Annotated in this window: 35 protein-coding genes, 6 tRNA genes and 2 pseudogenes; 18 read left to right on the forward strand and 25 right to left on the reverse strand. The window is 66.4% G+C overall.

All coding sequences use genetic code 11. The features are described from left to right. Both PO768_RS12900 and PO768_RS12905 read left to right on the forward strand, forming a co-directional pair. Window positions 1-1,298: pseudogene (locus PO768_RS12900) on the forward strand (hypothetical protein); the annotation flags it as partial. Window positions 1,299-1,418: 120 nt separating this feature from the next. Further along, a complete protein-coding gene (locus PO768_RS12905; protein WP_272646385.1) occupies window positions 1,419-2,780 on the forward strand; it encodes a sigma-54 dependent transcriptional regulator in 1,362 nt (453 codons plus the stop codon). Between the two features lie 16 nt (window positions 2,781-2,796). On the opposite strand, the gene PO768_RS12910 is transcribed toward PO768_RS12905, so the two are convergent. Continuing rightward, entirely contained in the window at window positions 2,797-3,081 is a 285-nt protein-coding gene (locus PO768_RS12910; RefSeq protein WP_272646386.1) for a hypothetical protein, read from the reverse strand. A gap of 198 nt (window positions 3,082-3,279) precedes the next feature. Between PO768_RS12910 and PO768_RS12915 the strand changes: the two genes are divergently transcribed. The 3 genes from PO768_RS12915 (at window position 3,280) to PO768_RS12925 (ending at window position 5,348) form a co-directional block, all read left to right on the forward strand. After that, window positions 3,280-3,579, forward strand: a complete 300-nt coding sequence (locus tag PO768_RS12915) for a hypothetical protein (protein ID WP_272646387.1) — start codon at window positions 3,280-3,282, stop codon at window positions 3,577-3,579. A 406-nt stretch (window positions 3,580-3,985) separates the two neighbouring features. Continuing rightward, window positions 3,986-4,912, forward strand: a complete 927-nt coding sequence (locus PO768_RS12920; RefSeq protein WP_272646388.1) for a rolling circle replication-associated protein — start codon at window positions 3,986-3,988, stop codon at window positions 4,910-4,912. Then, entirely contained in the window at window positions 4,905-5,348 is a 444-nt protein-coding gene (locus tag PO768_RS12925; RefSeq protein WP_272646389.1) for a hypothetical protein, read from the forward strand. Before PO768_RS12920 ends, PO768_RS12925 begins: the two co-directional genes overlap by 8 nt. Window positions 5,349-6,121: 773 nt before the next feature. Here the strand turns inward: PO768_RS12925 and ligA are convergent. After that, the gene (ligA, locus tag PO768_RS12930; RefSeq protein ID WP_272646390.1) at window positions 6,122-8,182 is read right to left on the reverse strand and encodes an NAD-dependent DNA ligase LigA; all 2,061 of its coding nucleotides are present in this window, start codon (window positions 8,180-8,182) and stop codon (window positions 6,122-6,124) included. A 94-nt stretch (window positions 8,183-8,276) separates the two neighbouring features. On the opposite strand from ligA, the pseudogene PO768_RS12935 reads away from it, so the two are divergent. Then, window positions 8,277-9,481: pseudogene (locus tag PO768_RS12935) on the forward strand (multidrug effflux MFS transporter). On the opposite strand, the gene PO768_RS12940 reads toward PO768_RS12935, so the two are convergent. Next, window positions 9,482-10,393 carry a LysR family transcriptional regulator gene (locus PO768_RS12940; protein ID WP_272646391.1) on the reverse strand — a complete coding sequence of 304 codons (912 nt, stop codon included), beginning with the start codon at window positions 10,391-10,393 and terminating at the stop codon, window positions 9,482-9,484. 104 nt (window positions 10,394-10,497) lie between these two features. Here PO768_RS12940 and PO768_RS12945 point away from each other — a divergent pair, with 104 nt between their 5' ends. Beyond that, window positions 10,498-11,268: an SDR family NAD(P)-dependent oxidoreductase gene (locus PO768_RS12945; RefSeq protein WP_272646392.1), complete on the forward strand. Its 771-nt coding sequence runs from the start codon at window positions 10,498-10,500 to the stop codon at window positions 11,266-11,268. A gap of 7 nt (window positions 11,269-11,275) precedes the next feature. Here the strand turns inward: PO768_RS12945 and PO768_RS12950 are convergent, their stop codons facing one another. From PO768_RS12950 to smc, 3 genes are all read right to left on the reverse strand, one after another. Then, complete coding sequence (locus tag PO768_RS12950) at window positions 11,276-12,526, reverse strand: hemolysin family protein (protein ID WP_137940881.1); 1,251 nt, start codon at window positions 12,524-12,526, stop codon at window positions 11,276-11,278. Between the two features lie 85 nt (window positions 12,527-12,611). Then, a complete protein-coding gene (locus tag PO768_RS12955; RefSeq protein ID WP_272646393.1) occupies window positions 12,612-13,700 on the reverse strand; it encodes a cell division protein ZipA C-terminal FtsZ-binding domain-containing protein in 1,089 nt (362 codons plus the stop codon). Window positions 13,701-13,785: 85 nt separating this feature from the next. Beyond that, window positions 13,786-17,301 (reverse strand): chromosome segregation protein SMC, encoded by a 3,516-nt coding sequence (gene smc / locus PO768_RS12960; RefSeq protein ID WP_272646394.1) that lies wholly within the window; start codon window positions 17,299-17,301, stop codon window positions 13,786-13,788. Between the two features lie 221 nt (window positions 17,302-17,522). On the opposite strand from smc, the gene queF reads away from it, so the two are divergent. From queF to PO768_RS13000, 8 genes are read left to right on the forward strand one after another with little or no spacing between them, the layout of a single operon-like run. Further along, on the forward strand, window positions 17,523-17,954 hold the full coding sequence (queF, locus tag PO768_RS12965) for a preQ(1) synthase (protein WP_262973071.1): 432 nt from the start codon (window positions 17,523-17,525) through the stop codon (window positions 17,952-17,954). 11 nt (window positions 17,955-17,965) lie between these two features. After that, window positions 17,966-18,391, forward strand: a complete 426-nt coding sequence (locus PO768_RS12970) for an SET domain-containing protein (RefSeq protein ID WP_262972929.1) — start codon at window positions 17,966-17,968, stop codon at window positions 18,389-18,391. Window positions 18,392-18,402: 11 nt separating this feature from the next. After that, window positions 18,403-19,617: a succinyldiaminopimelate transaminase gene (dapC, locus tag PO768_RS12975; RefSeq protein WP_272646395.1), complete on the forward strand. Its 1,215-nt coding sequence runs from the start codon at window positions 18,403-18,405 to the stop codon at window positions 19,615-19,617. Beyond that, a complete protein-coding gene (dapD, locus tag PO768_RS12980; RefSeq protein WP_137940549.1) occupies window positions 19,614-20,432 on the forward strand; it encodes a 2,3,4,5-tetrahydropyridine-2,6-dicarboxylate N-succinyltransferase in 819 nt (272 codons plus the stop codon). The genes dapC and dapD overlap by 4 nt, the downstream gene beginning before the upstream one ends. 25 nt (window positions 20,433-20,457) lie before the next feature. Next, on the forward strand, window positions 20,458-21,615 hold the full coding sequence (locus tag PO768_RS12985; protein WP_137940550.1) for a PilT/PilU family type 4a pilus ATPase: 1,158 nt from the start codon (window positions 20,458-20,460) through the stop codon (window positions 21,613-21,615). Further along, window positions 21,612-22,760 (forward strand): succinyl-diaminopimelate desuccinylase, encoded by a 1,149-nt coding sequence (gene dapE, locus PO768_RS12990; protein ID WP_272646396.1) that lies wholly within the window; start codon window positions 21,612-21,614, stop codon window positions 22,758-22,760. The genes PO768_RS12985 and dapE overlap by 4 nt, the downstream gene beginning before the upstream one ends. After that, window positions 22,757-23,635, forward strand: coding sequence for a 50S ribosomal protein L3 N(5)-glutamine methyltransferase (gene prmB, locus PO768_RS12995; RefSeq protein ID WP_272646397.1), 879 nt, complete (start codon window positions 22,757-22,759; stop codon window positions 23,633-23,635). The genes dapE and prmB overlap by 4 nt, the downstream gene beginning before the upstream one ends. Continuing rightward, complete coding sequence (locus tag PO768_RS13000) at window positions 23,632-25,623, forward strand: ABC-F family ATP-binding cassette domain-containing protein (protein ID WP_272646398.1); 1,992 nt, start codon at window positions 23,632-23,634, stop codon at window positions 25,621-25,623. Before prmB ends, PO768_RS13000 begins: the two co-directional genes overlap by 4 nt. 13 nt (window positions 25,624-25,636) lie before the next feature. Here the strand turns inward: PO768_RS13000 and PO768_RS13005 are convergent, their stop codons facing one another. Next, on the reverse strand, window positions 25,637-25,990 hold the full coding sequence (locus tag PO768_RS13005) for a DUF1304 domain-containing protein (protein ID WP_272646399.1): 354 nt from the start codon (window positions 25,988-25,990) through the stop codon (window positions 25,637-25,639). A 67-nt stretch (window positions 25,991-26,057) separates the two neighbouring features. Here PO768_RS13005 and PO768_RS13010 point away from each other — a divergent pair, with 67 nt between their 5' ends. Then, the gene (locus PO768_RS13010) at window positions 26,058-26,552 is read left to right on the forward strand and encodes a MarR family winged helix-turn-helix transcriptional regulator (protein WP_272646400.1); all 495 of its coding nucleotides are present in this window, start codon (window positions 26,058-26,060) and stop codon (window positions 26,550-26,552) included. Between the two features lie 14 nt (window positions 26,553-26,566). After that, window positions 26,567-26,992, forward strand: a complete 426-nt coding sequence (locus PO768_RS13015) for an organic hydroperoxide resistance protein (protein ID WP_272646401.1) — start codon at window positions 26,567-26,569, stop codon at window positions 26,990-26,992. Window positions 26,993-27,037: 45 nt separating this feature from the next. Here PO768_RS13015 and PO768_RS13020 read toward each other — a convergent pair whose 3' ends face one another. Continuing rightward, window positions 27,038-27,976 carry an asparaginase gene (locus tag PO768_RS13020; RefSeq protein ID WP_272646402.1) on the reverse strand — a complete coding sequence of 313 codons (939 nt, stop codon included), beginning with the start codon at window positions 27,974-27,976 and terminating at the stop codon, window positions 27,038-27,040. A gap of 76 nt (window positions 27,977-28,052) precedes the next feature. On the opposite strand from PO768_RS13020, the gene lexA reads away from it, so the two are divergent. After that, window positions 28,053-28,763, forward strand: a complete 711-nt coding sequence (gene lexA, locus PO768_RS13025; protein WP_262972936.1) for a transcriptional repressor LexA — start codon at window positions 28,053-28,055, stop codon at window positions 28,761-28,763. A 109-nt stretch (window positions 28,764-28,872) separates the two neighbouring features. Here the strand turns inward: lexA and PO768_RS13030 are convergent. From PO768_RS13030 to PO768_RS13110, 17 genes are all read right to left on the reverse strand, one after another. Continuing rightward, window positions 28,873-28,949 (reverse strand) — tRNA-Asp (locus tag PO768_RS13030). Window positions 28,950-29,028: 79 nt separating this feature from the next. Next, window positions 29,029-29,104, reverse strand: a tRNA-Glu gene (locus PO768_RS13035). A 67-nt stretch (window positions 29,105-29,171) separates the two neighbouring features. Continuing rightward, window positions 29,172-29,247, reverse strand: a tRNA-Ala gene (locus PO768_RS13040). Between the two features lie 97 nt (window positions 29,248-29,344). Continuing rightward, window positions 29,345-29,421, reverse strand: a tRNA-Asp gene (locus PO768_RS13045). A 70-nt stretch (window positions 29,422-29,491) separates the two neighbouring features. Further along, window positions 29,492-29,567: transfer RNA gene (locus PO768_RS13050), tRNA-Glu, on the reverse strand. Between the two features lie 70 nt (window positions 29,568-29,637). After that, window positions 29,638-29,713, reverse strand: a tRNA-Ala gene (locus PO768_RS13055). 93 nt (window positions 29,714-29,806) lie between these two features. Beyond that, complete coding sequence (gene gltX / locus PO768_RS13060; RefSeq protein WP_272646403.1) at window positions 29,807-31,207, reverse strand: glutamate--tRNA ligase; 1,401 nt, start codon at window positions 31,205-31,207, stop codon at window positions 29,807-29,809. Between the two features lie 38 nt (window positions 31,208-31,245). After that, the gene (purF, locus tag PO768_RS13065) at window positions 31,246-32,760 is read right to left on the reverse strand and encodes an amidophosphoribosyltransferase (protein ID WP_272646404.1); all 1,515 of its coding nucleotides are present in this window, start codon (window positions 32,758-32,760) and stop codon (window positions 31,246-31,248) included. 39 nt (window positions 32,761-32,799) lie between these two features. Further along, window positions 32,800-33,288 carry a CvpA family protein gene (locus PO768_RS13070; protein ID WP_262972939.1) on the reverse strand — a complete coding sequence of 163 codons (489 nt, stop codon included), beginning with the start codon at window positions 33,286-33,288 and terminating at the stop codon, window positions 32,800-32,802. A gap of 6 nt (window positions 33,289-33,294) precedes the next feature. Next, entirely contained in the window at window positions 33,295-34,041 is a 747-nt protein-coding gene (locus PO768_RS13075; protein WP_272646405.1) for an SPOR domain-containing protein, read from the reverse strand. A 38-nt stretch (window positions 34,042-34,079) separates the two neighbouring features. Then, window positions 34,080-35,396 carry a bifunctional tetrahydrofolate synthase/dihydrofolate synthase gene (gene folC / locus PO768_RS13080; RefSeq protein ID WP_272646406.1) on the reverse strand — a complete coding sequence of 439 codons (1,317 nt, stop codon included), beginning with the start codon at window positions 35,394-35,396 and terminating at the stop codon, window positions 34,080-34,082. Window positions 35,397-35,463: 67 nt separating this feature from the next. Next, a complete protein-coding gene (gene accD / locus PO768_RS13085; protein ID WP_137940563.1) occupies window positions 35,464-36,336 on the reverse strand; it encodes an acetyl-CoA carboxylase, carboxyltransferase subunit beta in 873 nt (290 codons plus the stop codon). 21 nt (window positions 36,337-36,357) lie between these two features. Beyond that, window positions 36,358-37,161, reverse strand: coding sequence for a tryptophan synthase subunit alpha (gene trpA, locus PO768_RS13090; RefSeq protein ID WP_272646407.1), 804 nt, complete (start codon window positions 37,159-37,161; stop codon window positions 36,358-36,360). Then, on the reverse strand, window positions 37,158-38,405 hold the full coding sequence (trpB, locus tag PO768_RS13095) for a tryptophan synthase subunit beta (protein WP_272646408.1): 1,248 nt from the start codon (window positions 38,403-38,405) through the stop codon (window positions 37,158-37,160). Before trpB ends, trpA begins: the two co-directional genes overlap by 4 nt. 12 nt (window positions 38,406-38,417) lie before the next feature. Continuing rightward, a complete protein-coding gene (locus PO768_RS13100) occupies window positions 38,418-39,062 on the reverse strand; it encodes a phosphoribosylanthranilate isomerase (RefSeq protein WP_272646409.1) in 645 nt (214 codons plus the stop codon). Between the two features lie 14 nt (window positions 39,063-39,076). Continuing rightward, the gene (gene truA / locus PO768_RS13105) at window positions 39,077-39,865 is read right to left on the reverse strand and encodes a tRNA pseudouridine(38-40) synthase TruA (RefSeq protein WP_262972945.1); all 789 of its coding nucleotides are present in this window, start codon (window positions 39,863-39,865) and stop codon (window positions 39,077-39,079) included. A gap of 66 nt (window positions 39,866-39,931) precedes the next feature. After that, window positions 39,932-41,305, reverse strand: a complete 1,374-nt coding sequence (locus PO768_RS13110; protein ID WP_442953224.1) for a FimV/HubP family polar landmark protein — start codon at window positions 41,303-41,305, stop codon at window positions 39,932-39,934. Between the last annotated feature and the right edge of the window lie 120 nt (window positions 41,306-41,425).

Consider the following 41,425-nt stretch of genomic DNA (forward strand, 5'->3'; position numbering starts at 1 on the left):
TGGAGGATGCGCTGCGCACGGCCGAGTTTCATGACTGCGGCCGGCTGCTGCTGGTGCGGCGCCTGCGTCTGCACGGCCTGCCACCGCAGGCCAGCCCGGCGCAGCTGGCCCGCGCGCTGGAACAGGCCTGGCGCGAGCTGGCGACCCAGGCCCTGCCGGCCAGCCACCCGCAGGCCGGCGCAGCGCCGGCGGTGTTTTTCAACTCGCGTTTCGACGCGCGCCTGGCCTGGCTGCAAGGCCAGGCCGACTGTGGCGACGAGCCGGGCCAGGCCGCCGGCGCCGAGGGCGAGTGGTACTGGCGGGCCGCCTTGCCCGAGCTGGCGGCGCTGCCCGCGACTGCTGCGGCGAGCAGCAGCGCGCCGGTCCTGCGGGTCTTGCTGCACGAGCAGGAGGCCGCGCTGGTGCAGGCCCTGCGCCGCTGGACGGACGCGGCCCTGCTGCGCCTGGATACGCAGCTGACGCCGGCGCTGGCCGAGCGCCTGCTGGGCGCTGTAGACCGTGTTCAGGCGGCGGCGGCTCGCGTTGAGACGCCGGACGGTAGCACTAAGCCTCGGCCTCTGGCGGCGCCAGCGCTCAGCAGGCGCTGGCCGCCGTGGCTGCAGCGCTTGCGTCAGCCCTTGCCCGAACTGCCGGCCGAACAGATCGCGGCCGCAGCGCCGAGCGGGCCCGCCGCCAACGCGGCGCCGGTGCAGGAGCGAGATGATCAGCGTCCCGAACGGCCGCCATTGAGCACGGGGAGCACGCCGCCGAGGCCGGTTTCCGCGCCTCTTCATCCCGCGCCCACAACATTGGACGACCGCATGCGCCGAGCCGCCGCCTTGCCCTGGCTGGCCGAGGCTTCATTCACCGCCCAGGGTGGCCTGCTGCTGTTGTTGAACCTGCTGCAGGCCCTGGGCTTTGGGTGGCAGGCGTCGGCGGCGCCGGGCTGTGTCGATGCGCTGTTCCTGAGCCTGCTGGATGGCAGCGGACCTGATGGGCAGAGGGATGCACAAAGGGCGCTGTTCGACGCGACTCATGCCGGCAGCCATCCGCAGCTGACCCGGCTCTGGGCCTTGCGCCTGCGCCGCGCGCTGCGCGGCCATGCGCGGATGGACCTGGCCGAGCTGCTGCAGCGGCCGGCCTGGGTGGCCGCCAGCCCCACCCATATCGATGTGATCTTTGCGCTGGACAGCGTCGATCTGCGGCTGCGCCGACTTGGTCTGGACAGCGATCCCGGCTGGCTGCCCTGGTTCGGCCGCATCGTCGCCTTTCATTTCCTCGGCGCCGAGTTGCTGCCGCCGGAGCCCGGGCGAGGATAGGGCGGCGGCGCCATCACCTGGCTGGTGCTGGTCTAGGGGGATCGCACCCCTATGCTGCGGGATAGAGCATCCGCCCATCCGGACTACATTGGGCCGCAGCAAGAACCAAGGGGGACTGCCTTGCGCATCGAGCTGATCACGGCGGATTCGGCCCGGCCCGGCGCCGCGATGCTGCAACGGCGGCTGCGTCAGGCCTTGCAGGAGGGCGACGAGTGCGTGATGGCGCGGCCAGACGGCGCCGACGCCAGCGGCTCCGATCTGATGGTGCTGCTGGTGGACAGTGAGAGTTTCTCCGCCTGCGGCCGGGCCTGTGCCCAGGTGCGGCGCCAGTCACCGGGCTGTGCGGTGCTGGCGGTCGGCGAGGCCGGCGTGCATGAAAGGCTCGAAACCCTGCTGTCGGCCGGGGCCACCGATCTGCTGTTCCTGCCGGTCAGCGATGCCGAGTTGCGCGCGCGGGTGCGCCATATGCTGGGCCGCACGCAGCGCAGCGCCATTGGCGAGACCGCCGCCGCGCGGCCCGACCCGCGGCTCAAGCATATGGTGGGTGGCAGCCCGGCCTTCACCGAGCTGCTGAACAAGCTGCCGACCCTGGCGGGCTGCGATGCCGGCGTGCTGATACTCGGCGAGACCGGCACCGGCAAGGAGGTGTTTGCCCAGGCCCTGCACTATCTGTCGCCGCGTGCCGCCAAGCCCTGGGTGCCGATCAACTGCGGCGCGATTCCGACCGAGCTGATCGAGAGCGAGCTGTTCGGCCACACGCGCGGCGCCTACACGACGGCCCATGCGGCGCGCGCCGGCCTGGTCGAGGAGGCCGCCGGCGGCAGCCTGTTTCTCGACGATGTCGATTGCCTGCCGCTGGCCGCCCAGACCAAGCTGCTGCGTCTGCTGCAGGAGCGCGAGTACCGGCCGGTGGGCTCCAACAGCCTGCGCCATGCCGATATCCGAATCATCGCGGCCAGCAATCGCGATCTGGCCCAGCAGGCGCGCCAGGGCCTGTTCCGGCAGGATCTCTACTACCGGCTCAATGTGCTGTCGCTGAGTCTGGCGCCGCTGCGCGAGCGGCGGCCGGATGTGGTGCTGCTGGCCCAGCATTTCCTGCAGCACTATGCGCGGCGCCAGCAGCGCAGCCTGCCGCAGCTGACGCCGCAGGCGCTCAGCAAGCTGCTGCAGTACGACTGGCCCGGCAATGTGCGCGAGCTCCAGCATGTGATCGAACGCGCGGTGTTGCTCGGCGGGCCGCAGCTGCTGGCCGAGGATCTGGACATCGATGCCCAGCCTTTGCCGGAGCTGCAAGCCAATTTCCAGGGCGCCAAGGCCCGCATGGTCGAGCGCTTCGAGCGCGACTACATCGAGCGCCTGCTGCTGCACTGCCAGGGCAATATCACCCAGGCTGCGCGGCACGCCGGCAAGCACCGGCGCGCGTTCTTCGAGCTGATACGCAAGCACGGCATCGATATGGATCCGTTTCGCAAGCCGCGTTAAACGGCAAGAGGGCCGCTCAGGACTGCTTTTTGTCCTGCCCGACGAGCTTGGCCCAACGCAGCAGTTCCGCGTCATCCGCCAGCAGTGCGCGTGTCGCGGCCGCGCCGGGGTGTTTGCGGATTTTCTGCAGCACGGTGTGCTCGTCCAGACTGGCGATATAGGCGCCGATCTGCTGCTCGGACGGGATGAAGCCCTTGTTGGCCAGGCTGTAGCTGTGGGTCATGATGGCCTCGATGACGCCGGCCATCTGCTTGTCGATGAATCGCTGGTCGGGATTCGGTACGGAATAGTTACTGCTCATGGTCGGCATTGTGACCTGGGCCGCAGCTGCCAGCCGGGCGAATACGGTTGCCAAAGGTTTCAGCGCTACAGGGATGCAAGTTTACATAATATACATTGTCGGTTGTAGACTCACACCTAGGTTTTGGTGGCGCCTATGACGTTCCGGCTGTATTCCATTGAGCAAGCTCCTCGGTCACTCCCAATTTGGGAGGCGATCTTGGACGATCTTGGGCGGCCTCCGGCGACGCGGATTGCCCGTGTGCTGGGCGTCGGGGCCAGCACGGTTCATCGCTGGAACAGCGCCGGACATGCGCCTCGGGCTGCTCAGCTGGCGTTGTTCTGGCTGACCCGCTGGGGCCGGTCTGCGGTTCATACGCAGGCCACCAATGACGCCATCCTGGCCTTCAGCTACCTGGAGTCGCTGAAAAGCGAAGTCCAGCGATTGGAAGGCAATGTCCGCCAGCTTGCAGCCTTGGCCGATGCCCGTGCTGTTCAGTTGAGGAGGCTGTCTGCGTGAGCCCATCCTCAAGACCCTTGGGCCTTGGCATGTGCCTGCCGTTGTTCCGGGTGGGCGGGACGCCCTGGCTGACAGAGCGCAGCGACAGAAGCGAACCCACCCGCAGCCGGTTGTTGCACCTGCATTCAAGGGGGCACATATGGGTATCTACGTTCTTATCGCGCTGCTTGGCGCTGGATGGATCTTGCTCAATGACTGAGCATCCCCAGTCACAAGTAGGCGGCGGGGTTTGCCAGACGGGCGACGGAGCGCAGCTCGGCACCCGGCTGGCGGGCACCGCGGCCGACCCCGGCACGGGGGCGGCGGGCGAAGCCCGCCTAGATTTATCACTAGGACACTTCAGCACACACCCATGAGCTGAGGTCAAAAGAAGGCCCCGACGACTGCTGGTAACAGTCCCGGGGCCGTGATCGGCAACTATGAAAGGGACCAGCCGATGGGATCAATGTTACGCCTCATTGACGGAGTTTTTTATGAAGGCAAGCCGTCCGATGAGTTTGAGCTATCTGTCCACCGACTCGGCAACGGTCACGCTGAGGCCAGCGTTCGCCGCATGGTCTGGTGGTCAGAGATTGGCCCGGCCTCGGCCGATGAGCTGGAAGTCTGGCGCCGGGACCTTGCTGAGAGCGAGGAGGAACGTCGGGAAGCTAACCGAGGAAGGGCGGCCAGGCGCGCCACAACCAAGGTCCGACGGCTCGTGAAAGCGGCGGGCATGGATGCCCTGCTCACCCTCACCTATCGTGTCTTGCAGACTGACCTGGCGCTCTGCAAGAAGCACCTCAAGGAGTTCGTCCGACGCATGCGCCGGCTGATTCCAGGCTGGCAATACATTGCCGCCTTCGAGCGGCAAGAGCGTGGCTGCTGGCATGTGCATATGGCCATTCACAAGCTGCCGATGAACTTGCCCGCCTCCAATGGCGTCAAGGTCAAGAGCTACAACATCGTCAGGGCCGTCTGGCGCAGCGTTGTTGGCCAGGACAACGGCAACATCGATCAGAGCCGCCGCAAAGCCTTCAGCCGCCGCAGCAGTGCCAAGCTGGCCTCGTACCTCAGCAAGTACATGCTGAAGGCCTTCCAAGACGGTGACGACTGGGCTAACCGCTATAGCTCCGGGGGCCTGGGCGCCCTTCCCCAGCCCGAGCGTGTGCGCTTCCAGAGTGAACGGTTCGCTGACCTGGTGGCGCTGGCCTATGAAGAGGTCGCCATGCACGCCTGCGAGATATGGACATCGCTCCGTCGCAGTTGGTCAGGCATCGCGTTTGATGGGCCGCCTGAGACGTTCTGGATATCGACCGGCCCTGAAGGGCTACAAATGGAGGTTCATCATGGGTAAAGCATCCCGACTCAAGCTGCAGCGCCAGGCTGCGCGGATTCAAGGCGGTCCATCGGCCAATGACTTCTGGGTCGTCGTTCACTATGCTGATGATGGCGGCGAGGCTGAGACTGACTTCATCGGTTGCTCCAGCTATAGGCAGGCGCTGACGATCTTGCAGGGCGTGTCTCCCCTCGCCTCACACCTCGGCACGGTCGACGCTCTCCCTGAGCGGTGTATCGAGGGTGTATTGCTGGTGGAGCTTTATGACTTCGAGGGGCGCGTTCTCTGGTCTTCCGACCATTGGGCTGGCGTTGGTCATGTCATGCCCGTGAAGGACTGGGCTAGTGGTCGCTTCGCGTTCCGTGGCGGCGATATCGATGCATCTCTTGGCGCCTATGTGAAAACCGCCACGCTGGCCTTGCCGGGGGCTTCTGGGGGCCTGCATGACGCCTGAGCAGCTTGCAGATCGGCGTGCTAGGAGCTTAGCCGCCAAGAAGCGCTATGAAGCACGGATGACTGATGAGCAGCGGGCGCGGCGTCGTGAAGTTAACCGGCTGTCGCGGCTTCGGCGTCTTGCAGCTATGACTCTCGATGAGCTTGAGTTGCATCGCCTGCGCGAGCGGGAGAGGCTCCGGAAGTCTCGCTCTCGGCGCGCTGCTAGTGCTTCTCCTGTTGAGCTTGAGTTGTTGCGTCTTAGGAACCTTGAGTATTGCCGTCGTTCGCGAGCTCGCATGACGCCTGACCAGATTGCTCTGCGATCTGAGGCTCAGCGAGAGGCATACCGGCGATGGCTTGAGCAGGCATCGCCCGACGATCTTGAGCGGTTGCGTCAGAGGAGAAAAAAGCAGCGGGCCAAGGGTCGGGCTCCTGTGCAGGCCAAGAGTCAGGCTTCTGTGCGGGACTGTGTGGCCACGCAGGTTCTGGTGCCTGCTATTGCCCGGTCTGCTTGTTCGTCTCCTCGGCTTGTAGATCCTGATCACGTTGCAGCTGCGCGCTTCGCATCCCCTTGGGCACTTGCTGGCTCACTCAGCGAGCTAGCTGAAGGCGATGATTGACAGAACAACTGTTATGTCGCTCTCCCCGGGGCATTCAATTGCCAGCGGCCGCTGCTCAAACCCTGCTTCCTGTGGCTGCTGTTACTCCGAGCCGGCGCAGATCGTTACTGGATGGTCTGAGTATGTGGATAACTAATATCTTCAAGTATCTCTACGGCATATACATTGTCGATTATTTGGATGCCTCGGCAGCGAGCAAAGCCAGCAATCCCGCCTCGTCCAGCACCGCCACGCCGAGCTCGCGGGCCTTGTCCAGCTTCGATCCGGCTTCCTCGCCGGCGATCACGTAATGGGTTTTCTTGGAGACCGAGCCGCTGACCTTGCCGCCGGCGGCTTCGATCATGTCCTTGGCGGCGTCGCGGCTCAGGGTCGGCAAGGTGCCGGTCAGCACCAGGGTCTTGCCCAGCAGCGGCCGCGGGCCCTGGTCGGCGAAGGCGCCGTCGCCCTCGGGCCAGTGCACGCCGGCGGCGCGCAGCTGCTCGACCACCTCGCGGTTGTGCGGCTGCTGGAAAAAGGTGTGGATGCTTAGGGCGACGATGGGCCCGACATCACGCACCTCCAGCAATTCCTCCGGCTTGGCGTCCATCAGCCGGTCTATCGAGCCGAAATGCCGGGCCAGGTCCTTGGCCGTGGTCTCGCCGACCTGGCGGATGCCCAACGCAAAAAGAAAACGCGCCAGCGTCGTGCTCTTGCTTTTCTCCAGCGCATCGACGAGGTTCTGCGCGCTCTTGTCGGCCATGCGCTCCAGCGCCGCCAGCTTGGCCACGCCCAGCTTGTACAGACCCGGCAGGCTCAGCACCAGGCCGGCGTCGACCAGTTGATCGACCAGCTTGTCGCCCAGGCCCTCGATGTCCATCGCACGGCGGCCGGCGAAATGCAGCATGGCCTGCTTGCGCTGGGCCGGACAGAACAGGCCGCCGCTGCAGCGGTGATCGATGCCGCCGCGCTCGCGCTGCACCGCGCTGCCGCAGATCGGGCAGGCCTTGGGCATGCGGAAATTGGGCACATAAGCCGCGCGCAGCGCGTCGACCTTGCCGACGATCTCCGGAATCACATCGCCAGCCCGCCGCACGATGACCTGGTCGCCGATGCGCACGCCCTTGCGGCGCAGCTCGAAGAGGTTGTGCAGGGTCGCATTGCTGACCGTCGTGCCGCCGACGAAGACCGGCTCCAGCTTGGCGACCGGCGTCAGCTTGCCGGTGCGGCCGACCTGGATGTCGATCGCGTTGAGCCGCGTCACCTGCTCCTGGGCCGGGTATTTGTGGGCCACGGCCCAGCGTGGCTCGCGGGTCTTGAAGCCGAGCTGGCGCTGCAGCGCCAGGCTGTTGACCTTGTAGACGATGCCGTCGATATCAAACGGCAGCTGGTCGCGCTTGGCCCCCATGGCCTGGTGGAACTCGACCAGGCCTTGAGCGCCCTGCACCACCGCACGATCGGCGCAGACCGGCAGGCCGAAGGCCTGCAGCGCGTCCAGCATCGCGCTGTGCGTGGCCGGCAGCTCCCAGCCCTGCACCTCGCCCAGGCCGTAGGCGAAAAAGCTCAGCGGCCGCTGCTTGGCCAGTGCCGGATCGAGCTGGCGCACCGCGCCGGCCGCAGTATTGCGCGGGTTGACGAAGGTCTTCTCGTTGGCGGCGCGCTGGCGCTCGTTGAGGGCCTCGAAATCATCGCGCCGCATATAGACCTCGCCGCGCACCTCGATCACAGGCGCACTCACGCCCTGGAGCCGCAACGGGATCTGGCCAATGGTCCGGATGTTCTGCGTGACGTCCTCGCCGGTCTCGCCATTGCCGCGGGTGGCCGCCTGGGTCAGCACGCCCTGCTCGTAGCGCAGATTGATGGCCAGGCCGTCGAACTTCAGCTCGGCGGCGTACTCGATGGCCGGTGCGTCCTCGGCCAGGCCCAGCTCGCGGCGCACCCGGCCGTCGAAGTTCATGGCACCGGTCGCTTCGGTATCGGTCTCGGTCTGGATGCTCAGCATGGGCACCGCATGGCGCACCGGCGTGAAACCGGCCAGCACCTTGCCGATCACCCGCTGGGTCGGCGAATCGGGGCTCAGCAGCTCGGGATGGGCGGCCTCCAGCGCTTGCAGCTCTTGGAACAGCTTGTCGTACTCGGCATCGGGCAGGACCGGTGCATCGAGCACATAGTACAGATGGGCGTGGTGGTTCAGGGTCGTGCGCAGCTCGGCGGCGCGCTGCGCATCGGAAGAAAGATCGTCGATTCGGGAGCTCATGGCCCGGATTGTGGCCGAGCCGGCTGGGCGCTCCGCGCAGCGTGCGCGTCCCGCGGGCCTAGGGTTTCTGCTAGGCCCGGCGACAATAGGCCCGATGATGAATTCGCGCTTTTTCAAGATCGCCCTGGTGCTGGGCCTGCTGTCGGCCATCGGGCCCTTTGCGATCGATATGTATCTGCCCGCCCTGCCGGCCATCGGCCAGAGCCTGGGCGCCGAGATCGGTGGCGTGCAGATGAGCCTGACGGCCTTCTTCATCACCCTGGGCCTGGGGCAGCTGCTGTACGGCCCGGTGTCCGATATGGTGGGCGCAAGCCGCCGCTGTATTTCGGTCTGGGCCTGTTTGCCGCCGCCAGCATCGGCTGCGCGCTGGCCACCGATATCGAGACCCTGGTCGTGCTGCGCGCCCTGCAAGGCCTGGGTGCGGCGGCCGGCATGGCGGTGCCGCGCGCGGTCGTGCGTGATCTGCACACCGGCACCGACGCGGCGCGGTTGATGTCGCTGCTGATGCTGGTGTTTAGTGTCTCGCCCATCCTGGCGCCGCTGGCGGGCAGCGCGGTGATCGCGCTGACGGGCTGGCGCGGCGTGTTCTGGGCGGTGACGCTCGCGGCGCTGGCCGGCCTGGCGATGATTGCCAGCTTTTTGCAGGAGACGCGGCCGGCCGAGGAACGGGTCGAGAGCAGCCTGGGCAGCGCCTGGCGGGCCTATGCCCTGCTGCTGCGCGACGGCCACTTCATGGGCCTGAGCCTGATCGGCAGCTTCGCGATGGGCGGCTTCTTCATCTATCTGGCCAACTCGCCCTTTGTGATGATCGATCACTACGGCCTGTCGCCGACGATGTACAGCCTGGCCTTCTCGCTGAATGCGATCTCCTTCATCGGCGCCTCGCAAATGACCGGCGCACTGGGCGAGCGTTACGGCCTGGCCCAGGTGGTGCGGGTGGCGGCGCCGGCGGCCACCGCCGTGATGCTGCTCATGCTGGCCTACTACCTGGCCGGCGGTGACCGCCTGCCGGTGCTGATCGTGCTGTACCTGATCTCCAGTGCCTTCATGGGCCTGGTGATCCCGACCACCTCGGTGCTGGCGCTGGAGGCGCATGGCGCGATCGCCGGCACCGCCTCGGCCCTGCTGGGCACGCTGCAGATGCTGACCGGTGCGGTGATGATGGGGCTGGCGGGCCTGTTCACCGACGGCCGGCCGCTGCCCATGGTGATAGGCATGACGGCCGGACCGCTGATCGCGCTGGTTCTGACCTGGGGCACCCTGGGCATGCGCCCTGCCCGGCCCTGCCCGGCCGCCTGATCACTCGGCGGCTTGCAGATGGGGGCCGAGAATCTCGGCCAGCCAGTCCATCACGACCCGCACCCGGGTCGACAGATGGCGCCGGTTCGCATAGACCATGTTCAGCGGCATCGGCGGCGCCGGATAGTCCGGCATCACCGCCAGCAGACGGCCGCTGGCCAGCAGCTCCGTCATCACCAGGGCCGGCACCTGGATCAGACCCAGGCCGGCCAGGCAGGCCGCCTGGTAGGCGTCGGCATTGTTGACGGTCACCGCGCCGGCCATCGCGATGCGGTGCTCCTGCCCGTCCTGCAGATACTCGAAGCCGCTCGACTTGGCGCCCAGCGTGTTGACGTAATGCACCAGCCGGTGGCCGGCCAGATCGGCCGGCGTCTGCGGCACGCCATGGGCGTGCAAATAGGCCGGGCTGGCGCAGTTGGCCATGCGCAGCAGGCCCAGCGGCCGCGCCACCAGGCTGCTGTCCAGCACCGCGCCGACCCGCAGCACGCAGTCAAAACCCTCGCGGACCAGATCGACCCGGCGCTCGGTGCTGCTGAACTCGATCTCCAGCCCCGGATGCCTGTTCAGCAACTCGGGCAGGCGCGGGATCACCAGGTCGCGCGCCATGCCCGTGGTCATGTCCAGCCGCACCCGCCCGCTCAGGCCCTTGGCACCCTGCAGCTGGAACATGGTTTGCAGTTCCTCGACATCGGCCAGCACATCCTTGCTGCGCTCGTAGAAGGCCTGGCCGTCCTGGGTCAGCTGCACGCGCCGCGTGGTCCGGTGCAGCAGGCGCACGCCCAGCTGCGCCTCCAGCTGCTGGACCGCCGTCGAGGCCGTGGCCTTGGGCAGGCCCAGGCTTTCGGCGGCCTGGGTGAAGCTGGCCAGCTCGGCCACGCGATGGAAGATCTGCATCCGCTCAATAGGGCTCATTGTTCAATTATTAGCGAACAGATAAATCCATCAGCGCCGATTTATCTGGGGAATCTCCCTCAATAGACTGCTGTTCATCCCTTCCACCTCTGACGGAGAACCCCATGAACCAGCAATCCACCACCCCCATCGCACTGATCACCGGCGGCAGCCGTGGCCTCGGCAAGAGCGCCGCCCTGCATCTGGCCGTCCAGGGCAGCGACATCATCCTGACCTATCGCAGCCAGCGCGCCGAGGCCGAGGCCACCGTGGCCGCGATCCAGGCACTGGGCCGCCGCGCGGTGGCGCTGCCGCTGGATGTCGGCAACAGCGCCAGCTTCGCCGGTTTTGCGGCCCAGGTCCGTCAGGCGCTGGCCGAGGTCTGGCAGCGCGAGCGCTTCGACCACCTGGTCAACAACGCCGGCGTCGGCGTCCACGCCGGCCTGCTGGACACGAGCGAGGCCCAGTTCGATGAACTGGTCAATGTGCACGTCAAGGGCGTGTTCTTCCTGACCCAGGCGCTGCTGCCGCTGCTCAATGACGGTGGCCGCATCGTCAACATCTCCAGCGGTCTGACCCGCTTCGCCCTGCCCGGTTATGCGGCCTATGCCGCGATGAAGGGCGCCATCGAGGTGCTGAGCCGCTATATGGCCAAGGAGTTGGGCGCGCGCGGCATTGCCGTCAATGTGGTGGCACCGGGCGCCATCGAAACCGATTTCGGCGGCGGCGCGGTGCGCGACAACGCCGAGCTCAACCGCTTCATCGCCGCGCAGACCGCGCTGGGCCGGGTCGGCCTGCCCGACGATATCGGCGGCGTGATCGCGTCCCTGCTGGCGCCGGCGAACCGCTGGGTCAATGCGCAGCGCATCGAGGCCTCCGGCGGCATGTTCCTCTGAACCAGGCTCAGGCGTCGCCCTCGGGCTCGCTGGCCGCCACCCGGGCGATCATCACCTGGTCGACCCGGTGGCTGTCCACGTCGACCACTTCGAAGCGCCAGCCCTCCCAGACCACCTGGTCGGTGCGCTTCGGGATGCGGCGCAGCATCACCATCAAAAAGCCGGCCAGCGTGTCGTACTGGCCGGAATGCGGCAGCGTCTCTAGCCCCAGCGCGCGCTGCACATCGGGGATCGGCGTGATGCCGTCGGCCAGGAAACTGCCATCCTCGCGGCGCACGATCTGCTCCTCGTCATGACTGGCCACCAGGCTGCCCATCACCGTGCTCATCACATCATTGAGCGTGATCACGCCGACGACCAGGCTGTACTCGTTGACGATCACGGCAAAGTCTTCCAGCGCCTGGCGGAACTGGGTCAGCACCTCGGACAAGGTCAGCCGGTCCGGCACGATCAGCACCTTCTTGACCAGGCCGACGCAGGTGCGCAGGCTGATCGGCTCGTCGCGCAGCACGCGCTGGAACAGATCGGTGGCGTCGACATAGCCGACCACCTGGTCGATCTCGCCGTCGCAGACCAGATAAGTCGAGTGCGGGTCGTCGGCGATGCGGGTGCGTATCAGCGCGTCGTCGTCGTCCAGCGAGAAGAACACGATGCGCTCGCGCGTCGTCATCGCGCTCTCGACCCGGCGGGTGTCGAGCTCGAAGATGTTCTCGATCGCCTGCTGCTCGGCATCGGCCACCACGCCGGCCTGGTTGCCGGCCTCGGTCATCGCCAGGATGTCGTGATGCGTGATCGTGTTGTCGCGCTGCACCGGCCGGCCCGACAGGCGCAGCAGTCCCTCGGTGATCAGGCTGAAGATCCAGGCCAGCGGCTTCAGCAGGGTCACCAGCCCCAGCATCGGGCCGATCAGTGCCAGCGCGATGCGTTCGGGCTCATTCATCGACCAGCGCTTGGGCACCAGATCGGCCAGCACGATAAAGAGCGTCGTGATCGTGATGAAGGACAGCGCGAAGCCCAGGGTCTCGGCCCGCTCGGGCGCGACCAGATAACCCAGCGCGGCCTGGAAATGCGGCGTGAACGCCCCCTCGCCGACGATGCCGCCGAGGATGGCCACGGTGTTGACGCCGATCTGCACGACGGTGAAATAGTGGCCCGGATGTTCCTGCACGGCCAGCACCCGCGCGGCCCGCGTGTCGCCCTCCTCGGCCAGCTGCTGCAGCTTCAGGCGGCGCGAGGCCGCCAGCGACAGCTCGGCCATCGAGAAGAATGCGCTGGCCGCAATCAGGGCGGCGATCAACAGCAGGCTGGTGCTCAAGAGAAATCCCGGTTGTCCAAGCGAAAGCCTAACTGAACAAACGCCGCGCCGCCAAGCTGCCGGCCGCCAGATCGCGCGAGGCCAGGGCCTTGTAGAGCGTGGACAGCTCCTCGCCGATCGCGGCGAAGGCATGCAGGTTCAAGACCTGACCCCGGTCGTCGCAGATATCGGCCTCGATGTCGCGCGACAGGCCGCGGGCGGCTTCCTGCCAGGCGGCGAAGGGCTCCAGGCCCTCGGGGGTCTGCGGCACATCCAGCGCCAGGGTCAGCTCGCGCAGCGAGCTCTGCTGCGGATCGTCGGCCAAGGCGGCCTGCGATTCGAAGCTCAGCACCAGCAGCGGCGGCGCGCCGCGCTCGGCGGCCGACATCACCAGCCGACCCGGCATCGCGCCGGGCACGAAGCCATGGCGCTGCGCCATCTGCTGCACAAAGCCCAGGGTCCAGGCGGCGTTGCGGGCGCGCAGCACGATGGCCAGCTGCGCGTCGTGCTCGCTGGCGAACTGGTCCAGCTCGCGGGCCCGGCCGACCACGTCCAGCATGTCGGGGAACTGCACGAACGCGCCCAGACCGTCGGCAAAGGCCTGCAGCTTCTGCACGAACTCGGAATACTCGATCTCGTTGAGCGCACCGCTGCGGTTGGCCATCTGCACGCCGGCCTGGAACTCGCCATAGCGCTGACCCGGTGCCGGCAGCTCCCAGTCGCCGGTCTCGGCGTTCAGGCCTTCGATATGAAAGGGCTTGGTGCCGGCGCGGCGGCTGGGCGGCAGATGCGACAGCGCCATCTCGCCGCTGACCGGGGCTTCGAGCGTGACGGTGGCGATCGCGTCGATCAAGGCGTCGATGCGGGCCGAGGGCTTGCGCGGCTGGCGCGCGACGGCGGGCACCGTCTCGTCCAGCGGCGCGTTCGCCTCGAACGCATCGCTCAGGCCGGACCGGATCTCGTCCAGACCGGGTTCCTGGCGCACGGCGCCGCCCTCTGCCATCACCGGCTCGTTTTGCCGGTCCACGGTCGGCAGTGCGCGCCGCGGGCCGGCCTTGCGGGCGGTCCAGGCGCCATGGGCAATGATGGCGGCCAGGATCAGGCCGCCGAGGATGGCGAGCATCGTGGTCAAAGTCATGTCAGCCCCTCGTCCGACGAGTACATCGTCCGATCCCCCGAGGGGATACGGGCCGGCTTGGGAGCGGCCCGGCGCTCGGCCCGTTTCATAGTGCCTCCGCCATCGACAGCGCCTTGTCCATGTCCACCGCGACGATGCGCGAGACGCCCTGCTCCTGCATCGTCACCCCAATCAGTTGTTCAGCCATTTCCATTGCAATCTTGTTGTGCGAGATGAAGAGGAACTGGGTTCCGCTGCTCATCTGGGCCACCAGCTTGGCGTAGCGTTCGGTATTGGCATCGTCCAGCGGCGCATCGACCTCGTCGAGCAGGCAGAACGGTGCCGGGTTGAGCTGGAAGATCGCGAACACCAGCGCGATCGCGGTCAGCGCCTTCTCGCCGCCCGATAGCAGGTGGATGGTCGAGTTCTTCTTGCCCGGCGGCTGCGCCATCACCTGGATGCCGGCGTCGAGAATCTCCTCGCCGGTCATCACCAGCTTGGCCTGGCCGCCGCCGAACAGCACCGGGAACATGCGGCCGAAATGCTCGTTGACCTGCGCAAAGGTCGCACCGAGCAGATCACGGGTTTCCAGATCGATCTTGTGGATCGCGTCTTCCAGCGTCTTCATCGCCGACATCAGGTCGGCGTTCTGCGCATCGAGGAAGGTCTTGCGCTCGCGCGCCGCCGTCAGCTCGTCCAGCGCGGCCAGATTGACCGCACCCAGCGCCGCGATATCGCGGTTGATGCGGTCGATCTCGCCTTGCAGGCCGTAGAGCTTGACTTCGCCTGCCTCGATGCTCGCGGCCAGCGCCTCCAGATCAACGGCCGCGGCGAGCAACTGCTCCATATACTGCGCGCCGCCCAGCGCTGCGGCCTGCTCTTCGAGCTGCAGCTTGGTCAGGCGCTCGCGCAGCGGGTCCAGGCTGCGCTCGAATTCCAGACGCTGCTCGTCGGCGCGCTTGAGGCGCAGGGTCAGGTCGTCGTAGCCGCTGCGCACCGCGGCCAGCTCCTTCTCGCGCTCCAGCTTGATCGCCAGCGCGTCCTGCAGACCGGCCTGGGCGGCCGCGTCATTGAGCGTGTCCAGCTCGCCCTGCAAGGTGGCGGCCGACTGGGTGTTGACGAGCACCTGCTGCTGCGCGGTCTCGATGCTGCGCTGCAGCTCGCCGCGCCGCGAGGCCAGGGTGCGGGCGCTGAACTGGGCCTCCTGGGCACGGCGCTCCAGACCGCGCAGCTGCTCGCGAGCCTCGGCGAGCTTGCGCTCTGCGGTGATCACCGCGTCGTCGAGCTCGGCGTGGCGCTCCTGCGTGCTCGCCAGCTGCATGTCCAGTTCCTCGAAGCGGGCCTCGCCGGTGATGCGGCGCTCCTGCAGCTCCTCGGACTGGGCGTCGATCTCGAACAGCTCGTCTTCCAGCTGGCTGCGCCGGCTGCTGGCGGCCTCCGCCTGCTGGCTCAGGCGCAGCAGCTCGACATGCAGCTGGTGGGCGCGGGTCTGGGTCTCGCTGGCTTCGCGGCGCAGCCCCAGCAGGCGCTGCGAGGCCTCGGTATAGCCGGCCTCGGCACGCACCAGCTGGCTCTTCGATTCCTCGGCGATCAGCTGCTGGGCGCGCAGCTCCAGCACCAGATGCTCGATCTCCTGGGCCCGGGCCAGCATGCCGGCCTGTTCGGAGTCGGGCGCGTAGAAGCTGACCGCGAACTGGCTGACCGCATGGCCGGCGGCCGTCATGATGACCTCGCCGTGGGTCAGCTTGTCGCGCTTGGCCAGGGCCTCGTCCAGCGAGTCGGCGATGTAGACGCCTTCGAGCCAGTCGTTCAGCAGCGCTTTCAGCCCGGCATCCTCGAGCCGCAGCAGATCGCTGAGCCGGGCCAGGGTTTCATGCGTGTTGGCGATGCTGGCGGTGGGCGGCGAATAAAAAGCCAGCCGGGCCGGCGGCGCATCGGCCGCGAAGGCCCGCACCATTTCCAGCCGTCCCACCGAGAGCGCGCCCAGGCGCTCGCGCAGCGCCGCTTCCAGCGCGTTTTCCCAGCCGGTCTTGATGTGCAGCCGGGTCCACAAGCCCTGCAGACCGTCCAGCCCATGCCGGGCCAGCCAGGGCTTGAGCTTGCCTTCGGTCTGGACTTTTTCCTGCAGCGCGCGCAGGGCATCGAGCCGGGCCGACAGATCGGACTGGCGCGACTGCTGGGCATTCGCATCGGCCTGGGCCTTGCTGCGCAGCTCGTCGAGCTGGGGCACCTGCTCCTGCAGCTCGTGCAGGCGGGCGTCGGCCAGGTCGCGGGCCTGGTCGGCCGCTTCGCTCTGGCGCTTGAGTTCGGCCAGACGCTCGGCATCGGGGGCGACCAGGCCCTGACGCTCGGCGGCCAGGCGCTCGCGGCGGCCACGCAGCTGGCGCGACTGCTCGTCGATGCTGCGGCTCTCGGCCGCCAGCACCTGGATCTGCTGCTGCACCTGGACCACGGCCGTGCGCTGCTCATTGGCCTTGGCCTGGGCCGCGCGCACCGCGTCCTCGGCGTTGGGCAGATGGGCGCCCTGCTCCTCGGCCTGGGCGGCCAGGATCTCACTTTGCTCCTCGGCCGTGGCGATCTGCTCGGCAATGGTCTCGAGCTCTGCTTCAGCCTGCGCGGAGCGTTCCTGCCATTGCTGGTTCTGCGCCTGCAGCTCGGCCAGGCGTGACTCGACGCGGGTGCGCCCCTCGACCACATAGCGGATGCGCTCCTCCAGCCGGCTCACCTCCAGCTGGGCCTCGGCCATGCGCCCCTGCGAGGCATGCAGCTCATCGCCGGCCGCGTAATGGGCCTGGCGCACCGTCTCCAGCTCGGCCTCGACCTGGCGCAGCTCGGCGACGCGCGACTCCAGCGCGTTGACCGCTTCCAGATGCTCGGTCTTGACGCGGGCCTGCTCGCCGGTGGCGTCGCGGTGCTTCAGGAACCAGAGCTGGTGCAGCTTCAGCGTGCCGCTGTCCTGCAGGCCGCGATAGCTGGCGGCGACCTCGGCCTGCTTCTCCAGCTTGTCGAGGTTGTTGTTGAGCTCGCGCAGGATGTCGTCGACCCGGGTCAGGTTCTCGCGCGTGTCCTTGAGCCGGTTCTCTGTTTCTCGACGGCGCTCCTTGTACTTGGAGACGCCGGCGGCTTCCTCCAGGAACATGCGCATCTCTTCGGGCTTGCTCTCGATGATGCGGGAGATCGTGCCCTGGCCGATGATGGCGTAGGCGCGCGGCCCCAAGCCGGTGCCGAGGAACACATCCTGCACATCGCGGCGGCGCACCGGCTGGTTGTTGATGAAGTAGCTGCTGGTGCCGTCGCGGGTCAGCACGCGCTTGACCGCGATCTCGGCGAACTGGTTCCACTGCCCGCCGGCGCGCGCATCCTCGTTGCTGAACACCAGCTCGACGCTGGCGCGGCTGGCGGGCTTGCGATTGCCCGAGCCGTTGAAGATCACGTCCTGCATCGACTCGCCGCGCAGTTCGCTGGCCTTGCTCTCGCCCAGCACCCAGCGCACGGCGTCCATGATGTTGGACTTGCCGCAGCCGTTCGGTCCGACCACGCCCACCAGCTGACCGGGCAACTGGAAGACGGTCGGCTCTGCGAAGGACTTGAAGCCCGAGAGCTTGATCGAATTCAGGCGCATGGATGCGGGGCTAAACCATTGATTTATTTACAGAAAAGCCCCTTTGTCGGGGCTTCTGGCAGGGCCGGATGATACCATTCGGCCCTTCCCCTTTTCACCGCGCTCCCGGGTCACGGCCCGGGCACGCTGCATCGATTCATTCCATGGCCAAGACCACCACCGCCGCCGCCAAGCCGGCCCGCAAGACCGCCACCAAGACTGCCGCGCCGAAGATGCGTGAGATGCCCCCGAACCCGCCCTCGGCCCCCAGCAAGGAACTGCACGTCTTCCCGAACCCGGCGCCGCAGCGCGACTATGTGATCCAGTTCCAGGTGCCCGAGTTCACCTGCCACTGCCCGCTGACCGGCCAGCCCGATTTCGCGCACTTCACGATCGACATGATCGCGGACAAGCTCTGCATCGAGCTGAAGAGCCTGAAGATGTACTTCTGGAGCTATCGCCACGAAGGCGCGTTCCATGAGAAGGTGACCAACACCATCATGGAAGACATCATCAAGGTCACCGACCCGCGCTTCATCCGCATCACGGCCAAGTGGTATGTGCGCGGCGGCATCTACACCAATGTAGTCACCGAACACCGCAAAAAAGGCTGGAAGCCGGCGCCTCGCGTCGACCTGCCGGCCCATGGTTTTGAGTCCGGCCTGCTGCGCTAAGTAGTCGCCAGTTGAGCTTCGCGACCAGCTCGGCCCATCTGTCCGTCGCCGTGACGGTGCGGCGCAGCCGCATCGACGGCTATGGTGTGTTCGCCACCGATGCGGTGCCGGCGGCCATGCGTATCGGTGCGCTGACCGGCGAGCCCGTCACGGTGGCCGAGGGCCGGCGCCGGGTGGCCGGGCGGCAACGCATCATGCTGGTGGAGCTCAGCGACAGCCGTGCGATCGACGCGACCCGGTCCGACGACGCGCTGCGCTTCACCAACCACAGCTGCCGCCCGAACGCGCAGATCAGCCTGGAGCGGGGCAGCATCGAGTTCGTCGCGCTGCGCGATATCGCGCCCGGCGAAGAGATCACCGTGGCCTATGGCGCCACCCATCACGAAGGCCGGCTGGCCTGCCGCTGTGCCCAGAGCGGCTGCCTGGGCTGGCTATGATCCGCACCACCATGCACAACCCTTTGCTGGACAAGCTCCACCCCTACCCCTTCGAGCGCCTGCGCGCGCTGATGAAGGGCATCACGCCCAACCCGGCCTACCGCCCCATCAGCCTGGGCATCGGCGAGCCCAAGCACCCGGCGCCCCAGCTGATCGAGGCGGCCTTGATGGCCAGCCTCAAGGGTCTGTCCGGCTACCCGGCCACTGCCGGCGAGCCGGCGCTGCGGGAGTCGATCTGTGCCTGGATCCAGCGCCGCTATGCGCTGAGCCTGGATCCGGCCAGCCAGGTGCTGCCGGTCAACGGTTCGCGCGAGGCCTTGTTCGCGCTGGCGCAGACCGTGATCGACCCGACACGCGAGGGCGCCACCGTGGTCTGCCCGAATCCCTTCTATCAAATCTACGAGGGCGCCGCCCTGCTGGCCGGCGCGCAGACCGCCTTCGCCAACAGCGACCCGGCCCGAAATTTCGCCGCCAACTGGGCCGAGATCGACGCCGCCACCTGGGCCCGCACCCAGCTGCTCTATGTCTGCTCGCCCGGCAACCCGACCGGTGCGGTGATGCCGCTGGACGAGTGGAAGATGCTGTTCGAGCTCTCCGACCGTTACGGCTTCGTGATCGCCTCGGACGAGTGCTATTCGGAGATCTATTTCCGCGAGGAGGCGCCGCTGGGCGGCCTGGAGGCGGCGGCCCAGCTGGGCCGCACGGATTTCCGCAACCTGATCGCCTTCACCAGCCTGTCCAAGCGCTCGAACGTGCCCGGCATGCGCTCGGGCTTTGTGGCCGGCGACGCCGCCATCATCAAGAAGTTCCTGCTCTATCGCACCTATCACGGCAGCGCGATGAGCCCCATCGTGCAGGCCGCCAGCATCGCCGCCTGGAACGACGAGGCCCATGTGGTCGAGAACCGCCAGCAGTACCGCGCCAAGTTCGCGCAGGTGACGCCCATGCTGTCGGCCGTGCTGGATGTGGCCCTGCCGGACGCCGGCTTCTATCTGTGGGCGGCCGTGCCCGGTGGCGATGACATCGCCTTCGCCCAGGGCCTGCTGGCTCAATACAATGTCGCGGTGCTGCCCGGCAGCCTGCTGGCCCGCGAGGCCCACGGCGTCAATCCCGGCGCCGGCCGCATCCGCATGGCCCTGGTGGCCGAAGTGTCCGAATGCGTTGAGGCCGCTCAGCGCATCGCCGAATTCACCCCCCTCTTCAAGCAATCGCTCCGAACACCATGACGCAACTGCAGACCACCATCGAACAGGCCTGGGAAGACCGCGCCTCCCTGAACACCGCCAGCACCGGCGCTGTGCGCGAGGCCGTCGACCATGTGATCGCCGAGCTGGACGCGGGCCGCCTGCGCGTGGCCGAACGCCAGGCCGTGGGCCAGTGGACCGTGCACCAGTGGGTCAAGAAGGCCGTGCTGCTGTCCTTCCGTCTGAACGACAACCAGCTGATGGGCGATGGCGCCCTGACCTTCTTCGACAAGGTGCCCAGCAAGTATGGCCAGATGGATGAGGCCGCGATCCGTGCCAGCGGCGTGCGCGTCGTGCCGCCGGCCGTCGCGCGCCGCGGCAGCTTCCAGGCCAAGAACGTGATCCTGATGCCCAGCTACGTGAATATCGGCGCCTATGTCGACGAGGGCACGATGGTGGACACCTGGGCCACGGTGGGTTCCTGCGCGCAGATCGGCAAGAACGTGCACCTCTCCGGCGGTGTCGGCATCGGCGGCGTGCTGGAGCCGCTGCAGGCCAACCCGACCATCATCGAGGACAACTGCTTCATCGGCGCCCGCTCCGAGGTGGTCGAGGGCGTGATCGTCGAGGAAAACTCGGTGATCTCGATGGGCGTCTACATCGGCCAGAGCACGCCGATCTATGACCGCGAGACCGACACCGTGTCGTACGGCCGCGTGCCGGCCGGCTCGGTCGTGATCAGCGGCTCGCTGCCGAAGAACGATGGCAAGTACAGCCTGTACGCCGCCATCATCGTCAAGAAGGTCGACGCCGGCACCCGCGCCAAGACCAGCATCAACGATCTGCTGCGCGCCTGATCCGGCGACCACAGGGAGCACCGGCATGAGTGGAAACATGGAACGCATCCTCAGGCTGATGGCCGAGAAGGGTGCGTCCGACGCCTATCTCTCGGCCAATATGCCGGTGCTGATACGCATCAACGGCCAGATCCTGCAGCTCTCCGACCAGCTGCTGACGCCCTCGCAGCCGCGCCAGCTGATCGCCGAGGTGATCGACGCGAACCAGCTCGGCGAACTCGACGCCACCGGCGAGCTGAATATGGCGGTGGCGATCTCCAAGGTCGGCAGCTTCCGGCTCTCCGGCTTTCGCCAGCGCGGCTCGATCGCGGCGGTGTTTCGCCACATCCCGCACGACATCCCGACCCTGGACAGCTTGAACCTGCCGCCAATACTGGGCAAGCTGATCCAGGAAAAGCGCGGCCTGATCCTGATGGTGGGCGCCACCGGCACCGGCAAGAGCACCACGCTGGCTGCGATGCTGGAGCAGCGCAACCAGAATATGTCCGGCCACATCCTCACCATCGAGGACCCGCTGGAATACCTGTTCACCAACAAGCGCTCGGTGGTCAACCAGCGCGAGGTCGGCCGTGACACCGCCTCGTTGCAGATCGCGCTGAAGAACGCGCTGCGCCAGTCGCCGGACTGCATCCTGATCGGCGAGATCCGTGACCGCGAGACGATGACGGCGGCGATCTCCTATGCGTTGTCCGGCCATCTGGTGGTGGCGACCCTGCACGGCAACAACAGCTATCACGCGCTGAACCGCATCCTGTCCTTCTACACGCCCGAGTCGCGTCCGGCCCTGCTCAACGATCTGGGTGCCGGACTGAAGGCCGTGGTCTCGCAGCGCCTGGTGCGCGCGGCGGCCGGTGGTCGGGTGCCGGTGACCGAGATCCTGCTGAACACCAAGCTGATCGCCGAACTGATCGAGCAAGGCGATTTCGGTGGGGTCAAGGAGGCGATGGAGAAGTCCATCGCCGAGGGCTCGCAGACCTTCGAGGAGCATTTCGCCAAGCTGATCAAGGAAGGCACGATCAGCCGCGAGGAAGGCCTGGCCTTCGCCGACTCGCCGACCAATCTGCTGTGGCGGCTGCAAAACGATGCCGGCCCGCCCAGCGGCCAGAACGGCAACAAGAAAGAGGAGCCGGCCAGCGATCACGCCAGCTTCACCGAAATCACCCTGGATGTGCGTACCGAATGAGCTCCACACTTGCCCTTCTTGAGGCCTTGATCGCCCGGCCTTCGGTCACGCCCGCCGATGCCGGCTGCCAGGCGCTGATCGCCGAACGCCTGAGCGCCTGCGGCTTCGAGATCGAACGCATGGACAGCGGCCCGGCGAACGCGCGGGTCAGCAATCTGTGGGCCTTGCGGCGCGGTGCGGCCGCCGACGGCCCGGTGCTGATGTTTGCCGGCCATACCGATGTGGTGCCGCCCGGATCGCTGGCCGCCTGGACCAGCGACCCCTTCGTGCCCAGCTACCGCGAGGGCCGCATCTATGGCCGCGGCGCGGCCGATATGAAGGGCTCGGTGGCGGCCATGGTGGTCGCGGCCGAGGAGTTCGTCGCGGCGCATGCCGGTCACCAGGGCAGCGTCGCCTTCTTGCTGACCAGCGACGAGGAAGGCCCGGCCACCGATGGCACCGTGGTCTGCTGCGAGCTGCTGAAAGCGCGGGGCCAGAAGCTGGACTACTGCATCGTCGGCGAGCCGACCTCGGTCGAGACCCTGGGCGACATGATCAAGAACGGCCGCCGCGGCACCCTGAGCGGCAAGCTCAAGGTCAAGGGCGTGCAAGGCCATGTGGCCTACCCCCATCTGGCCCGCAACCCGGTGCATCAGGCCGCGCCCGCGCTGGCCGAGCTGGCGGCCACCGAATGGGACCGCGGCAACGCCTATTTTCCGGCCACCACTTTCCAGATCTCGAACATCAACGCCGGCACCGGCGCGACCAATGTGATCCCGGGCGAACTGGTGATCGACTTCAATTTCCGCTTCTCGACCGAGGCCACGCCCGAGGGCCTGAAGTCCAAGGTCCATGCCCTGCTGGACCGCCATGGGTTGGAGTATTCGCTGAGCTGGACCCTGGGCGGCGAGCCCTTTCTGACGCCGGTGGGCAATCTCAGCGAGGCGCTGCGTGCGGCCATCCGGAGCGAGACCGGTCTGGAGCCGCAACTCTCCACCACCGGCGGCACCTCGGACGGCCGCTTCATCGCCAAGATCTGCCCCCAGGTGCTGGAGTTCGGACCGATCAACGCCAGCATTCACAAGATCGACGAGTATGTGCCGGCCGATTGCGTCGAGCCGCTGAAGAATGTCTACCGACGCACGCTGGAGAACCTGCTGCTGTGAACCTGATCGCCTGTATCGAGGCCCAAGCCGCCCGCCTGACCGAGGCGGGCGTTTCTTTTGGGCATGGCACGAACAATGCCTTTGATGAAGCCGCCTGGCTGGTGCTGTGGCGCCTCGCGCTGCCGCTGGATGCGCTCGACGCGCATGCCGAACAGGCGCTGAGCCCGGCACAGCTCGCCGAGATCGACGCCCTGGTGGCCGAGCGCATCGCCAGCCGCCGGCCGGCCGCCTACTTGACCCGGGAAGCCTGGCTGCAGGGCGTGCCCTTCTATGTGGACGAGCGTGCCATCGTGCCGCGCAGCTTCATCGCCGAGCTGATCGCCGATGCCAGCATCGATGCCTGGTTGTCGGAGCAGACGACGCGGGTGCTGGACCTGTGCACCGGCAACGGCAGCCTGGCCGTGCTGGCCGCGCTGGCCTGGCCGGAGGTGAGCGTCGATGCGATCGACCTGAGCGCTGAGGCACTGGAAGTTGCCCGCATCAATGTCGACAAGCATGGCCTGCAGGAGCGCATCCGATTGTTGCAGGGCGATGGCTTGAAACCGGCCGATGGCCGCTACGACCTGATTCTGTGCAACCCGCCTTACGTCAACAGCGCCTCTATGGCCAAGCTGCCCGCCGAATACCGTGCCGAGCCCGCGCTGGCGCTGGCGGGTGGTGCCGACGGCATGGACTTTGTGCGTCAGCTGCTGGCCGACGCGCCCGGCCATCTGAGCGAGCACGGCGTGCTGGTGCTGGAGATCGGCAATGAGCGCGAGTTTTTTGAGGCGGCATTCCCGCAGCTGGAAGTGGCCTGGATGGAGACATCGGCCGGAGAAGAGCAAGTGTTGTTGATTACCCAAGAAGGATTGACCCAGGGCCTGGCCGCATCATGATCACGCTGCGCAATATCACGCTGCGTCGCGGCACCAAGATCGTTCTCGATGACGCCAGCGTCACCTTGCAACCGGGCGAGAAGATCGGCCTGGTCGGCCGCAACGGCGCCGGCAAGTCCAGCCTGTTTGCGCTGCTGACCGACCGCCTGCAAAGCGACAAGGGCGAGGTCGACATTCCGCGCCAATGGGCCGTTGGCGAGGTCGCGCAGAACATGCCCGAGACCGAGATGCCGGCCACCGACTATGTGCTGGAAGGCGACATCCGCCTGATGGCGGCGCGCCAGGCGCTGGCCGATGCGGAGGCGGCCGAGGACGGCCACGCGATGGCTGATGCCCATGCGCTGTTGATGGATGCCGGTGCCTTCGATGCGAAACCGCGCGCGCAAGCGCTGCTGATGGGCCTGGGCTTCAAGGGCGAGCAGGTCGACGCGCCGGTCAACAGCTTCTCGGGCGGCTGGCGCATGCGTTTGCAGCTGGCTCGGGCGCTGATGTGCCCTGCCGATCTGATGCTGCTGGACGAGCCGACCAACCACCTGGACCTGGACGCCCTGGTCTGGCTGGAGGCCTGGCTGCAGCGCTATGAAGGCACGCTGATCATCATCAGCCATGACCGCGAGTTCCTCGATGCGATCACCAAGGTGACCCTGCATCTGGACGAGGCCAAGCTGATGCGCTACGGCGGCAACTACACGGCCTTCGAGTCGATGCGGGCCGAGCGCATGGTCTTGCAGCAGGCCGCATTCGGCAAGCAGCAGGACCGCATCGCCCACCTGCAGAAGTTCATCGACCGCTTCAAGGCCAAGGCCAGCAAGGCCAAGCAGGCGCAAAGCCGGGTTAAGGCGCTGGAGCGCATGGAGAAGCTGGCGCCGGTGCTGGCCTCGGCCGATTTCAGCTTCGAGTTCCGCGAGCCGGTCAGTCTGCCCAATCCGATGCTGATGTTCGACGAGGTGGCCTGCGGCTACGAGGTCGACGGCGTCGAGAACATCATCGTGCGCGGCATCAACCGCTCGGTGCTGGCCGGCCAGCGCATCGGCATCCTGGGCGCCAACGGCCAGGGCAAGTCCACCGTGGTGAAAACGGTGGCCCGCATGCAGCGCGCGATGGGCGGCAAGATCACCGAGGGTAAGGGCCTATCGATCGGCTACTTTGCCCAGCAGGAAATGGACGTGCTGCGACCCGAAGAGGGGCCGCTGTCGCATATGGTGCGCTTGGCCAAGGAGGTCAGCCCGAGCGCGCGCGAGCAGGAGCTGCGCGACTTCCTGGGCCAGTTCCGCTTTGTCGGCGAGATGGTCAACCAGCAGGTCGGTAGCCTCTCGGGCGGCGAGAAGGCGCGGCTGGTGCTGGCCATGCTGGTCTGGCAGCGCCCCAACCTCTTGCTGCTGGATGAGCCGACCAACCATCTGGACCTGAACACTCGCGAAGCGCTGTCGATGGCACTCAACGAGTTCGAGGGCACGGTGATGCTGGTCAGCCATGACCGCGCACTGCTGCGCGAGGTCTGCGATGAGTTCTGGCTGGTCAGCAAGGGCGTGGTCGGCCCGTTCGACGGTGATCTGGACGACTACCAGAAATGGCTGCTGGACCAATCCAAGGAGGCCGCAAAGGCTGCCAAGGAAGCGGCCAAGAAGGCCGCCAAGCTGCCCGCCGCCGCCGCTGTCTCAGCGCCGGCGCCGGTGGTCGCGGCGGCCCCTGCCAGCGCAAGTATTGCACCGCGCGAGGACCGCAAGGCCAGCGGCCAGGCCCGCCAACGCCTGGCCGAGCAGACCAAACCGATGCGCAAGGAAATGGAAGGCATCGACGCCAAGCTCAACAAGCTGGCCGATGAGCGCACGGCGCTGGAAGCCCAGCTGGCGGCCGGCAGCACCACGCCGGCCCAGATCGCCGAGCTCGGCAAACGGCTGAAAGCCATCCATGATGAGTTGGAGGCCGCCGAGCTGCGCTGGCTGGAGCTCAGCGCCCAGGTCGACGCGATTCAGGCCGCCGCCTGAGTCTTCTCCCCTCTCAGCGCGCGGCCAGCACGGCCGCGATTGCCAGCGCCGCCGGCAAGGCCTGCACGAACAGGATTTTCTTGCCGACGGTAGCGGCGCCGTAGACGCCCGCAGCCACGACGCAGCCCAGGAAGAAGAGCTGGTTCGCTGTGTTGCCGGCCGCCAGGCCCCAGAGCAGGCCCGCACTCAAAAAGCCGTTGTAGAGGCCCTGGTTGGCGGCCAGGGTCTTGCTCGCCTCGGCGAACTCGGGTGTCAGTCTGAAGACCTTGCGGCCCAGCGGCTTGGTCCAGAAGAACATCTCCAGCACCAGAAAATACAGATGCAGGGCGGCCACCAGGGCCACCAGCAGGTTCGCCAACATCGTCATCTCGTCCCCCTAGCTTGAATAACCATTTAAGTTGTGTGCAATTTAATTGCGGAATACATTATCACCCATGCCACGCAACCAGACCACCGCAGCACCGAGCCAGGCCGAGCAATGGCTGCAGCTGGACCAGCAGCTGTGCTTTGCGCTGTACGCCAGCTCGCTGGCCATGACCAAGCTCTACAAGCCGCTGCTGGAGCCCATGGGCCTGACCTACCCTCAGTACCTGGTGATGTTGGTGCTTTGGGAGGCGGACGGCATCAGCGTTTCCACCCTGGGCCAGCGCCTCTCGCTGGACTCCGGCACCCGGACGCCCTTGCTCAAACGCCTGGAGGCCGGCGCACTGATCACCCGCCGCCGCGCGCAGGACGACGAGCGCCGCGTCGACATTTTCCTCAGCGATGCCGGCCGCGCGCTGAAGGCGCAGGCCCTGAACATTCCGCCCCAGCTCGCCTGCGCCAGCGCCTGCTCGCTGGATGAACTCGTCTCCCTGACCCGGCGCCTGCATGAGCTGCGCAAGCAGCTCTCCAGCGCCGACCTTTCTTCGCCCACCCACCACTCCTGATAGGAAGAAGCACCATGGCACTCGACAAAGTTCTCTACACCGCCACCGCCACCGCCACCGGCGGCCGTGAAGGCAAGGCCTCCTCGTCCGACGGCGCTCTGAGCGTCACGCTGAGTACACCCAAGGAACTGGGCGGCGCCGGCGGCTCGGGCACCAACCCCGAGCAGATGTTCGCCGCCGGTTATTCGGCCTGCTTCATCGGCGCGATGAAGGCCGTCGCCGGCAAGATCAAGATCGCCGTGCCGGCCGATGTGTCCATCACCTCGGAAGTGGGCATCGGCCCGATTCCCGCCGGCTTCGGCATCCAGGTCGCGATGAAGATCAGCCTGCCGGGTCTGGAGCGCAGTCAGGCCGAAACCCTGGTGGCCGCCGCCCACCAGGTCTGCCCTTACTCGAATGCCACGCGCGGCAATATCGATGTGAGCCTGACCATCGTCTAAGGACCTTGGCCGAGCCAGACAGGGGCTGCGGCCCCTGTTGTCGTTTCAGGCCAGCAATTCGAGCAAGAGTTCGATACGCGCCTTGACCGGGCTCAGCGCGCCGGCGCTGGGCAGGGCCGCAGCCGAGGACGTGACCGGACCGGCATCGCAGCGGCTGCTGCGCAGGATCCTGACGCCCTGCTGCTGGGCGCTGCGCAGGGCCTGCTCCAGCGACAGCGACAGCGTGCCATTGCCGGTGCCAGCTACCACCAGACCGTCGACCCCCTGGGCCAGCAAGGCCTGCACGAGCGCGCCGTCGGCGCCGACATGGTTCAGCACGATCTGCACGCGCGGCCAGGCCGCAGCGGGTTTGCCGATACGCGCCAGGCCGACGGCGCCCTCCGCTGCCGGCCAGGCACCCAAGGGGCGCAGCACGCCCTCCTCCACGACGGCGACCAGGCCCCCATCGCTGGAAGCAAAGGCATCGACCTTGTAGCTGTGCACCTTGCGGATCTGCTCGGGCCCATGAACAGCACCCGCGAAGACGGTGAGCACCCCTTGCGCACGTTCATCGCTGGCAACGCTGACGGCATCGAGCAGATTTTGCGGCCCATCGGTCTGCAAGGCCGTCGCCGGTCGCATCGCGGCGGTCAACACCACCGGCTTGCGCGGCGCCAACACGCGGTGCAGGAAATAAGCCGTCTCTTCCAAGGTATCGGTGCCATGGGTGATAACGACCCCGGCCACCTCCTCGCGCGCCAGATGGTGGGCCACTCGCTCGGCCAGCCGCTGCCAGGTCGCGAAGTCCATGTCCTTGCTGTCGAGCTGGGCCACTTGCTCGGCCTCCAGCGCCTGCTGCGCCAGCGGCGGCACGGCCGACACCAGATCGTCCACGCCCAGCTGGGCGGCGGTGTAGCCGACGTTGTCGGACGCCGTGCGGGCCTGGCCGGCAATCGTGCCGCCGGTGCCCAGGATCACGATAAAAGGCTTGTTCTTGCTGACCACGGTCACTTCCTGGATGAATGAACAGTTACTGGATATATACTCAGGCGCATCTTTCCCAGATGTCTGCGAGCCCAGCATGGACGATATCAGCCCCAGTGTTTCCACCGTCAAATTGACGGCACGCCAGCAGCAGATCCTTGACTTGGTGCGCCAGGCCATCGAGCAGACCGGAGCCCCTCCGACCCGCGCCGAGATCGCCAACGAGTTGGGTTTCCGCTCGGCCAATGCGGCCGAGGAGCATCTGCAGGCCTTGGCGCGCAAGGGCGTGATCGAACTGGTCGGCGGCACGTCGCGCGGCATCCGGCTGAAGTCGGACACCTTGAAAGCCATGCATCAGGAGCGCCGCGCCCGTGAGGACTTCCAGTTCTCGCTGCCGATTCCGAATCTGTCGCAACTCACCCTGCCCCTGGTCGGGCGCGTCGCGGCCGGCCATCCCATCCTCGCGCAGGAGCATATCGAGCAGAGCTACACGGTCGAGAGCGGCATGTTCGCGCGCCGACCCGATTTCCTGCTGAAGGTGCGCGGCATGAGCATGAAGGACATCGGCATCATGGACGGCGATCTGCTGGCGGTGCAAAAGGCCAGCGAAGCCAAGAATGGGCAGATCGTCGTCGCACGGCTGGGTGATGAGGTCACCGTCAAGCGCTTCAAACGCAGCCGCAGCGGCGGCATCGAGTTGCTGGCCGAGAACCCCGACTTCGAACCCATCTTGGTCGCGGCCGGCGATGAGAGTTTTGCATTGGAAGGTCTGGCCGTCGGTTTGATTCGCGGGCAAATGGCCTTCTGATACTGCGGCCGCAATCAAGTTTGCAGGGATGATGTCTCTGCAAACATTTGATATGTCTCGGCGCACAAGAAAAAACCCTGGAGGCTTGCGCTTCCAGGGTTTCAAATGTTGGCGGAGTGGACGGGACTCGAACCCGCGACCCCCGGCGTGACAGGCCGGTATTCTAACCAACTGAACTACCACTCCAGATACTCTTGCGAATATCAGATAAGTTCTGTAGTTTCTCGAAGCATGCGCTTCCAAAACTACCAAGCCTTATCAAACTTGGCGTCCCCTAGGGGATTCGAACCCCTGTAGTCACCGTGAAAGGGTGGTGTCCTAGGCCTCTAGACGAAGGGGACTAAACCTTCTATTTACTTCTTCTACTTCGCTGCCCGAGCCGCGCGCCACCGACACCCTGAGGTGACTTGGTGGAGGTAAGCGGGATCGAACCGCTGACCTCTTGCATGCCATGCAAGCGCTCTCCCAGCTGAGCTATACCCCCCAAAAATTCCGGGCTACACGCTGCTCAAGCAGTAATTTCTCTCAAAATACAAGCGGCCAACTGAATGGCCGCTTACCGATGCGAATCGGGCAAACCTTGGCGGAGTGGACGGGACTCGAACCCGCGACCCCCGGCGTGACAGGCCGGTATTCTAACCAACTGAACTACCACTCCGCAGTGGGATAATTTCACAACTGCTGCAGTATACATTATATATCGCAGCAATTATCAAGTTTATCAAACTTGGCGTCCCCTAGGGGATTCGAACCCCTGTAGTCACCGTGAAAGGGTGGTGTCCTAGGCCTCGAGACGAAGGGGACTAAACCTTCTGACTTCTACTTCCTCATCCTTGATCTGCGCGCCAACCACCTCCCCAGAAACCTGAACATGTGGTGGAGGTAAGCGGGATCGAACCGCTGACCTCTTGCATGCCATGCAAGCGCTCTCCCAGCTGAGCTATACCCCCTCAGATCATGCAAGCCGCTTCGATTACTCGTTGCTGTCTGCCGTTCTTTGTGTATCGCGCTGTTCAAGCGAGACATAGAGTATAGAACGATTTTTATGCGCAGCGCAAGCGTTCGACCACATTTTCTTTATCGAACAGTTCCAGCACCGCGTCGACCGACGGAGTTTGTGCACGACCACACACCAGCACCCGCAGCGGTATCGCCAGTTGCGGCATCTTCAGGCCGTGGGCCGTGATGGTTTCCTTGATCGCGGCCTGGATGCCGGCCTTGTTCCAGTCGGTGGCGGCGAGCTTGTCGGCCAGCGTTGCGAGCGCGGGCTTCACCGCCTCGCTGACATGGGCGGCCAGATCCTCGGCGCTGGGCTGCACCGGCGCGAAATACATGGCCAGCCAATCGGCCAGCGCCACCGTGGTCGCGCAGCGATCCTTGAACAGCGCGCACATGGCCGGCAGCCGGCCGAGATCGGCCGTGACGCCGCGCTTGGCCAGCTGCGCCGCGACGAGCGCCGACAGGCGCGCGTCATCGGCCTGCTTGATGTACTGGCTGTTGACCCACTCCAGCTTGGCCGGGTCCCACTGCGCCGGGCTCTTGGAGAGATGCGAACCGTCGAACCAGCTGACCAGCTGTTCGCGCGAGAACAACTCGTCATCGCCGTGGCTCCAGCCCAGGCGCGACAGGTAGTTCAGCATCGCCTCGGGCAGATAGCCGTTCTCTTCGTAGGCGGTGACGCTGACCGCACCGCGGCGCTTGCTCAGCTTCTGGCCATCGTCGCCGAGGATCACCGGCACATGGCCGAAGGCCGGCAGCGGCGCCCCCAGTGCGTTGAAGATATTGATCTGCCAGGGCGTGTTGTTGACATGCTCGTCGCCACGGAACACATGGCTGATCTTCATGTCCCAGTCGTCGATGACCACGGCGAAGTTGTAGGTCGGCACGCCATCGGTGCGCAGGATGATCAGGTCGTCGATCTCGCGGTTGTTGATCGTGATCGGGCCCTTGCACAAATCATCCCAAGTCACATCGCCGCCGATCGGGTTCTTGAAACGCACGACCGGCTTGACGCCCTCGGGAACGGCGGGCAGCACCTTGCCGGCTTCCGGCCGCCAGGTGCCGTCATAGCGGCGCTTCTCGCCGCGCGCTTCCTGGCCTGCCTTCATCGCATCCAGCTCTTGGGGCGTGCAGTAGCAGCGGTAGGCGGTACCGGCGGCGATCATCTGCTCGATCACCTCGTTGTAGCGCGCCAGGCGCTGCATCTGGTAGATCGGACCCTCGTCGTATTCCAGCCCCAGCCACTGCATCGCGGCAAGGATCTGGTCGACCGAGTCCTGGGTCGAGCGCGCGACATCCGTGTCCTCGATGCGCAGCACGAACTGGCCACCGTGGTGGCGGGCATAGGCCCAGGAGAACAGCGCCGTACGAGCGGTGCCCAGGTGCAGAAAGCCGGTCGGCGATGGGGCAATGCGGGTGCGGACAGGGGTGCGGGTTTGTGTCATGGCGAGATCAGGTATTCATGGTCTTCGGGAGCCGGCACTCAGCCCTGCTCCGTGCCGCTTTGCAGGGCCAGCCGGGTGCGGGCCGGGCCATCCTCTTCCTCGCCCTGCGACTTGCGCTGCTGCTGCATCGTCGCGAAGTCTTCGGCCGAGACATCGCCGGTGATGTAGCTGCCGTCGAAGCAGGAGGCCTCGAAGCCGTTCAAGCCCGGGCGCAGCGCTGCGACCACGCGCTTCATCGCATCGACGTCCTGGTAGATCAGCGCATCGGCGCCGATGTACTGGCGGATTTCCTCGATCGAGCGGTTGTGCGCGATCAGCTCTTCGCTGGTGGGCATGTCGATGCCGTAGACATTCGGGTAGCGCACCGGCGGCGCGGCCGAGGCCAGATAGACCTTGCGGGCGCCGGCCTCGCGGGCCATCTGGACGATTTCCTTGGAGGTGGTGCCGCGCACGATGGAATCATCGACCAGCAGCACATTGCGGTTCTTGAACTCCAGGCCGATCGCATTGAGTTTCTGGCGCACCGACTTCTTGCGCGCGCCCTGCCCCGGCATGATGAAGGTGCGGCCGACATAGCGGTTCTTCACGAAGCCCTCGCGATAGGGCTTGCCGATGCGGTGCGCCAGCTGCATCGCCGAGGGCCGGCTCGACTCGGGAATCGGGATCACGACATCGATATCGCTGGGTGGCATCGTCGAGATCAGACGCTGGGCCAGGGTCTCACCCATATTCAGCCGGGCCTGGTAGACCGAGATGCCGTCCATCACCGAGTCCGGGCGCGCCAGATAGACGAACTCGAACATGCAGGGGTTCAGGGTCGGGCTGTCGGCGCACTGCTGCGTGTGCATCTGGCCGTTCATGTCGATGAAGATCGCCTCGCCGGGCGCCACATCGCGGATCAGCTGATGGCCGGTACCCTCCAGCGCGACGCTCTCGCTGGCCACCATGATCTCGCCGTCGGCCGCCTGGCCGAAGCACAGCGGGCGGATGCCGTAAGGGTCGCGGAAGGCCAGCAGGCCATGGCCGGCGATCAGCGCGATCACCGCGTAGGAGCCCTTGATGCGCTTGTGCACCGCCCGCACCGCCTTGAACACCTCCTCGGGCGTCACCGGCAGATCGCGCGCGGCCAGCTCCAGCTCGTGGGCGACGACGTTGATCAGCACCTCGGTGTCGCTCTCGGTGTTGATATGGCGGCGGTCGATGTCGAACAGCTCCTTCTTCAGCGCATGCGCATTGGTCAGATTGCCGTTGTGCACCAGCACCAGGCCGAAAGGCGCGTTGACATAGAAGGGCTGAGCCTCTTCCTCGCTATAGGCATTGCCGGCGGTCGGGTAGCGCACCTGGCCCAGGCCGATGGAGCCCGGCAGCGCCCGCATATTGCGGGTGCGGAACACATCACGCACCATGCCGCGCGCCTTGTGCATGAAGCACTTATTGCCTTGCATGGTGACGATGCCGGCAGCGTCCTGGCCGCGGTGCTGCAGCAGCAGCAAGGCGTCATAAATCAGCTGATTGACCGGCGAGCGAGAAATCACTCCGACGATGCCACACATGGGACTACTTCCTTGTCGTGAAAGATCTGAAGCCGCGGCTCAGACCGGGATGAACTTGAGCACTTCGGCCGGCAGCACCGGCGTCAATAGATGCAAGGCGGCCTGCAGCCAGGGCGCCACCTGAGATTCCTGCCAGGGCCCGGAACGCACGGCCGGCGTCATGCTGACCAGCACCACCGCCAGCAGGCCGATCAGCACGCCGCGCAGCACACCAAAGCCCCCGCCCAGCACCCGGTCGATAATGCTCAGCGGCGTTGCGTGGATCAGCGCCCGCAGCAGCCGCGCCGACAGGCCCCACAGCAGCAGTATCAGCATGAAGGCCAGCACCAGGCTCAGCGCATGCAATAAATTCGGCGCCAGCTTGTCCTGCGGCAGCCAGTTCGCAATGAAAGGGGCGACATAGGGGCAGGCGAAATAGGCCACCACCCAACCCAGGATAGACAGGACTTCGAAGACCAGCCCGCGCCACAGGCCCAGCAGCACCGAGACGGCCAGAACACCCAGCAGTACCAGATCGACCCAGCCCATGGTGCATCAAAGCGTCAGCACGGCCGTCGACAAGCCGCCGCCGCGCACCTTGGCCGCCACCTTGTCGGCCTCCTCGCGGCTGCCGAAGGGGCCGACCCGAACCCGGATGCGTTTGCCGTCCGCCGTGTCCACGGCCTGCGTATACGTCTTCAAGCCCATGCGCTCGACCTTCATGCGCGCCTCCTGGGCGGCCTTGCCATCGGCATAGGCACCGACCTGGACGATGAAACGGCCTTCGGACTTGCTGTCAGCCTTCTTCTCGACCGGTTTGCCTTCCAGCAAGGCCTGCACACGGGCCGACTCCTGCGTCTTCGGCTGCGCCAGCTCGACGGGTTTCTTGTCGACCGGCTTCTCCAGCGGCTTGGGCTTGTCTGCGGGCTTTTCGATGCCTCGTTCCACCGGCTCGGGCTTGGGCTCGGTGACCACCGCCGGAGCTTCAGTCGGCGCCTGAGCCAGCGGCGCCTGGGCCAGCGGCGCTTCGGCCACGGCCGGCAGGGACGCGGGCAAGGCCGGCGGGATCACCACGGCCGGCGTCGCTTCCTTGCGCGGAATGTCGATCGGCAGATCGACCGGGATGGGACGCGGCTGGGTCTCGAAGATCAGCGGGAAGCCGATCACGCCAACGCCCACCAGCAGGGCCGCGCCAATCAGGCGGCGGCGTGCCCTGACCCGCAGCTGCTGCACCACAGTGTCCGAGACCGGTTTTGCCGCGGCTTGATCGGGCGAGCGTTTGAAAAAAGACAGCAAACCCATGAGCTGGAGAGTCGGACAGTGCGTGTTGGAGAGAGTGCTCAGGCGCCAGTGGGTGGCTTGCCGGCGACCAATCGTGGGACACCATGCTTGAGCACGCCGCCCACGGTGAAGAAGGAACCGAAGACCAGAATTCTATCAGCGGGGTCGGACTCGGCCGCCGCTGCGTTCAGGGCTTGCATGGGGTCCGCATGCCGCTGCACGGTCACGGCGGCCGGGGTCTTGATGGCGCCGGCGGCGCGCAGGGACTCGAACTGCGCCGCCAGGGCCTCGGCCTTGGCCGCACGCGGGAGGTCAAGGTCGGTGAAATGCCAGACATCGACCAGGTGCGAGATGCGCCCGATGATCTGGGCCAGATCCTTGTCGGCCATCGCGCCGAACACCACGCGGGTGCAGGGGAAGAAGCCCATCTGATCGAGGTTCTGCGCCAGCGCCGCCACCGCGTGCGGGTTGTGCGCGACATCCAGCACCAGGGCCGGCTGGCCCGGCACCACCTGGAAACGCCCCGGCAGCTCGACCAGGGCCAGGCCGGTGCGCACCGCCTGCGCGCTGATCGGCAGCCGCTCGTACAAGGCCTCGAACACCGCCAGCACGCCGGCCGCGTTCAGCAGCTGGTTGACGCCGCGCAGCGAGGGATAGGCCAGGCCGCTGAAGCGGCGCTCGCGGCCCACCCACTGCCATTGCTGGCGGTCGCCGCTGTAGCTGAAGTCCTGCCCCAGCTGGAGCAGATCGGCGCCGATCTTGCTCGCATAGGCCGCCAGCGAGGCCGGCGGCACCGGATCGCTGACCACCACGGGCCGGCCGGCTCGCATGATGTGCGCCTTCTCATGCCCGACCGACTCGCGGTCGGGGCCCAGATACTCGGTGTGGTCCAGATCGATGCTGGTGATCACGCTGCAATCGGCATCGATGCAGTTGACGGCGTCCAGCCGTCCGCCCAGACCCACTTCCAGAATCACCAGATCCAGCGGCTCGGCCGCCAGCCGGCTCATGATGGCCAGGGTCGTGAACTCGAAATAGGTCAGCGCCAGATCACCGCGCGCCTGCTCGACAGCCTCGAAATGCGGCAGCAGGGAGTCGGCCTCGACCGGCGCACCGGCCACGCGGCAGCGCTCCTGGAAATGCACCAGATGCGGTTTGATATAGAGCCCGACCCGATAGCCGGCTTGCAAGGCAATCGATTCCAGCATCGCGCAGGTCGAGCCCTTGCCATTGGTGCCGGCCACCATCACGACCGGCGCCTCGAACTTCAGCCCCATGGTCTCGCGCAGGCGCTGCACGCGCGCGAGCGTCATGTCGATCTCCTTGGGGTGCAGTCGCTCGCAGTGGGCCAGCCAGTCGTCCAGATTCTTCTTCATGCCATGTCCAAATGAAGACGGCCAGGCTGTCCAGCCTGGCCGCTGCGTCTACAGGGATTGACGGCGCTCAGGCCACCGCGTCGGTGCTCTGCCGCTGCAGCATCGCCAGCTGGCGCGCAATGGTCTCGCGCAGCTCGCGGCGGTCGACGATCATGTCCACCGCGCCCTTTTCCATCAGGAACTCGGCGCGCTGGAAACCCGGCGGCAGCTTCTCGCGCACCGTGTTCTCGATCACGCGCGGGCCGGCAAAGCCGATCAAGGCCTTGGGCTCGGCAATCACGATATCGCCGACGAAGGCGAAGCTGGCCGACACCCCGCCCATCGTCGGATCGGTCAGCACGCTGATATAGGGCAATTTGGCCTTGGCCAGGCGGGTCAGCGCCGCATTGCTCTTGGCCATCTGCATCAGGCTCAGCAAACCCTCCTGCATCCGGGCGCCGCCGGTCGCGGTGAAGCAGATGAAGGGGGTCTTCTGCTCGATCGCCGTCTCGACGCCGCGCGCAAATCGCTCGCCGACCACCGAGCCCATCGAGCCTCCCATGAAGTCGAACTCGAAGCAGGCCGCGACCACCGGCACGCTCATCACCGCGCCGCCCATCACGATCAGCGCATCGGTCTCGCCGGTGTTCTCCAGCGCTTCCTTGAGCCGGTCGGGATACTTCTTGCTGTCCTTGAACTTCAGCGCGTCGACCGGCAGCACCTCCTGGCCCACCTCGTAGCGGCCTTCGCCGTCGAGAAAGGCGTTCAGGCGCGCACGCGCGCCGATGCGGTGGTGATGGCTGCACTTGGGGCAGACATTGACGTTCTGCTCCAGATCGGTCTTGTAGAGCACCGTCTCGCAGGACGGGCACTTGATCCACAGCCCCTCGGGCACCGTGCGGCGCTCGTTCGGGTCGGTCTGCTGCATCTTGGGCGGCAGAAGTTTCTCAAGCCAACTCATGGTTGCAGGCTCCTTTATCAATCAGTGGGGCGCGTCGAGCGCCTGGCGGATATCCCGGATGAACTGGGCGCCGGTTGCGGCGACATTATCGCGCGGCTGGACCTCCAGCAACTCGACCAGGCGTGAACCGATCACGACCGCATCGGAATGGTCGGCCACGGCCCGCGCGGTGGCGCCGTCGCGGATGCCGAAACCCACGCCCACCGGCACCGTCACATGGCGGCGGATGCGCGGAATCATCTCGGCCACAGCCGCCGTGTTCAGATGGCCGGCCCCGGTCACGCCCTTCAGCGAGACGTAGTAGACATAGCCGCTGGCCAGCTGGCCGATGCGGGCCATGCGCTCTTCGGTCGAGGTCGGCGCCAGCAGGAAAATCGGGTCCAGGTCTTGCGCGCGCAGCGCGGCCGCGAAGACCTCGCATTCCTCGGGCGGGTAGTCGACGATCAAGACGCCGTCCACGCCTGCGGCCTTGGCATCGGCGACGAAACGCTCGACGCCATAGCGCTCGACCGGATTGGCATAGCCCATCAGCACCACCGGCGTGCTGTTGTTGTGCACGCGGAAGCCGCGCACATAGTCCAGCACCTGGGGTAGGCCGATGCCGTGCTTGAGCGCCCGCTCGCCGGCGCGCTGGATCACCGGGCCGTCGGCCATCGGGTCGGAGAACGGCACGCCCAGCTCGATCACGTCGGCACCGGCCTGGCCAAGAGCCAGCATCAGCTCGACCGTCGCATCGGGAAAGGGATCGCCGGCGGTGACAAAGGGGATCAGCGCCTTGCGGGCCTCGGCTTGCAAGCGCGCGAAAGTGGTGGCGATGCGGCTCATTGCGTACCTCCCTTCACGCTGTGGCCGGCCATCGAGGGGCGGTCAAAGTACTCCGCCCCGGACAGGTCGGCGACGGTGCCGATGTCCTTGTCGCCACGGCCGGACAGGTTCACCAGCAAGGTCTTGTCCGGCGACAGGGTCGGCGCCAGTTTCATCGCATAGGCCAGCGCGTGGCTGGATTCCAGCGCCGGGATGATGCCCTCGGTGCGGCACAGGCGGTGAAAGGCCTGCAGCGCCTCCTTGTCGGTGATGCCGACATATTCGGCCCGGCCGATGTCCTTCAGATAGGCATGCTCGGGGCCGACACCCGGATAGTCCAGGCCGGCCGAGATCGAGTGGGTTTCGGTGATCTGGCCGTTCGCGTCCTGCAGCAGATAGGTGCGGTTGCCATGCAGCACGCCGGGGCTGCCTGCGCTCAAGGTCGCCGCATGCTTGCCACTGTCCACGCCCTCGCCCGCCGCCTCGACGCCGATCAGGCGCACGCCCTCATAGGGGATATAGGGGTAGAAAATGCCGATGGCGTTCGAGCCGCCGCCGACGCAGGCGATCACCGCATCCGGCTGGTGGCCGATCATCTCGGGCATCTGGGTCAGGCACTCATCGCCGATGACGCGCTGGAAGTCGCGCACCATCATCGGATAAGGATGCGGGCCGGCCACGGTGCCGATGATGTAGAAGGTCGACTCGATATTGGTGACCCAGTCGCGCATCGCCTCGTTGAGCGCATCCTTCAGGGTCTTGGAACCGGACTCGACCGGCACCACCCGCGCGCCCAGCAGATTCATCCGGTAGACATTGGGCGACTGGCGCTTGACGTCCTCGCTGCCCATATAGACCACGCACTCCATGCCGTAGCGGGCACAGATGGTCGCGGTGGCCACGCCGTGCTGGCCGGCGCCGGTTTCGGCGATCACGCGCTTCTTGCCCATGCGCTTGGCCAGCAGCGCCTGGCCGATGGTGTTATTGACCTTGTGCGCGCCGGTATGGTTTAAGTCCTCGCGCTTCAGGTAGATCTGGGCGCCGCCCAGTTCGCGGCTCAGACGGTCGGCGTAATAGATTGGGCTGGGGCGGCCGACGAAATGGGCCAGTTCATGCTTGTACTCGCGGATGAACTCCGGGTCCTTGCTGTAGTGTGCATAGGCCTCGTTCAGCTCATCGAGCGCGTGAACCAGGGTCTCGGCGACGAAGCGGCCGCCGTAGGGCCCGAAATGCCCGCGGGCATCGGGTTGGTCATAGCTTTGCATGGCTTGTTCTCTTCAGGTTTGCTGCTGTTCGATGCGCCGATCCGCTTCGCGGACCTCGGCACAGAACTGCTGGATCAGGGCGGCGTCCTTCAGGCCCTTGGCCTGCTCGACGCCGGAACTCACGTCAACGGCCCAGGGCCGCACCTGAAGAACGCCGGTCAGCACATTTCCGGCATGCAACCCACCAGACAAAACGACTGGAGAGGGCACGTTTCTTGGAATGAGTGACCAATCGAAAACCTTTCCACCGCCGCCATAGCCGTCGACATGCGCGTCGAGCAGAATGGCCTGGGCACCTGAATAGTGATAGGCGAAGTCTAGCAAATCGAAGCCGGGGTTCATGCGCGCGGCCCGCAGCCAGGGCCGCCCTGCCCGCTCGCAGTCCTGCGGGCTCTCGTCGCCATGGAATTGCAAGAGCATATTCGGCAGCGCGGCCAGGCCGGCCGCCAGCTGCTCGTCGCTGGCGTTGACGAACAGCCCCACCGGTGTCACGAAGGGCGGCAGGCGCCGCGCCAGCTCGGCCGCGCGCGCTGGCGTCACATAGCGCGGGCTCTTGTCGTAGAACACAAAGCCGATGGCATCGGCACCGGCCTGGACGGCAGCGTCGACATCGGCCTCGCGGGTCAGGCCGCAGATCTTGATACGGGTTCGGCTCATGCGCTTTGTTTCACTCAGGGCAGCCAGTCCAGCGCCGCCACATGCTCGGGGAGTTGCAGCTCGGCATCGTAGTACGGGCCGATGAAGTACAGGCCGTCGGGGGCAAAGGTCGGCGCCGCCACCTTGCGGTCACGCGCGGCCAGCACCCCGGCCAGCCATTCCACTGAGCGCGTGCCGCTGCCGATGGCCAGCAGACAGCCCATGATGTTGCGCACCATATGGTGCAAAAAGGCCGAGGCATCGAACTCGAAGCGCCAGTAGGCGCCGCGCTTGCTGATCTGGATCGCGCGCAAAGTCTTGATCGGTGACTTGGCCTGGCAGTCCACCGAGCGGAAGGAGCTGAAGTCGTGCTCGCCCAGCAGCACCTCGACGGCCGCGCGCATCGCGTCGCCATCCAGCGGCCGGAACACCCAGCCCACCGAGCCGCTCTCGATCGCCGGCCGCACCGCCGACTCCAGCAGCAGATAGGCATAGCGACGGCCGCGCGCATGGTTGCGGGCATGGAAATCGGCGCCGGGAAAGGCGCACCACTGGATCGCGATATCGGGGGGCAGATAGCGGTTCGTGCCGCGTATCCACGAGAACGGGTCGCGCTCCACCTGGGCATCGAAATGCACGACCTGGTTGAGTCCGTGCACGCCGGCATCGGTGCGGCCGGCGCAGATCGTGCGGATCGGATGCGCGGCAAACTGGGCCAGGGCTTTTTCCAGCTCATCCTGCACCGTGCCCCCGCCCGGCTGGCTTTGCCAGCCCTTGTAGCCGCGGCCGCGGTAGCTGACACCCAGCGCCACCCTTGTTGTCATTCCTGCTCCAGCAAAAGAAAAGGCGCCCGGCCAGGCCGGGCGCCTCGGATTGTGCCTGCTGCGGACTCAGCGCAGCTCGTTGAGCATGGCTTGCGCCTTGTCGCGCAGCGGACCGCTGGCCCGGGCCAGCAGTTCCTGCAGCACATCGCGTGCGCCTTCGGTATCGCCGATCTGGCGGAACTCNTCGCGCAGCGGACCGCTGGCCCGGGCCAGCAGTTCCTGCAGCACATCGCGTGCGCCTTCGGTATCGCCGATCTGGCGGAACTCGTCGGCCAGCTCCAGCTGGCGCTGCAGCGGGTCACCGCCATCGTCGTCCAGCGCATCGAAGGCCTGGGACAGCGGATCGCTCGGGGCATCGTCCTGCAAGATGCTCTCGAACTCGGCCGGCAGACCGCCATCCATGGCTTCGGCGGAGGCAGTCGGGATCGCCTCCTGCTTGCGGGCAGGCTCGGGCAGGTCCAGATCGATGGACGAGAGATCGAAGTCCAGCGACTGGGGCTCGTCGGGCAACTCGGACTGCAGCGTGGCGGCCTGGGTGACCTCCGGCGGCAGATCCAGATTGCCCAGATCGAAGGCCAGTTCCTTGGGCTCGATCTCGCCGGGCTGCGTCGTCGGCGGGCCGTCGAGATCGAAGTCCATCGCCAGCGGCGCCTGCTCCACCGTGGTGGCCAGGGCTTGCGTCGCATCCATCGCAAACGGCGAGACCGAGGGCGGCGAGCCCAGGTCCAGGTCGAGGTCCAGATCCAGACCGCTGGGCGGACCGGCGTCGCGGGCGCGGCCCAGCGGCTCGGTGGCCATCAGGGCGGCGCCGCCCAGCATGCTGTGCTGGGCCGTCTGCGGCAGCGTGCTGGCATTCATCGGCTCGGGATGGCGCTCATGGCTGCCGTCGTCGGGCAGCAGCTCGGGCGAGCCACCCGGCTGGTACAGCGGATTGTCGGCATCGATCTGGCGGCCCAGCTCCTGGGCCTTGGCCCAGTCCTCACCCTGGCCCTGGGTCTCGGCATAGAGCTGCACGGCCAGTTGCTCGAAGCCCTTGGTGTCGCGGCGCTTGGCATAAACCTCCAGCAGCTTGAGCCGGATCGCCAACCGCTCCGGGTTGGAGCGCAGCGCTTCCTTGAGAATCTCCTCGGCCTGCAGGTCACGGCCATAGGCCAGATAGACATCGGCCTCGGCAACCGGATCGACATCACCGATGGCATCAAGCTGGCTCAGCGAGTAGCTCATCGAGGATGCCGGGCCGTTGGCGTCGCGGGTGTCGACGCGCTGGCCGCCGGTATTGCCGAAGAAGGAATCGGGCTGCAGCCGGCTTTCATGGAAGCCAGTGTCGGCCTTGGGCTTGCTGCCCTTGCCGCGCATGCGCATCAGACCCAGCCCGCCCAGCAAGAGCACCAGCACGCCGGCGATCGGCAGCACCAAGGGGCTCTCCATCAGCTCGGCCATCAGACCCGGGCCTTCGGCTTCGGCCGCAGGGGGCGGAACCGGTGTGGGGGCCGGCTTGGCAGCGACGGGGCTTGCGGCCGGCGCAGCCGCAACCACGGGCGCGGGCGCGGGCGCCGATGC

The organism is Paucibacter sp. XJ19-41 (assembly GCF_028462495.1).
Lineage (GTDB): Bacteria > Pseudomonadota > Gammaproteobacteria > Burkholderiales > Burkholderiaceae_C > Roseateles_E.

Coding starts and splice junctions, on each gene's coding strand:
- PO768_RS12925 (WP_272646389.1), top strand. CDS start 4,905: ATGGGTAAAGCATCCCGACTCAAGCTGCAGCGCCAGGCTGCGCGGATT.
- trpA (WP_272646407.1), bottom strand. CDS start 37,161: ATGAGCCGCATCGCCACCACTTTCGCGCGCTTGCAAGCCGAGGCCCGC.
- trpB (WP_272646408.1), bottom strand. CDS start 38,405: ATGCAAAGCTATGACCAACCCGATGCCCGCGGGCATTTCGGGCCCTAC.
- PO768_RS12910 (WP_272646386.1), bottom strand. CDS start 3,081: ATGAGCAGTAACTATTCCGTACCGAATCCCGACCAGCGATTCATCGAC.
- truA (WP_262972945.1), bottom strand. CDS start 39,865: ATGACAACAAGGGTGGCGCTGGGTGTCAGCTACCGCGGCCGCGGCTAC.
- PO768_RS12955 (WP_272646393.1), bottom strand. CDS start 13,700: ATGACTTTGACCACGATGCTCGCCATCCTCGGCGGCCTGATCCTGGCC.
- PO768_RS12985 (WP_137940550.1), top strand. CDS start 20,458: ATGAGTGGAAACATGGAACGCATCCTCAGGCTGATGGCCGAGAAGGGT.
- folC (WP_272646406.1), bottom strand. CDS start 35,396: ATGAAGAAGAATCTGGACGACTGGCTGGCCCACTGCGAGCGACTGCAC.
- dapC (WP_272646395.1), top strand. CDS start 18,403: ATGCACAACCCTTTGCTGGACAAGCTCCACCCCTACCCCTTCGAGCGC.
- ligA (WP_272646390.1), bottom strand. CDS start 8,182: ATGAGCTCCCGAATCGACGATCTTTCTTCCGATGCGCAGCGCGCCGCC.
- PO768_RS12950 (WP_137940881.1), bottom strand. CDS start 12,526: ATGGCCGAGCTGTCGCTGGCGGCCTCGCGCCGCCTGAAGCTGCAGCAG.
- dapD (WP_137940549.1), top strand. CDS start 19,614: ATGACGCAACTGCAGACCACCATCGAACAGGCCTGGGAAGACCGCGCC.
- PO768_RS12945 (WP_272646392.1), top strand. CDS start 10,498: ATGAACCAGCAATCCACCACCCCCATCGCACTGATCACCGGCGGCAGC.
- accD (WP_137940563.1), bottom strand. CDS start 36,336: ATGAGTTGGCTTGAGAAACTTCTGCCGCCCAAGATGCAGCAGACCGAC.
- PO768_RS13100 (WP_272646409.1), bottom strand. CDS start 39,062: ATGAGCCGAACCCGTATCAAGATCTGCGGCCTGACCCGCGAGGCCGAT.
- PO768_RS13070 (WP_262972939.1), bottom strand. CDS start 33,288: ATGGGCTGGGTCGATCTGGTACTGCTGGGTGTTCTGGCCGTCTCGGTG.
- purF (WP_272646404.1), bottom strand. CDS start 32,760: ATGTGTGGCATCGTCGGAGTGATTTCTCGCTCGCCGGTCAATCAGCTG.
- PO768_RS12940 (WP_272646391.1), bottom strand. CDS start 10,393: ATGAGCCCTATTGAGCGGATGCAGATCTTCCATCGCGTGGCCGAGCTG.
- gltX (WP_272646403.1), bottom strand. CDS start 31,207: ATGACACAAACCCGCACCCCTGTCCGCACCCGCATTGCCCCATCGCCG.
- PO768_RS13000 (WP_272646398.1), top strand. CDS start 23,632: ATGATCACGCTGCGCAATATCACGCTGCGTCGCGGCACCAAGATCGTT.
- queF (WP_262973071.1), top strand. CDS start 17,523: ATGCCCCCGAACCCGCCCTCGGCCCCCAGCAAGGAACTGCACGTCTTC.
- PO768_RS13075 (WP_272646405.1), bottom strand. CDS start 34,041: ATGGGTTTGCTGTCTTTTTTCAAACGCTCGCCCGATCAAGCCGCGGCA.
- dapE (WP_272646396.1), top strand. CDS start 21,612: ATGAGCTCCACACTTGCCCTTCTTGAGGCCTTGATCGCCCGGCCTTCG.
- PO768_RS13015 (WP_272646401.1), top strand. CDS start 26,567: ATGGCACTCGACAAAGTTCTCTACACCGCCACCGCCACCGCCACCGGC.
- PO768_RS13010 (WP_272646400.1), top strand. CDS start 26,058: ATGCCACGCAACCAGACCACCGCAGCACCGAGCCAGGCCGAGCAATGG.
- lexA (WP_262972936.1), top strand. CDS start 28,053: ATGGACGATATCAGCCCCAGTGTTTCCACCGTCAAATTGACGGCACGC.
- PO768_RS13005 (WP_272646399.1), bottom strand. CDS start 25,990: ATGACGATGTTGGCGAACCTGCTGGTGGCCCTGGTGGCCGCCCTGCAT.
- smc (WP_272646394.1), bottom strand. CDS start 17,301: ATGCGCCTGAATTCGATCAAGCTCTCGGGCTTCAAGTCCTTCGCAGAG.